Consider the following 56711-nt stretch of genomic DNA (forward strand, 5'->3'; position numbering starts at 1 on the left):
TGCACTTCGTTTACGGCGTGCTCAAGTCGGGTCAACCCTTTGACCCGAAACTTGCGCTTGCCCGGTGAGGCTCAAGACGGTATCTACGGATTTGCGTACGGCTTCGACTGCCCCCGTAGGAGCTGCCGCAGGCTGCGATCTTTTGGGGCAGCAGGCTAATCCGCGGGCAGCAAACGCTGGCGGCAATCGAGTGTCAGTCGGGCGCCGCCGAGTTCGCTGCTGCCGACGTCAAGGGCGAACCCATGCAGGTTGACGATGGCCGCTACAATTGATAGTCCCAAGCCGAAACCACCGCTCTTGGCGTTGTCGTCCACGCGATAGAAACGTTGAAATACCGCTGTGCGTTTGTCCGCAGGGATGCCGGGACCGGAGTCGAGTACTTCGATGCGTGTGCTGCCGGCGTTGTCGCTCGCCCGCACAATGACCTGACCGCCCACCGGGGTGAACTTGATCGAGTTGCTCAACAAGTTCGACAGCGCTTCAAACAGCAACGCCCGGTCGCCGTTCAGCGCTGGCAAGGTGTGTGGTGCTTGCAGGCTCAAGATCAGGTGGCCTTCTTCGGCCAGTGGCAGGTAAAAATCGTGCAGCTCCTGCAGCAACGGCAACGGATCGAACAGCACGAAGCCCGAACGCCGTTGTTGATCCTCCAGCTCGGAAATCCGCAGCAATCCGCGAAAACGCGCCATCAGGGTGTCGGTTTCGGCGATCACCTGATCCAGCTGAGTCGCTTCGGCGGACCCTTCGGCGGCCTGTTGTTGAATGCGGTAAAGCTGCGCGCGTAACCGCGTGAGCGGGGTGCGCAGGTCGTGGGCGATGTTGTCGCAAACCCCCTTGACCTCGTTCACCAGCCGCTCGATGCGTTCGAGCATCGCGTTGACGATGGCCGCGAGCATGTCCAGTTCGTCGCGGCGGCTGGACAGCGGCAAACGGTGGTTCAGGTTACCGGCGACGATGGCTTCGGCACTCGCTTGCAGGGCGCGAATGCGCCGTAACGGCCGACGGCGCAACAGGTGCCAACCGGCGATGCCGGGGATAATGGTCAGCGAGACTCCCCAGAACAGTGCATGCAGGATGATCCGCGTGACGACAAACAGCGAACCGTTGTCACGCACCAGCACCAGCCAGCGGTTATCCAGGGTGCGGGTCGCCACCGCGTCGCAACTGTCGGACGGCATACTCGCGTCATCCGGGTCGGCGCAGTCGCCCAGTGTATGGATTTTACCGTCCAGCTGCAGACCGGCGGGGATCTTGCGGATCAGTCCGTGCAGGGGCCGATGCTGCTCGTCGAACAGCCCGTAAGCGTCGATACCGCGCTGGTCGAAGGTGATACTGGCGATCAGCGCTTCATCCAGTTGTTCGCCGTGGAAGCGTGAAAACAGGTGCTGGCGTTGCATCAGCGAATGTTTGGCAAGGTTCTCCAGGTAGCTGGAAACCTCGTAATACATCACCCCCATGAGCAGGCCGCTCCAGACCACGAACAGCGAACTGTAGAGCGCCAGCAGACGGCTGCTGGATGACCGCCAGCCTTTAGACGGGTTCAGCAATGACATAACCCGAGCCTCGCACAGTCCGTATCAGCGGCAGTTGGCCCGGTGGGTCGATCTTTTTGCGCAGACGTCCGATGTGCACATCGATCAGGTTGGTGCCTGGGTCGAAGTGATAGCCCCAGACCTCTTCGAAAATCATCATCCGCGAGAGTATCTGTCCGGTATTGCGCAGCAGAAATTCCAGCAGCTTGTATTCGGTGGGCAGCAGGTTCAGCAACTGCCCGGCGCGGCTGGCTTCGCGGCTGATCAGGTTGAGCTCAAGGTCGGCCACGCGCAGGGTCGTGGTGTAGTCCTTGACGGTGTTCTGGCGTCGCAGCAGGACTTCGACCCGGGCGGCCATTTCGTCGGTGGCAAAGGGTTTGGTCAGGTAATCGTCGCCGCCAGCGCGCAGGCCGCGCACACGCTCGTCGACGTCGGACAGGGCACTGATCATCAGAATTGGCGTCGACACACCCATGGTTCGCAAGGTGGTGACAATCGCCAGGCCATCGAGCTCCGGCAGCATCCGGTCCAGGGTGATCAGGTCGTAGTCGCCGCTGACCGCCCGCGCCAGGCCCTCTCGACCATTAGCAACCCAGTCCACCTGCAAGCCATGGCTGCTCAGCTCGGCAACGATCTCCCGTGCGGTGACGGCGTCGTCTTCAATGGTCAGGATTCGGGTCATGGGGCTTGCCTGAGAGTGAGTGAAATACACGGGCGGCAGTGTGCCAAGAAATGCCCGCGAGGGTTCTAAAAAAACTTTCATCCAGACACATCTCTCGAGGCGCTGGATGACGTAATTTTCCATTGAACGGGCAAATCGATATCATCTGGCCATACCTTGCCTGGAGGCTCTAAAGCTATAGATGAAAGTAGCCGATGCTGGAAACGCAGGGCAAGGTGACACGATTTTTTGCTTTTTACCTTGATAGACGTGGCTGTTTTCAGGTGCTGGCCACGGATGGACAAGGTGCCGACGCTCAACTAGCGTTGGCCGATAGCGACAGTGCCTGAATTCGCGGAGGGGAAGTGTTTTGGACAGAAAGGAAATCAAACGGCAACTGGAGGAGATGCTTGAAGCAGGCCGCTCCAGGACGGAGACCTTCAAAGCGTTTTCCGGTGGAGGGGTCGGGGACCGGGTGCTCGCTTACTGGATCGCCGCATATCCGGATCGGGATCTGTACGAAACGCATTACCGGAAAATCAATACGCTGGTGACCATCAGCTTTATTCAGGCATTGCTGGGTGCGGTGCTGGGGTATTTTATTGGGACGACCATAGGGCCCAACGCGAGTTTTATCCTGGCGGCGATTGCCGGCGTGGTCCCGCTGCTGTTCGCTTATGGCTTCTACAAGAACTCGGCACAGGCCTACAACATCTACATCGTCCTGGCGATTTCCCAACTGCCGCGACTGTTCTCGGGGGCCGCCGAGGCACCACTGGTGGCCACTGCGGGTGCGGTGTTCACGTTGGGTATTCTGTTTTTTGTCATGCGCCTGAGGTCGTTGCTGTTTCCGGACTTCGCCTTTTTCGGTCCTAAAAAGGTCAAGGGGCAATACGTTTTCTCCAACTGATGCGCCCCGCGCGCATCATCCCGTTCTGTAAAAAAGGATGAGTCCGGGCTTTCACTGGCCTGGATCAATATTGTCCTGTGAAATAACTCCTAACGTATGCGCTCCAGGTCTGTCGCATGACATCGGCTACATTGCCGTGGTGCGCGCATGTTGTGTTGTCGAGTTACCGGTACAGGTCGGCGCATTTTTTGCGGATCAACCGACTTGCAAGGTGTAGGGGCTGTACGAAAACTCGCCGAGCGGCGATCAGGCAAGGCAAAAACAGGCGAGGAACGGCTGGGGTCGCACGCGACTTTAGGCCCCTAAATGAGCATTATCCGCTACGCGGCCCCTTCGGGCCGTCCTTCGGACGTTCTCACTCTGCTCGTCCGAGCCTGTTTTTAACGCAGCCTGGTCGACGCGCAGGCAGTTTTCGTACAGAGCCTGGTGCGGCATGGAGCTGGCAACCTTTACCCAACCCCTTCATGGATGAATTATGCAATGCAACGCCTAGATCGAACCTTTGATATTCAGCCGCTGCGACAGGCGGATATGACCATCGAACTCAATGGCCATCCGGTCAGCGCCGCCATTGGCGAAACCGTGCTGACGGTCATTCAATCCCTTGGCGTGCGCCAGGTCGCACGCAACGATCACGACCAGATCAGCGGGGCCTATTGCGGCATGGGCGTGTGCCAATGCTGTCTGGTGAAAATCAACGGCCGACACAAGCGCCGCGCCTGCCAGACCCTGGTTCAACCGGGCATGCAGGTCGAAACCCAGGTCAACCGTATTGCCGAGCAGGAGGCGCTATGAGCCTGCATCCGGTAATCGTCGGCGGTGGCCCGGCGGGTATGGCGGCGGCCATTGAACTGGCCAAACACGGCGTGCACTGCACGTTGCTTGAAGAAGCTTCCCGGCTGGGCGGCGTGGTTTATCGCGGGCCGTTGCGCGACGGTGTGCAACTGGACTATCTGGGGCCGCGTTACTCAGAGGCTCTGGCCAGGCTGCATGGCGAATTTCAGGAGCGCTGTGCGCTGATCGATGTGTGTTTGAACACTCGGGTCATCGGCGCAGAAGGGACTCGGGCGTTGGTTATGCTGGACGCTGACGAACACTTGCAGGAAATCACCTGCCCGCAATTGTTGCTCGCCGCCGGATGCCATGAGCGCAGCGTACCGTTCCCCGGCTGGACGTTGCCGGGAGTGATATTGCTGGGCGGTTTACAGTTGCAAATCAAGAGTGGTGTGGTCAAGCCGCAAAGCCCGGTGGTGATCGCCGGTACCGGTCCGTTGTTGCCGCTGGTTGCCTGTCAACTGCATGCATCCGGGGTGACGGTTGCCGGTGTGTTCGAGGCCTGCGCTTTCGGCAAGATCGCCAAGGAAAGCCTGGCACTGCTGAACAAACCGCAACTGTTCCTCGACGGGCTGAGCATGCTCGCGTACCTGAAACTGAAGCGAATCGCGATGCGTTACGGTTGGGGCGTGGTCGAGGCGCAAGGCGAGGGCGAGTTACGCAGTGTGACGGTCGCACCGTATTCCAGCAGCTGGCGACCAGACCTGAGTCGCGCCGAGCAGGTTGAAGCGCAGACTCTGGCGGTCGGCTATGGCTTTATTCCGCGCACTCAACTCAGTCAGCAAATGGGGCTGGAGCATGGCTTCAGTGATGACGGTTATCTGCGCGCCACGGCCAATATCTGGCAGCAAAGCAGCGAACCGCACATTCACCTGGCCGGCGACATGGGCGGGATTCGCGGCGGTGAGGCCGCGATGCTCAGTGGTCGAATCGCTGCGCTGTCAATCCTCGTGCAGCGCGATGTGCTGCGCGCCGAGCAGGCGCTGCCATTGCGCGACCGCTATCTGGCGAAGCTCAAGTCCATCGTGCGCTTTCGCGCGGCGGTGGATCGCTACACCGAACGCGGTGCCGGACAAACGGCGTTGCCGGCTGCCGATACGGTGATTTGCCGCTGCGAAAACGCCACCCGAGCCGACATTGATCGGGCTTTGTCTCAGGGCGTTGAGGACATGGCCAGCCTGAAAATGCGCACGCGGGTGAGCATGGGCGATTGTCAGGGGCGGATGTGCGTCGGCTATTGCAGCGACCGCTTGCGTGACGCCACCGGGCGTCAGGATGTGGGTTGGCTGCGGCCGCGTTTTCCAATCGACCCGATTCCTTTTTCGGCTTTCCAGAACCTCGGCACGGATGCGTTGAGTCATGAGTAAGTTCTACGATGTGGTGATTGCCGGTGGCGGTGTGATCGGGGCTTCCTGTGCCTATCAGCTGTCGAAACGCAAAAATCTGAAAATCGCGCTGATCGATGCCAAGCGCCCCGGCAATGCGACTCGCGCCTCAGCCGGTGGTCTCTGGGCGATAGGCGAATCGGTTGGGCTGGGCTGCGGGGTGATCTTCTTTCGCATGATGTCGGCCAACCGCAAACGCGACACTCAAGGCACGGCGGTGGCGGTCGACTCCAGTACGCCGCACATCCTGCCGGATTCGTTCTTTGACTTTGCCCTGCAATCGAACGCGATGTACCCGGACCTGCACCGCGAGTTGCAGGAAAACCACGGCATGGACTTCAAGTTCGAAAAAACCGGGCTGAAGTTTGTGATTTACGACGATGAGGACCGCTTGTACGCCGAGCACATCGTCGCCTGTATTCCACACTTGGCCGATCAAGTGCGCTGGCTTGACCAGGCCGCATTGCGCGAGGCCGAGCCGAGCGTCAGCCATGAAGCGCGTGGGGCGCTGGAGTTTCTCTGCGACCATCAGGTCAGCCCGTTCCGTCTGGCGGATGCCTACACCGAAGGTGCCCGGCAGAATGGCGTCGACATGTACGTCAACACCAATGTCACTGGCGTGTTGCGCCAGGGTTCACGGGTGGTCGGCGTGCAGACGGCCGAGGCCGGCGAGTTCCGTTGCGACACCTTGATCAACGCCGCAGGCGCCTGGGCTGCGGAGCTCAGCCTGAAAGCCACGGGCATCAGCATTCCGGTGAATCCGGTCAAGGGTCAGATTTTGCTGACCGAGCGTATGCCCAAGATCTTGCGCGGTTGCCTGACCACCAGTGATTGCTACCTGGCGCAGAAGGACAACGGCGAGATTCTGATCGGCAGCACCACCGAAGACAAAGGCTTCGACGTGACGACCACCTACCCGGAAATCAATGGTCTGGTGCAAGGCGCGATCCGCTGCATTCCGGAGCTTGAACACATTAACCTCAAGCGCTGCTGGGCGGGGTTGCGGCCGGGCTCACCGGATGAATTGCCGATTCTCGGGCCGATGAAGGGCGTGCAGGGTTATCTCAACGCGTGCGGGCATTTCCGCACCGGCATCCTGACCTCGGCGATCACCGGGGTGTTGCTGGACAAGCTGGTGAACAACGAACCGTTACCGCTGGACATTACACCGTTCCTGGCAGACCGGTTTGACGTGCAGAAAACGGCTGTGGTCAAACAGGCAGAAATGGCCTGACAGGGCTCAGGCGTTCTGCCAGCAGCGGTAACAGTTGTTCGCAGGACGCCTCGATCTTCATGTCCAGCAAGTCATCGGCGCGGGTCTTGCCCAGATTGATGGCGATCAGCGGTTTGCCACGGTCGGCGATCGCGCGACACAGGCGAAACGCCGAAAACGCCATCAGCGACGAGCCCACCACCAGCATACCCGCAGCCTGTTCGGCAGCCGACATGGCCTTGGTCGCAGTGGCTTGCGCGACGTTCTCACCAAAAAACACCACGTCCGGTTTCATTCGCTCGCCCTCGCAGTGAGGGCAACGGGGGACTTGAAAGTGCGCGACGAAGGCCGGGTCGAGCAGGGTGTCGCCATCGGGTGCCTGAACCGCGTCGACGCCCGCCAGATACGGGTTTTGCGCTTCCATGATGCGCTGGATCGAGTCCCGGTCACTGCGCTGGCCGCAATCCAGACACAGCACCCGGTGCAGGCTGCCATGCAATTCGATCACCTCCGGGCTGCCGGCCTGATCGTGCAAGGTGTCGACGTTCTGGGTGATCAGCCCGCTGATCTGTCGTTGCGCCTGCAACGTGGCCAAGGCTTCGTGGGCTTTATTCGGCCGAGCTTGTTGAACCCGTGGCCAGCCGAGCATCGCCCGTGCCCAGTAACGCTGGCGCGATTCGGGGGCTTTCAGGAACTCCTGATACATCATCGGTTGCCGACCGCGCCGCACCCCATCGGTGTCGCGGTAATCGGGAATGCCCGACGGCGTGCTGATACCAGCGCCCGTAAGCACCAGCAACGGCTGGTCGGCCATCAGATTCTGAAGGTGGTCGAGCTGTTCGCGGATGGGGCTGTCGAACATGGTCAGCGCTCCAGTTGCCGGGTTTCACCACACGATGCAGGATAGTTGTTATTCGGTCCACCGCGTGGACGTGGCAGTTGAGCACAAAACTGTGCTTTGACGCGGGCACGCGGCGTCTAGCGTCTGTGTCCCCGCAGTGGTACGGGGTGTGAATTTGGAACCCGGCATGCAAGCGTTGTTGAACGAAATCCTTGATACGGTTCGCCCCCTGATCGGACAGGGCAAGGTGGCTGATTACATTCCTGCGCTGGGCAGTGTGCCGGCCGATCAGTTGGGCATTGCGGTGTATGGCAATGACGGCGAGCTGTATTGCGCGGGCGATGCGCACATGCCATTTTCGGTGCAGAGCATTTCCAAGGTATTCAGCCTGGTGCAGGCCATCGACCATTCCGGCGAGGCGATCTGGGAACGACTCGGTCACGAGCCGTCCGGTCAGCCGTTCAACTCGCTGGTGCAGCTGGAATTCGAACGCGGTCGGCCGCGCAATCCGTTCATCAACGCCGGAGCGTTGGTGATCTGCGACATCAACCAGTCACGCTTTGCCGCGCCGGCCTTGTCGATGCGCGATTTTGTGCGGCGGTTGTCCGGCAATCCGCAAGTGATGGTCGACAGCAAAGTCGCCGAGTCGGAGTACCAGCACCGCGCACGCAACGCGGCCATGGCCTATCTGATGCAGTCGTTCGGCAACTTCCATAACGATGTAGAGGCGGTGCTGCGCAGCTATTTCAGCCATTGTGCGCTGCGCATGAGTTGTGTCGATTTGGCCCGGGCCTTCTGTTTCCTGGCCAATGACGGGTTCTGCAAGCACAGCGGCGAACAGATTCTCACCGCGCGCCAAACCCAACAGGTCAACTCGATCATGGCCACCAGCGGTCTGTACGACGAAGCCGGCAACTTTGCCTACCGCGTCGGTCTACCGGGCAAGAGTGGCGTGGGCGGCGGCATCGTGGCCGTGGTGCCGGGGCGCTTTACCGTGTGCGTCTGGTCACCGGAGCTGAACCCGGCGGGTAACTCGCTGGCCGGCATGGCGGCGCTGGAGCTGTTGAGTCAGCGCATTGGCTGGTCGGTGTTTTAAGGCCCCAAAATCAGGAGATTGTCTGAACCCCCGTAGGAGCTGCCGAAGGCTGCGATCCGTTGATCTTGATTTTCGGCATTCCCGGCAGCGCCAAAAGATCGCAGGCTTCGCCAGCCCCTACAGTTTGGTGGCGGGTGCGGTTTTGCGTTTGACGGCTTTGCGCTTGGTGGTTTTACGTTTGTTCTTCCAGGGTTCCGCACCCTTGCCGGCCGGGCTTGCCGGGCCGCTGATGGTCAGGCGCAGGCCGGTGCAGCGGCCGACCTGTTTGCTCATCCAGGCGGCTTGTTTGGCGACGAACTCTTCAAGGCTCATTTCGCCGCTTTGCACCATGTCCAGCGCTTGTTCCCAGATGGCTGTGGTGCCGGGGTCGGCGATGGCCCGGGGGACGGCGTCGATCAGGCTGAAGGCCGGTGGTGTGGCGGCCAGGGCTTTGCCGTTCTTGATCAGATAGCCTCGATCCAGTAACCCTTGAATGATCCCGGCGCGGGTTGCCTCGGTGCCGATGCCGGTGGTGTCCTTGAGTTTTTGCTTGAGCAGCGGATCTTCCACCAGTTTGGCGACGTTCTTCATCGCCTTGATCAGGTCGCCTTCAGTAAACGGCTTGGGTGGCTGGGTCCAGAGATCCTTCAGCGTCACGTTGGCGACGGCGTAATCCCATCCTTCAGCCAATGCCGGAAGCATCTGCGGTGCCGGGGCCTCCCGTCCTTTGGCCGGGGCCAAGGCTTCGGGCAGCGCGCGCTTCCAGCCGGGTTCGACAATCAGCTTGCCGACCGCCCGCAGCGCTTGCCCGGCGCAGTCGAAGTCAGCCTGGGTGCGGTCGTATTCGTGGTTGGGCAGGAACTGCGCCAGATATCGCGCCCGGATCAAGGTGTAGACCGCACGGTGCTTGCCGGTCAGGCGTTCGAAGTTTTTCGCCGCAGCAGTGGGAATGATCCCATGGTGGGCACTGACCTTGGCGTCGTTCCAGGCCCGCGAGCGGCGTTGCGGCTCAAGGTATTTGAGCAGTTCGCCGAGGCTCGGATCGGCACGCCCAAGGGCGGCAAAAATACCCGGTGCTTCGCTGTGCTGACTCAGCGGCAGGTAGCCGCAATCGCTGCGCGGGTAGGTGATGACCTTATGGGTTTCGTAGAGTGCCTGTGCAACGTCCAGGGTTTCCTGGGCGCCGAGGCCGAGTTTTTTCGAGCAGATTTCTTGCAGCGTGCCGAGGTCGAAGGGCAGCGGGGCGGCTTCTCGGACCCGCTCGGTGCGCAGTTTGACCAGCCGCGCACTGGCGGCGTTGCGCATGGCCGTGGCCGCCTCCTGGGCTAGTGCTTGATTCAGGCAGTGGTCATGTTCGTCACAGACGTCCGATGCCGCTCGCCATTGGGCGGTGAACGGGGTGTTGTCATGCAGCAGTTGTACGTCGATGGCCCAATACGGTACGGGCACGAAATCGGCAATGCTGCGGTCGCGATCCACCACCAGACGCAAGGTCGGTGTTTGCACGCGGCCCACCGGCAGCACGCCTTGATAGCCGGACTGGCGCCCGAGCAGGGTAAACAGCCGGCTCATGTTCATGCCAATCAGCCAGTCGGCGCGTGAACGCCCGAGCGCCGAGTGGTAGAGGCTGAAGGTTTCGGGACCGGGTTTGAGCGCCGCCAGGGCCTTGCGAATCGAGGCATCGTCCAGCGCCGAGAGCCACAGACGCTCGATCGGCCCGCGATAGCGGCAATGCTCCACCAGCTCACGGGCAATCATCTCGCCCTCACGGTCGGCGTCGGTGGCAATCACCAGTTCATGAGCTTCGCCGAGCAGCCGCTTGACTGCTTTGAACTGGCTGGCGGTCTTGGGTTTGACCAGCATCTTCCACTTTTCAGGAATGATCGGCAGGTCTTCCAGTACCCAGCGTTTATAACGTGTGTCGTAGGCATCCGGCGGTGCGGTTTCCAGCAGGTGGCCGATGCACCAGGTCACTGTGACGTCCGTTCCCAGCCAACAGCCGTCGCCGCGTCGGCTGGCACCGAGCACCGCCGCAATGTCTTTGGCCTGGGAAGGTTTTTCACAGAGAAACAGCCGCATAACCACCATCAGTCGTCTGGGTTGGAAAGGATGACAGCATGCGGGGTGGAGCGAAGTGGAGCAACCTTTATCTGTATGGATGTACAGCCTTGGCATTGCAATTTATTGCGCTGTCACCAGCGCAATAAAGGCAAAGGATCTGGTGCGGGACTTAATACCGCAACGTCACCCCGGTGGTCAGCCACTGATCCCGATCTTCGGTCAGGTTGCGCCCGACCACGATGTCCACGTCGATACGTTCGCCAATGTGCAGCCGTGGTCCGGCTTGCCATGCCTGTTGAGCCCCTTGCTGGCCAAAGCGCTCGGCGACCAGGGTCAGGGAATCGATCAGGTCGTATTCAACGCCTGTGCCCCAGGTCCAACGGTGATTCTGTTCGCCGTTGTCATAGGCTTGTGTCCAGCCGGCGTTGAAGTTCAAGCGCAAGGCCTGAAAGGGGGTGAAGGTCAGGGGCAGGGTGAGGTCGGCACCGTCAAAGGAATGCGCCCGATTGATGACAAAGTGCGTGGAGGCTGCCGCCGCCAGTTGCAGACCGAGGTCTTCGCGGTTCCAGAGTTGTGCCTTGAGTTGCGGGCTCAGTTGGGTTTCAGACTCCCCGTCGTCGCGGTTGTACTCTATCGCGGCGCCGAGTTGAACCATCGGCAGGGCCTTGAAGGTGCAGGCTGGTGAAAGTACCAGGTCACTGGAGGAGGCGTCGTGCCGGACGCTCTTGTTCCAGAGGTCGACGTTGCATTCACCGGGAGGGTTGATTGCGCCGTCGTCGACCACATAGGGGCCTCCGGCGGCGTTGGCTTTGGAGATCAGGCTCAGGCAGGCGATGACGGTCAGCGTGATACCGACGAACATCAGGTTGCGGCGCAGTATCCGGCTCTTGGAGGGCGGCAGGTTACGGGTAAATGAGGTGAAACGGCGATCAGGAGAGTGCTTTGGCATGGGTGACCTCAGTTTTTCCTTGGCGAAAAGCCCCCTCGTGCAGGCACGAAGAAGTCTTTCCTTGTCTCGGTTTTTACGCAGAGAAACTGCGTATTAAAGGGGGGGCGAACTAGCCCCGTTCGTTCACCGACAGCGTTTGAATGCCGACGGCTTTGGCGTGCGCTACCAGCTCTTCGGTGTCCTCCCCACCGGGTAGCGCAATGACGATGTCGGGCCGGCTGTCCTGCAACATGAAGCTGTTGCGCAGGCGCTCCGCCAGCTTGCCGTGCAGTTGCCAGTTGGCGGGATAGCGCACGATGTCGGCGCCCAGTTCCCGGGCCCAGTCTTCGATTTCGCCGCCCAAAAACTGATTGCCTCCGTGAATCAGCACACGCACTTCGTGCAGGCGCTGGAAGGCATCCATCACGCGGCGGCAGGTACGGGTATCGGCGTAATAGCGCCCGGCACAGATCAGGACGCGCATTGCAGTTCATCCTTGTCGTCAGAGGGTTGCGGATGAATCTCTGCCGGGTAGCTGCTCTCGATATCGCGTTCTCCGGCGCGTTCGAGTACCGGGTAGGCCAGCGCGGCGATGTGGTGATGCACGCGTCGGTAATCACGCAGCAGCCGTTGAAAGATGTCACCGGATTCAGCCCAGGCGCTTTTGTCTTCGCGCAACGTGCGAAAATGTTCCCGGCTGGCCGCCGCTTCCAGTCTTCTCACCGATTCCTTGCGATTGACCAGGTGATGGGCGGTTGGCAAGTCTTCGCGAAGAAACACGGTAATCGCCAGGCTCAGGCTTTCCAGCAACTCGTTGTGCAGCGGATAGAGCGTGCCGAGTTCGAAGGCCGAGAAGGTCTCGCCACGCCGCAGCCGACGCGCTGCCAACTGCGCAAGGCTGGTGGAAAGGATGTCGGCGGCGTGTTCCAGGTTAATCACGAACATCAGGATTTCCTGAGAGCGATCAGCATCGCTGTCACTGATGCCTTCCTTGCCGATGTCCGCCAGATAAGCGCGGATCGCCGCGCTCAGCAGGTCCAGGGATTGATCGATCTGCCGGACCTCATCGGCGTTGGTCTGGTCCGAGGTCTGGAACAGTTGCAACACGCGGTTGAGCATGACCGACAGCATGTCGGCGAGTCGCAGGGCTTCGCGTGCCGCGTTGGATAGCCCGATGTTGGCCACTTCAAGACCGGCCTCGTCCAGATACAGCGGCATGCCAGGGTCGATGTCCCGTTCTGGCTGCGGCAACAGATGCGTCAGCAGTCTGGCCAACACGTGCGTCAGACCGATAAACACCAGCGCCAGCACCAGATTGAAGAGGCTGTGCAGGTAGACCACCAGTTGTGCCGGTGCCAGATCGGCTATTTGGCGGGTCTGGCCGAGCATCGGCACAAACGGCAACAGCACCAGCGCGCCGGTCACTCGTACCAGCAGATTGCCGACCGGCAAACGTCGGGCTACGCTTGAGCTGGCGTTGAGTACCGAGGGCAGGGCGCCTCCGATGTTCACCCCCAGCACCAGTGCCATGGTGGTCACGGGCGAGAGCAGACCAGTGCCGGCCAGCGAGGCGATCAGCAACACCACGGCGACGCTGGAATGGCAGATCCACGTCAGCAGCATCGCCACCAGCAAGGCAATGACAATGTCGCCGTCCAGGCTTTGCATGATGGCGTGGAAGATTGGCGTGCTTTCTACTTCTCCCAGCGTCGCTCCGAGCATGCGCAGCGCCAGCAGCATCAAGCCCAGACCGATCAACGCACAACCGACGCTCTCGTAGCGCGAGTCATCGCGTAGCCGGAATACGACGAACCCCACCAACAGCACGAGCGGCGTGACGATCGAAATATCGAAGCTGAGCAGCTGCACCACTAAGGTGGAACCGATGTTGGCCCCGAGCATCACCGCCAGTGCAGGCGCAAGACCCAGGGTTCCGGCGGCGGTAAAGGAGGTTGCCATCAGACTGACGGCGGTGCTGCTTTGTAAAATGCCGGTGATACCGACGCCCGACAGCAAGGCCATCCAGCGGTTGTTCAGGTTCTTTCCCAGCCAGTGACGCAGTTGCGTGCCGAAGCCGCGCAACAGCGCCGAAGAAATCATATGGGTGCCCCAGAGCAGAAGTGCGATGGAGCCTGCGAGGTTGATCAATAGAGTAGTTCCCGACATGAGGACTCTCCCTTTGCTGTTTCATTTTCTAGCGGACCGCGAGCCGCAAGGCGGTGCGATGAGGTGTACTGATCAGGTGCGGCGAACACAAAATCTGTGGGAGCGAGCTTGCTCGCGATAGCGGACTGATAGGCAGCACAAGTGTTGAATGTGCAACCGTCATCGCGAGCAAGCTCGCTCCCACATGGATTACGGTGTGTTCAGGCCCTTAGAACCATTGCTTGAAGCGGCGGATGTAGAGCGTCTTCACCACCTGGGCAAGCACGCAGTAGCTGAGCAGCGTGCCCACCAGCCATGGGAAGTACTGCCATGGCAGCGGTTGCAGACCGACCAGCGTGCCGAGTGGCGAGAACGGGATATAGATGCCCAGCACCATCACCAGTCCGGTCATCAGAATCACCGGCAATGCCGCCGTGCTCTGGAAGAACGGGATCTTCTGGGTACGCAGCATGTGCACCACCAGCGTCTGCGACAGCAAGCCTTCGATGAACCAGCCGGACTGGAACAGGGTCTGCATTTCCACACTATTGGCCGAGAACACGTACCACATCAGGGCAAAGGTGGTGATGTCGAAGATCGACGAGGTCGGTCCGATACACAGCATGAAGCGCCCGATGTTTTTGGCGTCCCACTTGCGGGGTTTGCGCAGGAACTCCTTGTCCATCTTGTCCCACGGCAGCGCCAGCTGAGAGATGTCGTACATCAGGTTTTGTAGCAGCAGATGGATCGACAGCATCGGCAGGAACGGGATGAAGGCACTGGCCACCAACACCGAAAAGACGTTGCCGAAGTTCGAGCTGGCGGTCATGTTCAGGTACTTCATGATGTTGCCAAAGGTCTCGCGGCCTTTGAGCACACCTTCTTCGAGCACCATCAGGCTCTTTTCCAGCAGGATGATATCGGCCGATTCCTTGGCGATGTCGGTGCCGCTGTCGACCGAAATACCCACGTCGGCGTCACGCAGGGCAGGGGCGTCGTTGATGCCATCGCCGAGGAAGCCCACGGTGTGACCGTTCGACTGCAACGCCTTGAGCACCCGGGACTTCTGCAGCGGTGTGAGCTTGGCAAACACTGTGCGTTCTTCGACCCGTAGCTTGAGGGTCGACTCGTCCATCTTCTCGATGTCTTGCCCGAGCAACGGCGTGCCTGGCTCCAACCCGACTTCGCGGCAGATCTTGCAGGTCACCACGGCGTTGTCGCCGGTCAGCACCTTGACGTTGACACCCATGTCACGCAGCGCGGCAATCGCCGGGCCAGCGGTTTCCTTCGGCGGATCGAGGAACGTCAGGAAGCCGCGAATCACCAGCTCGCGTTCGTCGCTCGTCTTGTACTGGTTTTTGCTCTGGGCTTTCGGGATCTCGCGAGTGGCCACCACCAGCACCCGGAAACCGTCTTCGTTGTACTCGTTGGCCATCGCCAGCAACTCTTTACGACGCTGCTCATCCAGTGCAACGACCACACCGTTCTCGTGGATGTGGCTGGAGATGCTCAGCATCTCCTCGACGGCACCCTTGCAGACCAGCAGATGATCGTCGCGGCTGTCCTTGACGATGATCGACAGGCGACGACGGATGAAGTCGAACGGCAGCTCGTCGATCTTGCTGTAGGCGAACGGTATCTTGAACTTCGAGTTGCGCTCGGCAAACTGCACCACCGCCTGGTCCATCAGGTTTCTCAGACCACTCTGGTGATGACTGTTGAGCCACGCCAGTTCAAGGATCGAATCGTCGCGCTTGCCAGTGATGTCGATGTGGTGTTCCAGGATGATTTTGTCCTGGGTCAGGGTGCCGGTCTTGTCGGTGCAGAGCACATCCATCGAGCCGAAGTTCTGGATCGCATTGAGGCGCTTGACCACGACTTTGCGTTTAGCCATCGCCATCGCGCCCTTGGCGAGGTTGGCGCTGACGATCATCGGCAGCATTTCCGGGGTCAGGCCGACCGCCACTGCCAGGGCAAACATCAGGGCATCACCCCAATCGCCTTTGGAGAAGCCGTTGAGCAGGAAGACGATTGGCACCATGACCAGCATGAAGCGGATCAACAGCCAGCTGACGCTATTCACTCCCCGGTCGAAGGCGGTTTGTACCCGCGAGCCGACGATGGCTTTGGCCAGCGAGCCAAAATAGGTGCGTGGGCCAGTGGCGACTACCACCGCTCTGGCGGTGCCGCTGACCACGTTGGTGCCCATGAAGCAGATGTTCGGCAGGTCCAGCAGGTTGGCCTGATCGACCGCCGTCGCTGAAGCGGACTTCTGCGCGACGTTGCCGAGAGTGTCGTATTTCTCGACCGGCAAGGCTTCGCCGGTCAACACCGCCTGGCTGATGAACAGGTCGCGGGATTCGATCAAGCGAATGTCGGCCGGAATCATGTCACCGGCGGACAGCTGAACGATGTCGCCCGCCACCAGCTCACGCATCGGCACTTCGCGCAGTTTGGGCTTCATCCCCATTTGCTCGCGACGCAGCACGGTGGCGGTGGTGCGGACCATGGCCTTGAGGGCTTCCGCCGATTTGGCCGAGCGGTGTTCCTGCCAGAACCGCAGCAGGCTGCTGAGCGACACCATGGTCATGATAATGATGACTTTGGTGAGGTCGGCTTCTTCACCTGCCTGAAGCGGGAGCCAGTAATCGGTCACGAAGCTGATGCCCGCCAGTGTCAGCAGGACGTAGATGAAAGGGTTGTTGAGGGCCTGGAGGAACTGGACGATGGCGTGAGGCGGCTTGTCATGGGCCACTTCGTTGAAGCCTTCGCGTTGCAGGCGGCCTTCGGCATCGAGCTCGGTCAGGCCGTCGGCGGAAGTTTTCACGTTGGCGAGGGTGACAGCGAGGCCGTTTTGCGCCTCACGGGCGGCGCGCATCGACAGCTTGGTGTCGTCGCTCGTGGCGCCTTGGGTGTGTGGTTTTCGATTTTTTACAGCGGTCATCGTGTGTGCTCCTGCCGCAGGCTTGCGGCACGACACACAGACAACTCAGCTAATTAAAGGCGAGCGAAAGTATGTCGAAGCGCAAGTAAGCGATCGATTCAGGTCGTTGTGTTCTTTATGTTTTAACGTTCGCTGCATACCCAATAACAAACGGTATGCAGCGAACCTACTACTGGCCTCGTCCATAGCGGGTTCCAATAAGTGTGTGTTTAAGCAGGCAATAGAAAGTTGCCGAATTCCTTATTAAGGAAAACGCTGGTTCACTATGTGTGAAGTACTTTCAGATCAGCTGAAAGTGCGCACACCGAGGTACAGACCCAACATCAGGCTGGCCTGCTGCAGAAGGTGCGCAAAGCACCGACTCGGTGGTTCCTGGCTTTCGTCGACGCTCCAGCGTTGCTGGAGTTGACCGGTCGACGGGCAGACGCGCCAATTGGCACGCAGGTGATCCTGAGTGCGCGAAGACGGGGAGGAGAATGGAGAACGAGCCGCCACAGGGCGCTCACGGCAAAGTTTTACGCGCATCGTCGAGGCGAAGGCGCGTACACCTGGCATTACAGCAGATTTGAAGTTCATAACATGCCTCGCAACCGGACTGACGCCGGAGAGGCAAGTTACGATGGAGCGTCAAGCCCTAGCGCAGCTTACCCGACCGAGGAGTCGAGTCCCGTCATTTTCTGGGTTAAATGCCCAGCTCTGCGAATTCGCATCAGCCAGACAGCGTCTAGATACTGTGTCCATTGGATTCTTTTGTGAGTTGAAAAAAGGCCTGAGTTACCGGCCCGCGCAATGTACTCAGGCAGACCACTGAAGTCAACCTTAAAAGCACTCTGTTTAGGTATTAGACAGGTAAGAAGTATGGCCGATGGAGGCGGGAGGATATAGCAGAGTCTTTATATTCGATAGTTATCGATGTTATTGCGGGAAGTGCTCATGACATTACGCTTGAATGTCATGAGCACCAGCATTTGCAATGTAACGCTTAATGACTCATGTGCCGGGATATATCCCGGTAAGTATCGCTGTCAGTTGCCGCCAACAGCTTGCTGCCATCCTTGAAGGTGGCGATGAACGTGATCTCGGTATCCTTGCCAGCCATCAGGTAGCCTGCGATCGCCCCGACGGGGCCGAGCAGCATGGCGCCGGCGATGCCGTAGCCAATGGCATCCTTGTTGGTAACGCTATCCTCGGATGCAACCTCCAGTGTTTTGAATGCCGAGGCTTGCACTTTGACCCCGAGCGCTGGATTGAAGGGCGTTTTCAGCCGGAACGCGCCTTCACGGTACTCGCTATCGCCTTGTAGAAAATTGCCTGCCAAAACGTTGATTTTTGCCATGTTGAACCATCCTTGCCCGATTGCTACCGGACTCATCATGTGGCGCTTGCTGGGGGCGGACGTCAATCAGCTGGCGATGAAGGGGCGTACCGTCAGTCAGGCCAAAAAGAGGCATGAGGCTTTGCCCTTGAGCGGTCCGCTATCTAAAAATTCAATAGCCCCGCCGCTTCAATCTGTGTCAGTTTCGTTACGCCTTCATCAGGGCGAGTGATAGGACGATCTCGCGAAGGGGTCGCCGTGGTCTATCGGAACCGACTATTTGAAACAAGGACGTAGTGATGTCACAAGCCAATGCAAAAGCCGTCATTTCTTCAGGGCAGGTCAGTTCGGCCTACAGCCAGGTCGATGCCTTCAGCCATGTGTATGACCGCGGTGGCTCTGAGTTGATCAACGGCAAGCCGTCTTTCACAGCGGATCAGGCGGCGGATCAGATTCTGCGTAAAAACCTGTCCTGGCACGACAAGGATGGCAACGGCAAAGTCGAGCTGAGCTTCAGCTTCATGACCTCGGAGCCTGCGAACTACAACACGAAACTGGGTCATTTCAGCGAGTTCAGCGATCTGCAGAAAGCCCAGGCGAAACTCTCTCTGCAATCTTGGTCGGACGTGGCCAATGTCACTTTCAAGGAAGGGGCGACGGGCGGTGACGGGCACCTGAGCTTCGGTAACTACGATGTCAGTACCGGTGGCGCTGCGTTCGCCTACCTGCCTTCGGGCGGCAGCTACGACGGTCAGTCCTGGTACCTGATCAACGATCAGTATCGGGTCAACGAGACACCGGGCACCAACAACTACGGTCGTCAGACCCTGACCCACGAAATCGGCCACAGCCTGGGCCTGTCCCATCCTGGCGTCTATAACGCGGGTAACGGCAATCCGACTTATAACGATGTGACCTACGCTCAGGACACCCGCGGCTACAGCCTGATGAGCTACTGGAGCGAGAGCAACACCGGCCAGAATTTCAGCAAGGACGGCAGCGGCGCTTACGCCTCGGCCCCATTGATGGACGACATCGTCGCGGTGCAAAAAACTCTACGGTGCCAACCTCGGCACCCGTGCCGACGATACGGTCTACGGCTTCAACTCCAACGCCGGTCGCGATTTCTACAGCGCCACGTCGCCTGATTCCAAAGTGGTGTTCTCGGTGTGGGACGGTGGCGGCAACGACACCCTGGATTTCTCCGGCTTCAATCAGAACCAGAAGATCAACCTCAACGAAGGTTCGTTCTCTGATGTCGGCGGTCTGGTGGGCAACGTGTCCATCGCCCACGGGGTGACCGTGGAAAACGCCATCGGTGGTTCGGGCAATGACCTGCTGATTGGCAACGCGGTGGCCAACCTGATCATGGGCGGTGCCGGTAACGACATCATCTACGGCGGGGGTGGCGGCGATACCTTGTGGGGCGGCGCAGGGGCGGACACCTTCGTCTATGGTGCGGCGTCCGATTCGACGATGGCCGCGCCGGACTGGATCATGGATTTCACCAGCGGTGAGGACAAGATCGACCTGTCGGGCATCTCACAGTTCTCGTCGGGTGCAGCCACGCTGAACTTCGTCAGCGGTTTCACCGGCCATGCCGGCGACGCGATCCTGACTTACTTCGCCCAGACCAACCAGACCAGTCTGTATGTCGATCTCACCGGCCACGGTGCGGTTGATTTTGCACTGGGTGTGGTGGGCCAGGCGGCAACCACGGACATTGTGGCCTAAACTCTGATGACAAGAGCCGCAGTCGCGGTTCTGTGTAGTAGAAGTCCGCCCAGGGCCAACATGGGCGGACTTTTTATGCCGTCAGTTTTTGTTCAGGTCCACGTCCTTGGTCTCGCGCAGGCAAATCATGCCCACCACCAGGCTCACCCCGGTGATCAGCACCGGATACCACAGCCCGTAGAAGATATCGCCGGTGTAGACCACCAGCGCGAACGACACGGTCGGCAGGAATCCACCAAACCAGCCATTGCCGATGTGATAAGGCAGGGACATCGAGGTGTAGCGGATGCGCGTCGGGAACAGTTCGACCATCAGCGCCGCCAACGGCCCGTAGCACATCGCGGAAATGATGATCAGCGCCACAATCAACGCGACAATCATCGGTTTGTTGATGAGTTGGGTGTCCGCCTGTTGCGGGTAACCGGCCAGAGTTACGGCACCGCGCAGGGCCGCCTCGTCGTAACCATCGATCTTTACGTCACCAACGCTTACCTGCACCGCGCTGCCAGCGGGGGCGGCTTCGCTGCTGTAAGGCAGACCTTGTTTGACCAGGAAGGTTTTGACCTTGTCGCAAGGGCTGTCAAAACGCGCCTTGCCCACCGGGTCGAACTGGAAGGTGCAAGTGTTCGGATCGGCCAGTACGGTGATCGGCGCCTGTTGGCTGGCCCGGTCGATGGCCGGGTTGGCGTAGTGGGCCAGGGTCTTGAAGATCGGGAAGTACAGCGTGGTGGCCAGCAGCAGACCCAGCATCAGGATCGGTTTGCGCCCGACCCGGTCCGACAGCCAGCCGAAGAAAATGAAGAACGGCGCGCCGATCGCCACGCTGACGATCAGCAAGGTATTGGCCAGGGCCGGGTCCATCTTCAGGAATTGAGTGAGGAAGAACAGCACGTAAAACTGCGCGGCGTAGAAGGTCACGGCTTGCCCGGCGTTGATGCTGAACAACGCGATCAGTACGACTTTGAGGTTCTCCCATTGGCCGAAGGATTCGCGGATCGGCGCCTTGCAGCACTTGCCTTCCTCTTTCATTTTCAAGAAGGCTGGCGACTCGTGCAGGCTTAGGCGAATCCAGGTCGAAATGCCCAGCAGGACGATCGACAGCAGGAACGGAATACGCCAGCCCCAGACTTCGAATTGATCACCGGTGAAGTAGCGGCTGCCGAGTACCACCAGCAGCGACAGCAGCAAACCGAGAGTCGCGGTGGACTGAATCCAACTGGTATGGAAACCGCGTTTGCCGATCGGCGCGTGTTCTGCAACGTAGGTTGCAGCGCCACCGTATTCGCCGCCAAGTGCCAGGCCCTGGAGCATTCGCAGCACCACCAGAATGATCGGTGCGGCAATGCCGATGCTGGCGTAGGTCGGCAACAGGCCGACGCAGAAGGTCGCCAGGCCCATCAGGATGATCGTTGCGAGGAAGGTGTATTTGCGCCCGATCATGTCTCCCAGGCGGCCAAACACCAAGGCTCCAAACGGCCGCACGATGAAACCGGCGGCGAAGGCCATCAGCGCGAAGATGAACGCTGTGGTGTCGTTGACTCCGGCGAAGAACTGTTTGCTGATCACCGCCGCGAGGGCGCCGTAGAGGAAGAAGTCATACCATTCGAACACCGTCCCGAGGGACGAGGCGAAGATGACTTTCTGGGTGTCCTTGCTGGTGCCGGCGCTGAGCGTCGCGGCTATTGCTTGAGCCTGTTCTGACATGTTGGTATCCCTCACAGTGTTTATTTATTGTTGTTCCACTGTCAGCGCCGGCCTTGTGGGCTGGCGCCGCTATTCCATTTTCCGAGTTCCCGTAGCAGCTGCCGAGCCTGCGAGGCTGCGTTCGAGGACGAAGTCCTCGCAAATCCTGAGCCCGCAATTCGCCAGTAAGAATGCGTTACCTGATTCGACGACTGCTTCGCAGCCGAACGCAGCCTCGCAGGCTCGGCAGCTGCTACGAAGATAGTCTTTCACCTGTTTCAACGTTGTGTAGATACCTTTGGGTCGATGCGGCGAGAATCAGCTGCGCCGCTTTCTCGGCGATCATCAGTGTAGGTGAGCAGGTATTGCCCGAGGTGATGTGCGGCATGATCGAGGCATCGGCAATGCGCAGGCCGGGAATGCCGTGGACCCGCAACTGGGCGTCGACCACCGCGTCTGCGTCGTTGCCCATGCGGCAAGTGCCGACCGGATGGAAAATCGTCGTGCCGATGCGCGCGGCGGCTTCGTGCAGTTGCTCTTCGCTTTGCAAGGCCGCTCCCGGCAGGTATTCGACCGGTTTGAACGGTTGCAAGGCCGGCGCGGCAACGATGCGTCGGGTCAGGCGAATGGCATCGGCGGCCACGCGCAGGTCTTCGGGATGGCTCAGGTAATTGGGCTGAATCAACGGCGCTTGCTGCGGGTCGGCCGAACGAATCTCTACTCGGCCACGGCTTTGCGGGCGCAGGTCGCACACCGACGCGGTGAACGCCGGGAACGCATGCAAGGGTTCGCCGAAGCGCTCAAGCGAAAGCGGCTGGACGTGATATTCGAGGTTCGCTGAGGTTTGTTCCGGCCCGGAGCGAGCGAAGGCACCAAGTTGACTCGGCGCCATCGACAACGGGCCGCTGCGGTCGTACAGATAACGCAGGCCCATGCCCATTTTGCCCCACAGGCTGCCGGCGATCTGGTTCAGGGTCCGGGCGTTTTCCAGTTTGTAGATCAGCCGCAACTGTAAGTGATCCTGCAGGTTGCCACCGACGCCATTGAGCTCGTGGGCGACGCCGATTCCCAGGCGTTTGAGCAGGCTGCCCGGGCCAATGCCGGAACGTTGCAGGATGCTCGGCGAGCCGACGGAGCCAGCGCTGAGGATGATCTCCCTGCGAGCGGTGAAGGTTCTTGTCTGGCCTTGCCAGCGCGCACTGACCTTTGATGCCCGACCGTTTTCCAGCAGCACGCGGTCGACGTCGACGTCGGTCAATACGGTGAGGTTAGGTCGATGGCGAATCGGTTTGAGAAAGGCCTTGGCGGCATTCCAGCGTACCCCGGATTTCTGATTCACCTGGAAGTAGCCACACCCTTCGTTGTCGCCCTGGTTGAAGTCATCGACGTTGGCGATGCCACTTTGTTCAGCGGCGCTGCGGAAGGCGTCGAGAATCGGCCATGACAGTCGCTGGCGTTCAACTCGCCATTCCCCGGCGGCGCCGTGAAACGCCGAGTCACCGGCAAAATGGTTTTCGCTCTGCTTGAACAACGGCAGCACGTCGTTCCAGCTCCAGCCGGGATTACCTTCGGCAGCCCAACGGTCGTAATCGCCAGCCTGGCCGCGCATGTAGATCATGCCGTTGATCGACGAGCAACCGCCCAGAACCTTGCCGCGCGGGTAGCTCAGGCTGCGGCCTTGCAGGCCGGCTTGCGCTTCGGTCTTGAAGCACCAATCGGTGCGCGGGTTACCGATACAGAACAGGTAACCGACCGGTATGTGAATCCACGGATAGTTATCGCGCCCGCCGGCTTCAAGCAGCAGCACCCGGTGTTGCGGGTTGGCGGAGAGCCGATTGGCCAGCAGGCAACCGGCCGGTCCGGCGCCGACCACGATGTAATCGTATGCATCAACGGCAGGTTGCATCCATGACCTCGCAGCGTTTTGTTCTTATTGGGATCCATCCTAGTTGTTAGTTTTCGGCGAAAGAATGTTAGTTTTTGCTCAGCTGCTGTGCGTTTTTAAACAGTGATCGACACCTACGTATGCAAGGAAGGCTGATGTTCGATTGGAATGACTTGCGGTTTTTTCTCGAATTGCAACGCAGCGGTCGCTTGTTGACCGCCGCCCGGCGCTTGAAAACCACTCACGCTACGGTGGCGCGGCACATCGAGGCGATCGAAACGAGCCTCGGTACCGCGCTGTTTGTCCAGCAAGCCCAGGGTTACCAACTGACTCCGGCCGGCGAAGCGTTGCTCAAACACGCTGAAGCCATGGAAAACGTCGCGTTGCTGGCGCAGGAGGAAATCACCCAATCCAGCGCGCCGCTGGGCAAGATTCGAGTCGGGGTGACCGAAGGCTTGGGGATCATGTTCCTCGCCAGTCGCATGCAGGGCTTGTTTGATCGCTATCCGGGGCTGGAAGTGGAGCTGGTGGCCGTGCCGCGTTTCGTCAGCATCCTCAACCGCGAAGCCGAGATCAGCATTCACCTGGAACGCCCGGCCGCCGACATGCTGGTCACTCGCAAGCTCACCGATTACCGCTTGGCGCTCTATGCCAGTCAGTCCTACCTCGACCGTTCGCCGCCGTTGCGCAGCCGTGAAGACCTGGCGCGACATGCCTGGATAGGTTACGTCGACGATCTGTTGTTCAGTCAGGAGTTGATGTTCCTCAACGGTTTCTGCCGCAGCCCTCAGGTGGTGTTTCACAGCACCAGCGTGATTGCCCAGCAGCAGGCGGCGCGCTCGGGGTTGGGGATCGCTGTGCTGCCTTGCTATATGGCTAGTAGCGACCCGGAATTGGTGCCGCTGCTGCCGGCTGAAAGTATTCAGCGCAGTTACTGGATCAGCACTCGCCGTGAATTGCATAAGTCGGTGCGGTTGCGGGTGTTGTGGGATTACGTGGTGGGGTTGTGTGATAGCGAGCAGGCGCTGCTGCTCGGCCAGCCCCCAAACGCGTAGGAGCTGCCGAAGGCTGCGATCTTTTGATCTTGGTTTTTGACGGTGTACATATCCATTTCTGCGGTAACGGCTGCTGGCGGTTTCGCCCTTACGGCGCCTCACTTTTCCAGACGCCGAAAAGTAAGCAAAAGGCTTCGCCCCAAGCGTACGGCACCTCGCCTAGGCTCGGCGTTCCTTCGCTCCGGTATTCATCAGGGGGCATCGCCTACGGTCTGCTGCGCGACGACCTCCTCTCGATGTGTCCGGCTGCGCCGTACGGCGCTACGCGCCAACCCCCTGATGAACACCTCCACTCAGCCTCCCGAAGGGGCGGGTAGATCAAAAGCAAGGCACGGCGGCCTGACAGCCGGCCTGAGTGGTTGGGGCGCGCTACTTCATTGTGGGTGGGTGAAATCTGTAGGAGCTGCCGAAGGCTGCGATCTTTTGATCTTGGCGGCCTGACAGCCGACCAATTTCTTGCAGGTGTACGCCAATCCATTGTGAGAGCCGAGCTTGCTCGGGGTTATGGGGTGATTTCGAACGCGGTGCTTCCCAGTCGCTCGCCATTGACCATGATGTGCACCGCGTGTTGGCCAGCGTAATGCTTGCGGGTGGTTAGCTCGCGGATCTGCTGGGTGCGGCTGAGGGTTTGTCGGGCGTGGGCGGGCAGGGTGAGGCCCTTGAGTTTGAAGACTTTCGCTGAGGTTGCGCCTGAGGCTTTGACGTAGTCGATGGCGTAATCGACCACCAGTCGCTGGTTGCCGCTGGCGGTTGAATGAAGGTCGAACGAGAGCGTGATGGTCTCGCCGAGACTGATCACCGCCGGTTCAACCTTGAAGTTATGGATCTGGACCTCGGGTTTACCACCAGCGCCGATGATTGCCAGTGCCCGTTGGTTGCCCTGTTTGATCAGGCTGCGCAGGGCATGTTTGGCGATCCACGCGGTGCGCGGGTCTTCCAGTGACCAGCCTTCGATCAGGCTCAGCACCCACTCGGGGTGGTCTTTGGTGATGTCGTTGAGGTGATTGGCCACCGACTTGCGTACGTAAACGCTGCTGTCGGCCTTGAGGTTGTCGAGGATCGTTGCGACCAGCGTCGGGTCGGCTTGCACCTGTTCGAGGCGAAACGACCACGGCAGGCGCGGGCGACTGCCTTCGCTGGCCAGGCGACGGACGTGTTCGTTGTCGTCCAGCGACCAGTCGTGCATCAGCGCCAGTGAGCGTTCGAAGTCGCTACGCAAGAAATACCGGATCGCGAATTCCGAGGATCCGAACGTGGTGAAGTACTTGAGCGCGTCCATCGACAACTCGAACGCGTGGGCACCATAAGTGGCGACGTAGTGAGGCAGGAACATACTGACGAAGCCGCTGTTCAAACGCGGTGCGAGCGGACGCAGGATCTCCAGTGTCTGCTCATAGCTCAGCGGCAACACCGCGTGCAGGCATTCGCCGACTCGCGCCATGCGCTGCATCACCGACAACTCGGCCAGGCCTTCATTGGCCAGTTTCAGGAACGCCTTGGCGTTGAACGCCGGGTATACCGCACGCATTTCGGTGGCGATGTGTTGCAAGCGCTCGGCGTTGAAGATTTCCTTCAGGGCCGGGGAGGATTGGTCGGCGCTACTCATCATGTATTCCTTTCAACATTTCAGATCAAAAGATCGCAGCCTGCGGCAGCTCCTACGGGGAACGCGATCTTTTCGGGTTTCAAGGCTTGACCATCTCTTCCTCAAGCTGATCCGCCTCGAACAGCCGCGCCAGTTCGGCCCGGGCTTCCTGGGCGGTCTGCAAGACTTTCGTGGCATCGTCGTAGATCGCGTGCTGGGCTTCGAGCACCTGTTCGTCGTGATGCTTGAACGTTTCGATGCGGGCATCGGCCTGCGTCTTGCTCAGGCCCAGACCGAGCAGGGTTCGGCGACTCATTTCCAGGCTTGAATAATAGGTTTCCCGGATAGCCTCGGCACCGAGGTCGACCAGGCGGTGCACATGCTGGCGGTTACGGGCACGGGCGATGATTTTCAGATGCGGGTAGAGCTTGCGCACCAATTCGGCGGTCTTGATGTTGGTGTCCGGGTCATCGGTGGCAATCACAAAGAATTCTGCCTGCCCGACCTTGGCCGCGCTGAGAATCTCCGGACGCATCGGGTCACCGTAGAACACCGGCACGCCGCCAAAACTGCGGGACAGCTCAATGGTTTCCACCGACGTGTCGAGGGCGACGAACTGAATTTTTTGTGCCCGCAGGATCCGCGCCACGATCTGTCCCATACGGCCCATGCCGGCGATCACCACGCGGGGAGCGTCGGTGTCGATTTCGCGCAAATGCGGCGGCACGGCGACGGGCTGGATTTTCGATTTCACCAGTCGACCGCACATCAGCAGCAACAGCGGTGTCACGGCCATGGACAGGGTGATGGCCAGCACCTGAAGGTCGTACATCCGTGGGTCGAACAAGCCTTGATCGCGGCCGATCTTGAACACCACGAACGCAAACTCACCGCCCGCCGCCAGCACGATGCCCAGGCGCAACGCACTCAGCCGGCTCAGACCTCCGGCCAGCCGACCGACAACAAACAGCAGCGGCAGTTTGAGCATGATCAGCAGCAGGGTCAGGCCCAACACGGTCGCCGGGGCACTGAACAACAGGCTGATATTGGCGCCCATGCCGACACTGATGAAAAACAGCCCCAGCAGCAGGCCCTTGAACGGCTCGATCTGCGCTTCCAGTTCATGGCGGTACTCCGAGTCCGCCAGCAGCAAACCGGCGAGGAATGCACCGAGTGCCATCGACACACCCACCAGGTCCATCAGCCACGCTGTGCCGATCACCACCAGCAGCGCAGTGGCGGTCGAGACTTCCGGCAGACCGGTTTTGGCGACGATACGAAACACCGGTCGCAACAGGTAACGCCCACCGATCACTACCACCGCGATGCTGCCCAGCACTCGCAGGACATGGTTCAAGCCCTCGGCCGCCGTGGTGGTGTGATCACCGCCAGCGAGCAGCGGCACCATGGCAATCAGCGGGATCGCCGCGATGTCCTGAAACAGCAGAATGGCAAACGCCAGCCGTCCGTGAGGACTGGTCAGTTCTTTGCGTTCAGCCAGGCTTTGCAGGCCGAATGCGGTGGACGACAACGCCAGCCCCAGACCGAGCACGATCGCACTGTTGAGCGCCTGGCCAAACACGTAGAGCGCCAGCACGCCGATCACTGAACCGGTCAGCAGCACCTGCGCCAGACCGACGCCAAACACTGCTTTGCGCATCACCCACAGCCGTCGCGGCGACAGCTCAAGACCAATGATGAACAGCAGCAGGACCACGCCAAGCTCGGAAATATGGCTGACGCTTTGCGGATTGCCAATCAACCCCAGCACCGAGGGCCCGATGATCACCCCGGCCAGCAGATAGCCCAACACCGCACCCAGTTGCAGGCGTTTGGCTAAAGGTACAGTGAGCACCGCGGCGAACAGAAAGACCACAGCGGCTTGCAACAGGTTGCCTTCATGGGGCATGGCTTACTCCTGGGAAAACGTCGAACAACACAAAATGCGGACAATCATGGGTCAAAGAGGCGGACAGGATAAAGGCTGGGCCGGCATCAGTCAGTCATGAGTGCCGGCTATCGCGGATTAGCGCGTTACAATTTGCATCAATTTGTTACATTCATAGGATAAGCTGATCAATTCGTTTGCCGGTGAGTGTGCGTCATGGCCATCAATTTCGACCTGAATGACTTGCAGGCTTTTCGCGCCGTGGTCGAGCAGGGCAGCTTTCGCAAGGCTGCTGACACGGTGCGCATTTCCCAGCCGGCGTTGAGCCGACGGATTGAAAAGCTCGAAGACGCGCTGGGCGTCAAATTGTTCGAACGCACGACTCGCCGCGTTAGTCTGACCCAGGCAGGACGTGCGTTTGCGCCCAGTGTCGACCGTTTGCTGGATGACCTGGATGTGGCGCTGCTGGGGATCAGCGATGTGGCGTCGACCCGATTGGGCTACGTCACCGTGGCTTGCGTGCCTTCGGCGGCCTACTACTTCATGCCGCAAGTGGTCGCCCAATACCATCAGCGATTTCCGCGAATCAAGGTCAAGGTTCTCGACTCCAGTGCCCATGACGTGCTGAGTGCAGTGGTCAATGGCGAGGCGGATTTCGGCTTGAGTTTCATGGGCACGCTGGAGGCTGAGGTCGAGTTCGAACCGCTGGTGCAGGAACGTTATGTGGTCGCTTGCCGGCGCGATCATCCCTTGGCCAGTCGCGCAAGCGTGAGCTGGAGCGAGCTGTACCAGCAGGATTACATCTCCCTCGACAAGACTTCGGGCAATCGCTTCCTGCTGGATCAGGCGCTGAGCGGGATCGTGCCGGCGCGTCAGAGCATCTGTGAAACCCGACACGTCACCACCATGATCGGCCTGGTCGAGGCTGGGCTGGGTATTGCTGCGGTGCCGTTGATGGCGATGCCCGGCAGTGGCCACCCGATTCTGACCCATGTGCCACTGACCGACCCGCAAGTGATGCGCAGTGTCGGCCTGCTCAAACGCCGAGGGCGGACGTTGACGCCAGCCGCTTTGGAGCTCGAGCGGTTGATCGTCGAAATGAAGGTCAGCCAACCACCAGAACCGGCCTCAGCGCAGATCGGCTGAGGCCGCGCCGGGTTTAGCGGTTGACCGAGTCGAGTCCGGTTGCCGTGACATCGGGTTGGGCGGCCGGGGAGGCGAGGTAGTCGAGCAACGCCTTGGCTTGCGCCGGGTGTTGCGCGCCAACCGGGATGCCTGCGGCGAAGCGTGTGACTGACTGCACGGATTCCGGAATCTTGCCGACGAAAGTCACGCCGGGCACCGGGAGCAATTCACTGACCTGCTGGAAGCCCAGTTGGTAGTCGCCAGTAGCAACCACAGTGCCGACCGGGATTTTCGGCACCATGGTCGATTTGGCTTTGAGCTGCGGCTCGATACCCAGGCGCTTGAACATCTGGTCCTGGATGTACACACCGCTGGCGCTGTCGGAATAGGCCACGGACTTGGCGTTGAGCAGTGTCGCCTTCAGCCCCTCGATCGAGCCGATGTCCGGCTTTGTCGCGCCCTCGCGCACCACCAGACCAATCCTCGAATCGGCCAGTTCAACTCGTGACCCGGGCAAAACCTTGCCTTGCTTGATCAGCTCATCGAGGGCGTAGCCGACCATAATCACCACATCAGCGTGCTCGCCACGGGCCAGCCGATTGGGGATTGCTTCAGGCGCCTTGCCCATGGACGGGCCGAGCGCCGTATCGAGCGTGTTGCCGGTGGCGGCGGTGAACTTCGGACCGAGCACTTTATAGGCGGCGGTGAAGCCACCGGAGGTCATCACCCGAAGTTCTTCGGCCTGCGCCACGGCGCTCAGGCCCATGACGCTGATCAGGGTCAACGCCATGAGGTTCAATCGTTTTTCCATAGTGCTTCTCTCAGCAAGGCATAAGTATCTACACATCTTTCTGTTCCGACTCCCGTAGCAGCTGTCGAGCCTGCGAGGCTGCGTTCGAGGACAAAGTCCTCGCAAATCCTGGATCTACGGTTTACCTGGAAGAACCTGCCAGTTGATTCAACGACTGCTTCGCAGCCGAACGCAGCCTCGCAGGCTCGACAGCTGCTACGGGAGCAGTTCGGCACCGCATTTCAACGTTCTAGAGATGCCTATGCTCATCAAGGGGCAGGGGCGGCTTGCAAACGGCCGGTCGAGCGCCGGTACAGGTAAAGCGTTGCGCACAACGCACACAGCGCAGCGAAACTCATCCAGTAACCGGGGGCGGCCTTATCGCCTGAGTATTGAATCAAGAAGGTCGAAATCGCCGGGGTGAAGCCGCCGAACACCGCAGTCGCCAGGCTGTAGGCCAGGGAGAAACCGGCCACGCGAACTTCCACCGGCATGATTTCGGTCAGCGCAGCAACCATTGCGCCGTTGTACAAACCGTAAATGAACGACAGCCACAACAGCACCAGCAGCATGTTGATGAAGCTCGGTGCCTGGGCCAGGTATGACAACGCCGGATAGGCCGTGGCCAGGGTCAGCAGGGTCATGGCGAGCAGCACCGGACGTCGGCCGATGCGGTCCGACAGTGCGCCGCCCAGTGGCAGCCAGCAGAAGTTCGACACGCCGACCAGCAAGGTCACCAGCAACGCATCGGAGGTGCTCAGGTGCAGCACGGTTTTGCCGAAGGTCGGCGCGTACACAGTGATCAGGTAAAACGCGGTGGTGGTCAGCGCCACCATCAGCATCCCGGCGATTACGATCTGCCAGTTCTGCAGCAGTGTGCCGAACACCTGACGCATGCTTGGGCGGTGGCTGCGAGCAGTGAACTCTGCGGTTTCTTCGAGATTGCGCCGCAGTAAAAAGATGAACGGCACAATCATGCAACCGACGAAAAACGGAATGCGCCAGCCCCAGTCGGCGATCATCGTCGCGGGCATCCATTGGTTCAGCGCATAGCCCAGCGCGGCGGCAATGACGATTGCCACTTGCTGACTGGCCGACTGCCAACTGGTGAAAAAGCCCTTGCGGCCCGGTGTGGCGATTTCCGCCAGGTACACCGACACGCCGCCCAGTTCCGCGCCCGCGGAAAAGCCTTGAAGCAGACGGCCGATCAACACCAGCGCCGGGGCAAACAGGCCGATGGTCTCGTAGCCGGGCACCAGCACAATCAGAATCGTGCCGCTGGCCATGATCGACAGGGTGACGATCAAACCTTTGCGGCGACCAACATCATCGATGTACGCACCGAGAATCACCGCGCCCAACGGCCGCATCAGAAAGCCTGCGCCAAACACCGCGAAGGTCATCATCAGCGAGGCGAATTCGCTGCTGGCAGGGAAGAACGCCGCCGCAATATACGTGGCGTAGAAACCGAAGAGGAAGAAGTCGAACTGTTCCAGGAAGTTGCCCGAGGTGACCCGGAAAATTGCACTGGCCTTGCTGCGAGCGGATGTCGCTGGCGGATGGGTTGTAGCCTGCATGTTTTGTCTCCCGCGCTTTTTATGACATGCGCAACGTGGCGCATGGATCTTATTAGGGCGGGATACTGGGGCAGGTCGATCGATATGATAAATGCATATTTAGCATCTATTGATGCGTGCAGATTATCACTGGAGCGAAGCCCTCCAATGAGTCACTGCACGTGCTGCAGCGTGGTGTTTTATCTCGTTACGGTCAGATAACCGCCTGCATCGCGGAGTGGATATGCGACAGCGCTCGCGTTACGTACTCGTCCTTTTCGCCCACCGGGGCGAAATAGTGCAGCACCTCGCGGGCGGCTTCGTGGCTCTTCAGGCGGGCGATCAGCCAGGCCGAGAGGTACTGCGCCGACAGACAGCCGCCGGCCGTGGCGATATTGCCGTCGCTATAAAACGCCTGATTGATGATGTTGATTCCGGCGGCCTCCACCCACGGTTTGCTGGTGGTATCGGTGCAGGCCGGTGCGTGGCCCAGCAATCCAAGCCTGGCCAACAGAAACGTGCCGGAGCATTGCGCTGCCAGCAGTTGTCGGGTGGAGTCCATCCGTAGTTGATCCATGATCGCCGGGTCGTTGGCCACCTCTCGGGTTTTCATCCCGCTGCCCACCAGCACCGCATCGGCCTGACAGGCTTGTGCAAGGTCGATGTGGGCGTCGATGGTCAATCCGTTCATGGACGTCACTCGCGGCGTTGGCGAGGCAATGCTCACGCGCCAGTTCTTATCTCCCAGCAGGGAAATCCGGCTCAACATGCCGAAGGCAATCAAGGAATCCAGTTCGTTGAAACCATCGAACGTCAGAATGGCGATGTGCATGGCAATCATCCGGCAGGGCCCGCTCAGGCAGGCGCGATTGTATTTTCAGCAGACTACTCTGGTCTTTGGTGGAAACGCCGGTACAGTCAATCGCAGAATCATCGCTACAGTGAGATGTGAGCGTTTCGAATGATTGGATGCAATCGCGGTCCCGGAACGGGTGCCACGAATTCACTGGAGGAATACTGATGCTGCATCAAAAAAACCTGACCATTCTGGCTCTGTTTGCGGGTCTTACCGTTGTCTGCCCGATGGCCCTGGCCGATGATCCCGTGCAAGCCAGCGTCCAGGCGTCACCGATCAACGCTCGGAACCTGCAAGTCGGCGATCATGCGCCGGACATCTACAGACGCTATGACAAAGCCCTGGCCGACTGGAAGAGTCGCGGTTTGAAAACCCCGCAAAGCCAGAGCCAGTGGGTGCAAATCAACGACAAGTACATGCTGGTGCACACCACCAACGGACAGATTCTGGCGGTCATGCCGATTGAGCGTTGAGCCGCTTCAGGCACCAGTGTTTTCAACAGGATTGCTCTGCGAGGCGAAATCTGAGAAAACGCGGTCCGTGTTTAGGGTCATCGCTAACGAGAGAGCAGTAATGAACGAAGAATTGCAGGTCATCGACCTTGAAGTGGGCGATGGCAAAGCGGCCGTCAAAGGCGCCTTGATTACCACCCAGTACCGCGGTTTTCTTGAGGACGGTACGACCTTCGACTCGTCGTATGATCGTGGCAAACCTTTTCAGTGCGTGATCGGCACTGGCCGTGTGATCAAAGGTTGGGATCAGGGCTTGATGGGCATGAAGGTTGGTGGAAAGCGCAAGTTGCTGGTGCCGGCGCATCTGGCCTATGGCGAGCGTTCGATGGGCGCCATCACGCCCAATTCCAATCTGATTTTCGAGATTGAATTGCTAGAAGTGCTGACGCGCGACGATTGACGGCTGTTACGCCTGGAACCCTGGCAACTGGCTGATTCGCTCACTGAGAAACTCTGTGAGCAACCGCGCGCGCAACGGTCGATACCGTCGTTCCGGGTAGAGCAGGAACGCTTCGTTGGCCGGGCCGCTCCACTGCGGCAGCACCCGTACCAACTGGCCGCTTTCCAGCAGATCGCTGACCAGCCAGGCCGGGGTGATGCACAGCCCTGTGCCGAGCAGAAGGCCGTCGCGGATCGCCAATGAGCTGTTGGCTCGATAGCGTCCTTGAGCGATGACCGTTGCACGTTCACTGTCGGGGCCGCTCAGTTCCAGTTGATCGCCGGTGGTCAGCCAGGCGAAGCGCAGGAAGTTGTGTTGGTCCAGATCCGTCGGGTGCGTCAATGGCGGATGCTTGCGCAGGTACGCAGGCGCCGCCACCAGCATCCGTGGCGATGTTGCGACACGGCGGGCGATAACATTCGATGGCAGTGCGCCTCCCAGACGCAGGGCCAGGTCGACGTTTTCCTCGGTCAAGTCGACAAAGCGGTCATTGAGGATCAACTCGATCTCGATCTCCGGGTACTGCGCCATAAACTCCAGCAGCAAGGCATTCAGGCGCAACACGCCGAGGCTGACCGGTGCGTTGATGCGCAGCAACCCTTGGGGGCGTTCGGTCAGGCCTCTGACATCGGCGAGCGCTTCGTCGTATTCCTCAAGAATCCGTTTCGTGCGTTCGTAGAAACGCTTGCCCGGCTCGGTCGGCGTCAATCCGCTGCTGCCACGGGTCAACAGGCGCGCACCCAGTTGTTTTTCCAGGGCGGCGATCAGCTTGCTGACGCTGGGTTGAGTGGTTTCCAGCTCACGGGCGGCCGCGGACAGACTGCCGAGTTCGAGCGCACGGACAAAGCACTGCATGGCTTTCAGATCATTCATGGTATTCAATTATGGAATGGACTGTATTCGAATTAACCTTCTATCACGTGTTTTGTGAATAGAACACGCTGACCTCCTCGAAACGCTTCCTCAAGGAGATTCAGCATGAAAAGCCTTCACGGTGCATTGCCAGTGATTCTGTCGTTGAGCGCCTTGTTCGCCATGGCGCCGGTCAACGCCCAGGAGCATTGGGTCAGCACCTGGACCGCCAGCCCTCAACCGATCTGGGGGCATGAGCTGCCACTGCCCACACGCATTCCCGAAACCCTCACCGACAGCACCGTGCATCAGCAGCTGCGAATCAGCAGCGCGGGTGACCGGGTGCGCGTGGTGATTTCCAACGAGTACGGTCAGCAGCCTCTGGTGATCGGCGCTGCCCGGCTGAAGCGGGTCGAGGAGGGCAATGCTGGACAACCGCTGACCTTCAATGGCCAGACGCAATTGCGCATCGCCCCCGGCGAAAAACGCACCAGCGACCCGATTGACCTCCATGTCCCAGCCCTCGCGGAACTGCTGGTCTCGCTGTACTTGCCGCAACGCACGCCGCTGACCACCTTCCATTGGGACGGCAAGCAAACAGCCTTTATCAGTCCCGGCAACCAGACCCAGACCCAGACCCAGACCAAGCACCTGGCCGGTACCAGTGAGGTCGAAGCACGGTTGTTCCTCAGTGAAGTACTGGTCGACGCGGCCCCCGAAACCCGTGGCGTCGTGGTGTTGGGGGATTCGATCACCGACGGTCGTGGCTCGACGCTGAACGGCAATCGGCGCTGGACTGACTTTCTCGCGCAACGCTTGAGCACCCAGCCTGTCGCCGTGCTCAACGCCGGGATCTCTGGCGCGCGGCTACTGGAAGACGGTATGGGCGTGAGTGCGGCCAAGCGCTTCGAGCGCGACGTGTTGCGCCAGCCCGGCGTCAGCAGCGTGGTGTTGATGCTGGGGATCAACGACATCAGCTGGCCGGGCAGCACCTTCGCGCCGAATACGCCGATACCGACACTGGAGACGCTGATCGCCGGTTATCAGCGCCTGATCGACCAGGCGCGGCAGCATAAGGTACGGATCATCGGCACGACCCTGATGCCGTTTGAAAACGCGCTCCAGGGTGCGCCGATCGTGCACTACTACAGCGCCGAGAAAGATCAGTTGCGTCAGGCGCTCAACCAGTGGATTCGCAGCAGCGGGGCGTTCGAAGCGGTGATCGACTTCGACCGGATCATGCGCGACCCACAGCATCCGACACGTTTTCTGCCGATCTACGACTCGGGCGATCACCTGCATCCGGGAGATGTCGGGAATCAGGTGATGGCCGAGGCCGTTGATCTGGACGCTTTGTTTTAGGATTTTCTGCAGTTTGAAGAAGAATCAGGTAAACAACTCAATATCTTCAAGAGTGTCCGAGATGACGGGTTCAAGAGAAGGGAATCGCTCCTTCGCAAGCTTAAAGGCTGCGAGTACCTTCTCTACCTCCAGCTGACCGTGTCGGCGTGCAACATGGCCAAGGGCTGTGATGGCCGCTGATGCAACATTTTCACTCTCACTGTTCAGACAGTGCAGGCATGTGTTCTGAGCCCACACACCATCCGGCTCGTTAAGGCCGATAGAAATCAGTGCCGCGATAACGTCCGCCTCATTTCCCGCAGCAAGAAGAGTGTTCGCTTCGTCGTGGTTCATTGATGGATCTTGATAGAGCAGGCTCACTTTTTAACTCCCTGAATGTTGCCTTTGTTGTCGACCGTTCCGGCTTTGATCAGAGCATATATTCATATGCCTGCTGTCGAGCCTCGCGCTCTGCAAGCTCGGTTGGCGTCATGTATCGGGAGGTGCGGTGATGACCGTCACCTGACGGAGGATTCCAGACTTTTGGTATGTCCTTGCTATGAGCCATGCGCGTCCTTGTTTCGCCTGTTAAATGCGACGAGACGCTATCTCAAGTATGAGTGTCGTGGCTGTAGGACGGGTCTGAAAAATGTGTCCCGGTAACGCTCGCGATGTACGGCATGGGGAAGGGCTTCGAACATTATCGCAATCATGACTGGACCTCCTACCGCTCGCGAAATAACGGGATACGCCCGTTCAAGGAAGGGCGGTACTCCCAGGCAAGCTGATCCAGTGCACCGGTGTGTGTCAGGATTTCGCTGAGTGTGGCGCTTGCGATGCTCAAGGCCAGTGTCTGGCCGGGGCACTGATGGCGGCCGGCGCCGAAGGTGAAGCTGCGGCGAGCCGGGCGGTCGAGGATCAAGGTGTCCGGGTTGTCGTTGAGCTGTGGGTCGCGGTTGGCCGAGGCCAGCAGCACCAGAATGACATCGCCGGGTTTGAGACTCGCGCCGTCGATTTCACAGGGCGCGCTGACGAAGCGACGGGTGTTCTGGACCGAAGGATCATGGCGTTGAACTTCTGTCAGAAGGTCGCTGATCCGCGCCGGGGCACGCTGCATTTCACCCTTGAGGTGCGGGTTGCGGATCAATGCCAGCAAGGCGTTGCCGATCAACCCAGCGGTGGCTTCGTAGGTCTGGGAAAGCAGGCCAATCAGGTTGGCGAGCAGGGCTTCGTGGTCTGCCATGCGCTGGAGAATGCTTTCAAGTAGAGGGCTTTGGTGGTCCCCCGCGCTCAGGCGTTCTACGAAGTAACCGTTTAAGTGTTCCGCTGCCGCATGGGCCGTGTCCAGCTGGGCCGGGCTGCTAAGGGGCGACAGGCACGCGACGAAATCAGCGGTCAGCTCGCTGAGTGTTCGACCCTCGGTTGGAGTGAAGCCGAGCAGCGCGGCGACCACGCAAACCGGGCCCATGAACATTGCCTTGTGCAGTCCGTCGGCGGACAGGCTGATCAACCGGGCGCGAACCAGTGCGCTGACCGTCTCTGCATCGATCATTTCCAGTCCCGGTTGTATGGCTGACCTCGGGCAGCGCTGGCGCTCACCGTCGTTCATCCGCATCAACTGGCCAAACACTTTGCCGGCGTAACCCTGCGCAATGGCCTTGGGCACCGGTTCGTGGGCCGGACGGACCTTGCAGTCGGGATGGGCCAGCACGGCGGCGACGGCGTGGGCGCTGCAGGCCACCCACAGGCCCAGACCTTGATGAAACGAAAGGCCACTTTCGGCCCGCAAGGCGGCGTAGTAAGGGTAGGGGTCGGAATGTGTCGCGGCGATGATCGGGTCCATGAGGCGCAGCCTTATTCGTCGGTGGAAAGTGTTGCTACTATCTCCAGTCCGCAAGGGCGACGATTCGTCCGGGAGCGAAATATGAACGTATCGAACGCAGTGAGTGGAGTGAACGTTGAACAACATGACATCGGCGTCTCGCAAGTGGCGGCGGCGATTGCCGAGCCGGCCCGGACGAAAATTCTCTGCTCGCTGATGGATGGCCACGCGCGTACCAGCACCGAACTGGCGACCATCGCCGACGTCAGCGCCTCTACCGCCAGCGCTCATCTGGCAAAACTGAAGGACCTGGCGTTGGTGCGGTTGCACGTTCAGGGCCGTCATCGTTATTACAGCCTGGCGGATCAACGGGTCGCCCAGGCCTTGGAGGCGCTGATGGTGATCGGCCAGAACGCCGCGCCAACCTTTACTCCCCGCACCCCGGATCGCCTGCAATTCGCCCGCACTTGTTACGACCACATGGCCGGGACGTTGGCAGTGTTGCTGCATGACCGAATGCTTGAGGCAGGTTGGTTGCTGGCGTCAGAGCAGGGCGATCAGCACTATGCGTTGAGTGAAACCGGTGAACGGTTCTTCGAAGGGCTGGGTATCGAAGTGAAAACCCTGAGCACCCTGCGCCGACGTTTTGCCTGTTCCTGTCTGGACTGGAGCATGCGCCGCCCGCATCTCGGCGGAGCATTGGGCGCGGCGTTGCTGCAAACGGCGATCAAGCGCAAATGGCTGACACAGGATCTGGACAGCCGTGCGCTGGCGTTGACGGCGACCGGACGCAAAGAGCTCTCGGCCAGGTTCGCGGTTGAACTGCCGGTTCAGGCGAAGGTGGAGCTGTCTGGTACCACTGAGCCAAGAAGTCGCTCGGTCGCCAGCCCTTCGCCATAGCAGCAGGTATTTGCTATCGGCTGGCCGAGGCCATCAGCACGCCAAAGCCTGCGAACGTTACACCTGACACCTTCGCGGCCAGCCAGGAACCTTTTTGGCTCGACAGCCAGCCTTTGGCCGCATTGGCGAGCACGGCATAGCTGCCATGAATCACGATCACCAGCACGCTGTAGGAGCTGACCAGGGTAAAAAACTGGCTGTAGTAGTGCGCCGAAGTGTCGATGAACTGCGGAAACACCGCCAGAAAGAAGAACACAGCCTTGGGGTTCAACAGCTGGAGCGACGCTGCTTCGATGAAGCGATACCCAGGGCTGGATGAGTTCACTTCACGCTCAGGGATGAAACGGTCTGTACGCCAGCTTTTGTAACCCAGGTACAAAAGATAGGCCGCGCCTGCGTATTTCAATGCGGTGAACGCGCTCGCGGAGGTCGCGAGTATCAGGCCAACGCTGGTTGCACTAATGCCGGCAACGACAAAGGCTCCCAGAGCAATGCCCAGGATACCCGGCAGTGCGCCAGTCCAGCCATGGCGCAGCGAGTTGGTAAGCGTCAGAACCACGCCAGGCCCTGGGCTGAGAATGGTCAAAGTGGCAAACAGTAGAAATAATCCGTAGCTATTCATTTTTCACTCCATCAGGTGGCGCTGGCTGCGTGCCCGCAGATTGGCGTGACGAGAAGGGCGTGACAAACGCTTTAATTGCACGGCATATGTGACTAAATTAGACGCATGATTAATCAACTACCCCCCTTGAACGCTGTTCGCGCTTTCGCGGTCGCTGCTCGTCATCAGAGCTTCAGTCTCGCGGCCGAGGAGCTGCATGTCAGTCACAGTGCCGTCAGTCGTCACATCAAACTGCTTGAGGAGCACCTGGGTGTGCTGCTGTTCGAGCGGCGTATCCGGCAATCGGTGCTGACTCCGGCAGGACAGAGTTTCTTTGAGCAGGTCAGCGCTGGTCTGTCACAGATTGCCAACGCCGCATCGGCACTCAAGCAACACGCCTCGCTGCGCACAGTGAAGATCAACGTCCGCCCGACTTTTGGCCAGCGCTGGCTGACGCCGAGACTGGCGGATTTCATGGCGCTGCACCCGGACATCAAAGCGCAGGTGGTCACTTCCACGCTGGCGCCCGATCACGCACGAGACGGATTCGACATTGTTATTCGACGTGGTCGCGACGGCTGGGCGCCCGACATTCACGCTCAGGTACTGTTTGAAGACGAACTGCTGCTGGTCGCGGCGCCATCGCTGATCAAGCGTTTACCGCTCGACGACTTGAACGCCCTGAGCCGACATACCTTGCTGACCGCCAAGACACGTCGTGAGGACTGGCACAACTGGGCCCTGCTGTTTGGCGAAACACAGTCAGCGACTCAGGTAACGCTGCAGTTCGATCACATGCATCCGGTGCTTGAGGCCGCCGTGGAGGGACAGGGCATTGCCTTGTGTCCGGCCTCCTTGCTGGGCAGCGACCTGTCGAGCGGCCGGCTGATCTGCCCGTTGCCCGGACTGCGGATGCCGTTGCCGCGTTATTACTACGGTGTTGCGCCGGACGTGACGGGGCACACTCAGGTCTTTCTTGAGTGGTTGTTTGCCCGGATCGAAGCCGATGCCGGTCAGGTGGAGCGGTTGATTGCAGGATGATTTGAAGATCAAAAGATCGCAGCCTTCGGCAGCTCCTACGGATGTACACCGCTCTTTGTATGGAGGTGACGGCGCAGACCCAGGTGTTTTGTAGGAGCTGCCGCAGGCTGCGATCTTGACGCTTTCCCGGTCAACAAAAAGCCCACCCACCGCGTTAGCGATGGGTGGGCTTTTTAGTGCCTCAAGCGCTGGATCAGACCTTGACGATCCAGCCCTCTGGCGCTTCGATGTCGCCAGTTTGCACACCGGTCAGCTCTTTGTAGAGCTTCTGAGTGACCGGGCCGACTTCGGTTTCGCTGTGGAACACGTGCAGTTTGCCGTTGTACTCGATGCCGCCGATTGGCGTGATCACCGCAGCAGTACCGCAGGCGCCGGCTTCCTTGAAGTCGCCGATCTTGTCGATGAACACATCGCCTTCAATGACTTCCATGCCCAGACGCGATTTAGCCAGCTCGATCAACGACAGACGGGTGATGCCCGGCAATACCGAAGGGGATTTCGGCGTGACGAATTTGTTGTCGTGGGTGATACCAAAGAAGTTGGCCGAGCCGACTTCTTCGATCTTCGTGTGGGTCATCGGGTCCAGGTAGATGCAGTCGGCGAAATGCGCCTTCTTGGCCTCGGAGCCGGGCATCAGGCTGGCAGCGTAGTTGCCACCGACCTTGGCAGCACCGGTGCCTTGTGGGGCGGCGCGGTCGTAGCTGGAAATCAGGAAGTTGTGCGGGGTCAGGCCGCCCTTGAAGTAGGCGCCGACCGGGATGCAGAAGATCGAGAAGAGAAACTCGGGAGCGGTGCGCACGCCGATGTTGTCACCCACGCCGATCACGAACGGACGCAGGTACAGCGCGCCGCCAGTGCCGTACGGCGGAATGAAACGCTCATTGGCACGAACCACGGCCTTGCAGGCTTCGATGAAGTCTTCGGTTTCCACCTGCGCCATCAGCAGGCGAGCGCAGCTGCGCTGCATGCGCAGGGCGTTCTGGTCCGGGCGGAACAGGTTGATCGAACCGTCCTTGCAACGATAGGCCTTCATGCCTTCGAAGCATTGCTGGCCGTAGTGCAGGGCGGTCGAGCCTTCGCTGATGTGCAGCACGTTGTCGGAGGTCAAGGTGCCTTTATCCCAGGAACCGTTGCGCCAGTACGACAGATAACGCTTGTCTGTCTTGATGTAGTCAAAACCCAGCTTGTCCCAATTGATGCTTTCGTTACCCATGACACCCTCTATCACTTAACAATCGCCTGAACGGTTCAAGGCTTCTGACGTTTTTCTGGATGGGGACAACAATACTTCATTCCGGGCCGAATTCGCAGCCCGGAATTTGATCCATTCGTAGCAGCTGTCGAGCACCGCGAGGCTGCGTTCGGCGGCGCAGCCGTCGCAATATCTGCAACCGCGTTCTTGCAGGCTGACCGCATCAGCCGGATTACGGCGGCTTTGCCGCCGAACGCAGCCTCGCGGTGCTCGACAGCTGCTACGGGGGGGCGGCAGCTTTTTAAAGGTGTAACGCGTGACCAAGGGCACGCAACGCCGCTTCCTGCACCGCTTCACCCAACGTCGGGTGGGCGTGGATGGTGCCGGCGATGTCTTCCAGGCGTGCGCCCATTTCCAGGGACTGGCCGAACGCTGTCGACAACTCGGACACGCCGACACCGACCGCTTGCCAGCCAACAATCAGATGATTGTCACGCCGTGCGACCACCCGCACGAAGCCGCTTTTCGACTCCAGGGTCATCGCCCGGCCATTGGCGGCGAACGGGAAGTTCGACACGATGCAATCCAGGCCTGCAGCCTTGGCTTCGTCCGGAGTCTTGCCGACCACCACCAGTTCCGGGTCGGTAAAACACACGGCAGCGATGGCGGTCGGATTGAACTCGCGGTGTTTGCCCGAGATCAGCTCGGCGACCATTTCACCCTGTGCCATGGCGCGGTGGGCGAGCATCGGCTCGCCACTCAGGTCGCCAATGGCCCAGACGTTACGCATGCTGGTCGCGCAGCGGTTGTCGATCTTGATCGCCGAACCGTTCATGTCCAGGTTCAACGCTTCAAGGTTCCAGCCCTGTGTGTTGGGTTTGCGCCCGACCGCCACCAGCACCTGATCGGTGGCGAGGTTCAGGGTTTCACCGTTCGGGTCGCGCACTTGCAAGGTATTTGCTTGTGAATCAAAGCCTTCAACGCTGTGCTTCAAGTAAAGCTTCACGCCGAGTTGTTTGAGTGCTTCGCTCACCGGTTGGGTCAGTTCGGCGTCGTACGCCGGCAGAATCCGATCCTGCGCCTCGACCACGCTGACTTCAGCGCCAAGCTTGCGGTAGGCAATGCCCAGCTCAAGCCCGATGTAGCCGCCGCCAACCACGATCAGCCGTTTTGGCACGCTTGTCGGCGCCAGGGCTTCGGTGGAGGAGATGATCGGCCCACCGATTGGCAGCATCGGCAGGTTGACGCTTTTCGAACCAGTGGCCAGCAGCAGGTGCTCGCACTGGATACGGGTGTCGCCGACTTCGACGGTTTTGCCGTCGATGACCTTGGCCCAGCCGTGAATGACCTGGACCTTGTGCTTTTTCAGCAGCGCCGCGACGCCGGTGGTCAGGCGATCAACGATGCCGTCCTTCCACTCGACGCTTTTGCCGATGTCCAGGGTCGGCGCCGAGACGTTGATCCCGAGAGCCGAATGCTGGCTGTGGTGTTGAGTCTGATGGAACTGCTCGGCCACATGAATCAGCGCTTTCGACGGAATGCAGCCGATGTTCAGGCACGTGCCGCCGAGCGCCTGGCCTTCTACCAGTATGGTGTTGATGCCCAGTTGGCCTGCGCGAATCGCCGCTACATAACCGCCAGGGCCGCCGCCGATGATCAGCAGTGTGGTGTTCAGAGTCTGTTGCATGCCTTGCTCCACAAATGCTTATTCCACGAACAGCGTGGTGGGTTGTTCGAGCAGGCCACGGATGGCCTGGATGAATTGCGCCGCGTCCATGCCATCGACCACCCGGTGATCGAAGGAGCTGGAGAGGTTCATCATCTTGCGAATCACGATCTGGCCTTTGATCACCATTGGCCGTTCAACGATCTTGTTGACGCCGACGATGGCCACTTCCGGCAGGTTCAGCACCGGGGTGCTGACGATGCCACCCAAGGCGCCGAGGCTGGTCAGGGTGATGGTCGAGCCGGACAGTTCGTCGCGGGCGGCCTTGCCATTGCGCGCAGCAGTGGCCAAACGGGCGATTTCCGCGGCGCTGTCCCACAGGCTGCGAGCTTCGGCGTGACGTACCACGGGCACCATCAAGCCAATGTCGCTTTGGGTCGCGACGCCCACATGCACGGCGCCGAGGCGGGTGATGACCTGGGCTTCGTCGTCGTAACGGGCGTTGATCTGCGGGAAGTCGCGCAGGGCAACGACCATGGCGCGCACCAGGAATGGCAGCAAGGTCAGCTTGCCGCGAGTGGCGCCGTGCTTTTCATTCAGATGCGCACGCAGTTCTTCCACCGCGGTCACGTCGATTTCTTCGACATAACTGAAGTGTGCAGCGCGCTGGGTGGCGTCCTGCATGCGCTGGGCGATCTTGCGACGCATGCCGATCACCGGGATCTGCTGCTCGTCATTGCGTTCGGCGTAAGCGGCGCCGGCAGTCGATTTAACGGATGGACCGTGGGCGAGATACGCGTCGAGGTCTTCATACAGAATCCGCCCGGCAGGGCCAGTGCCCTGAACCAGACGCAACTGAATGCCGGCGTCGAGTGCATGTTTACGCACGGCCGGAGAGGCCAATGGACGTTCGTCGGCCTCGCGGGCCACCGGCGCTTGTGCCGCAGGGCGAGAGACTGGGGCGGGTTTGCTGGCAACCACGGTTTCAACCTTGGGTGCAGCCACAGCGGCGGCTTTCGGCGCCTCTTCCTTGACTTCTTTCACAGCGGCCGGCTGCGAGGACTCTTTGACGTTGCCCGCGCCTTCTACTTCGATGCTGATCAGAATGCTGCCCACGGCCATGACTTCGCCAGGCACACCGCCAAGGGCGATGACCTTGCCATGCACCGGGGACGGAATGTCGACCATCGCCTTGTCGGTCATGACATCGGCCAGTACCTGATCTTCGACGACCATGTCGCCGACCTTGACGTGCCACACCGACAGTTCAACTTCTGCAATGCCTTCGCCAATGTCCGGCATTTTAATAACGTGCGTGCCCATTCAGACCTCCATAACCCGTTTCAAAGCCGCGCCCACACGGGACGGACCAGGGAAATACGCCCATTCCTGCGCATGCGGGTAGGGAGTGTCCCAACCGGTCACACGCTCGATTGGCGCCTCCAGGTAGTGGAAGCAATGTTCCTGAACCAGCGACACGAGTTCGGCGCCGAAACCGCAGGTGCGGGTGGCTTCGTGAACGATCACGCAGCGTCCGGTTTTCTTCACCGACTTGACGATGGTTTCCAGGTCCAGCGGCCACAGGCTGCGCAGGTCGATGACTTCGGCGTCGATACCGGTTTCTTCAGCGGCAACTTGCGAGACATAAACGGTGGTGCCGTAGGTCAGGATGGTCACGTCCTTGCCCGGACGGGTAATGGCGGCGACGTCCAGCGGTACGGTGTAGTAGCCGTCCGGCACTTGTGCGGCCGGGTGTTTCGACCACGGGGTTACCGGGCGGTCGTGGTGGCCGTCGAACGGGCCGTTGTACAGGCGTTTTGGCTCAAGGAAGATCACCGGGTCATCGTTTTCGATGGAGGCGATCAGCAGGCCTTTGGCGTCGTAAGGGTTGGACGGCATGACCGTGCGCAAACCGCAGACCTGGGTGAACATCGCCTCGATGCTCTGGCTGTGGGTCTGGCCGCCGTAGATACCGCCGCCGCAAGGCATGCGCAGGGTCATCGGGGCGGTGAACTCGCCGGCCGAGCGATAGCGCAGGCGTGCGGCTTCGGAAATGATCTGGTCCGATGCCGGGTAGACGTAGTCGGCGAACTGGATTTCGGCTACCGGCCGCAGACCGTAGGCACCCATGCCCACGGCGACGCCGACGATGCCGCTTTCCGAGATCGGTGCATCGAACACCCGCGAGGTGCCGTATTTGCTTTGCAGGCCTTCGGTGCAACGGAACACGCCGCCGAAGTAGCCGACGTCCTGGCCGAACACCACGACGTTGTCGTCGCGCTCAAGCATCACGTCCATGGCCGAGCGCAGGGCCTGGATCATGGTCATGGTGGTTGTGGTCATGGCGGTTTCCAACTCGATATTATTGTTGTGATCGTTCATGTCAGATCCCCAACTCTTGACGCTGGCGCTTCAAGTGCTCCGGCATCTCTTTATAGACGTCTTCGAACATGGTCGCGGCGCTTGGAATCTGGCCACCGGCGAGGGTGCCGTACTGCTCGGCTTCTTTCTGGGCTGCGATCACTTCGGCTTCGAGTTCGGCGCTGAGGGCGGTGTGCTCCTCATCAGACCATTGACCGATTTTCACCAGATGCTGCTTGAGGCGCGCAATCGGGTCGCCCAGCGGGAAGTGGCTCCAGTCGTCGGCAGGACGGTACTTGGATGGATCATCGGACGTCGAGTGCGGGCCGGCGCGGTAGGTGACCCATTCGATCATGGTCGGGCCGAGGTTGCGGCGGGCGCGTTCGGCGGCCCAGGCGGAGGCCGCGTAGACCGCGACGAAATCGTTGCCATCGACCCGCAGGGAGGCGATGCCGCAGCCGACGCCGCGACCGGCGAACGTAGTGGCTTCACCACCGGCAATCGCTTGGAACGTGGAGATCGCCCACTGGTTGTTGACCACGTTGAGGATCACTGGCGCACGGTAAACGTGAGCGAAGGTCAGGGCGGTGTGGAAGTCGGACTCGGCAGTGGCGCCGTCGCCGATCCAGGCCGAGGCGATTTTGGTGTCGCCCTTGATGGCCGAAGCCATGCCCCAGCCCACGCCTTGCACGAACTGGGTGGCGAGGTTGCCGGAGATAGTGAAGAAGCCGTGATCGCGCACCGAGTACATGATCGGCAACTGGCGGCCCTTGAGCGGATCGCGCTCGTTGGACAGCAGTTGGCAGATCAGGTCCACCAATGGCACTTCGCGGGCCATCAGAATGCTTTGCTGACGGTAAGTCGGGAAGCACATGTCGTCGATGTTCAGGGCCAGGGCCTGGGCGCTGCCGATGGCTTCTTCGCCAAGGCTTTGCATGTAGAACGACATCTTTTTCTGACGTTGGGCGACCACCATGCGGTTGTCGAAAATTCGCGTCTTGAGCATGGCGCGCATGCCTTTACGCAGAATCTCCACCGGCACGCCTTCCGCCCACGGACCCAGGGCATTGCCCCGATCGTCGAGCACGCGAATCAGGCCCTTGGCCAGATCAGCGGTATCGGCAGGTTCTACGTCGATTGGGGGTTTGCGCACCGTGCCGGCATCGGTCAGATGCAGGTAGGAGAAGTCGGTTTTGCAGCCGGGACGGCCCGAAGGTTCGGGAACGTGCAGGCGCAGCGGTTCGTACGCTTGGTTCATGGCTTCTACGCTCGATCTTGTGAATTTCTTGTAGTGAGCTGACCGTCATTCTTCGATAAAAGAAATCTTGTCCTACAACAATCATAGGCCGGGCCAAGAAGAATATTTATCTCTGTTTCGTTGCGCTTAAGGTCATTTGAGGATAAAAAATCTTTATAAACATAAAAAGCAGGTGGTTTTGTCTCATGCGCAAACTGGACCGTACGGATATCGGCATTCTCAACAGCCTTCAGGAGAACGCCCGCATCACCAACGCCGACCTCGCACGCTCGGTGAACCTGTCACCAACACCGTGCTTCAACCGGGTCAAGGCCATGGAAGAATTGGGGCTGATTCGCGAGCAGGTCACGCTGCTGGACGCCGAGTTGCTGGGGTTGCACGTCAACGTGTTCATTCACGTCAGCCTGGAGAAACAGGTAGAGGAGGCGCTGGCGCAGTTCGAAGCGGCGATTGCCAACCGACCGGAGGTGATGGAGTGCTACCTGATGGCCGGCGACCCGGATTATCTGATCCGCGTACTGGTGCCGACCATTCAGTCGCTGGAGCGTTTCATGATGGACTTTTTGACCAAAGTCCCGGGCGTCGCCAACATCCGCTCAAGCTTTGCGCTCAAGCAGGTACGCTACAAAACTGCATTGCCATTGCCAGCTAATGGGTTGACCCTGGCCAACTAATCCCGATTCTAGTTCAGTACGCGGATCGAATGGCCGGTTGTCCAGGCCTGAATATCCTCAATCATCTGTGAAAAGAACAGTTGGTAGTTCTGTTCGCTGACATAGCCGATATGCGGTGTGGCCAGCACGTTGGGCAATGTCCGAAACGGATGGTCGGCGGCTAATGGCTCGCGCTCGAAGACATCCAGTGCTGCGCCCTTCAGACGGTTCTGCTCAAGGGCCCGAATCAATGCGGCTTCATCAACAATCGGCCCGCGGGCGGTATTGATCAGCACTGCGCCGGGCTTCATCCAGCCCAGCGCCTCTTCATCGACCAGGCCGCGACTGCGCTCGCTGAGCACCAGATGGATCGACAGCACATCGGCCTGCTCGAACAGTTCACGCTTGCTGACATAGTTTATGCCGGCCTCAGCAGCGCGCTCGGCGGTGAGGTTTTCGCTCCAGGCGATCACGTGCATGCCGAACACCTGGCCGAACTGGGCGATCCGTTTGCCAATACTGCCCAGGCCCAGAATGCCGAGGGTCTTGCCGTGCAAGTCGCCGCCCAGGCGTTGCTGCCAGTGGCCGGCACGCAGGGCGTTGGCTTCTGCAAGCAGATTTCGGGTCAGGGCCATGATCAGCGTCCAGGTCAACTCAGGCGCCGCGTGTTTGTAACTGTCGGTGCCGCAGACCTGAATCCCCAGCGTAGCAGCAGCCTTGAGGTCAACGGCCGCGTTGCGCATGCCACCGGTCACCAGCAACTTGAGTTTGGGCAAGCTGCGCAACAGTGCTTCATCGAACAGCGTGCGCTCGCGCATCACGCAAATTACCTCGAAGGGCCGCAGGCGTTCACTCAGTGTCGCGTGGTCGGCGGGATAGTCATGCAAAAAGCTGACTTCGCCGATACCGTCCAGCGCCGACCAATCCACCACATCACGGGCCACGCCCTGCCAGTCATCTATCACCGCAATCTGCACAGCCATGAGCATTGCCTCTTCAAAGGGTCGGCGCGGTCTTGGTCAACCAGCCAAGTAACGCCTGATGAAATTGCGCGGGTTGTTCTATTTGTGGTGCGTGACCCAGGCCGGGGAATTCGATTAGCGTCGACTGTGGAATCAGTTGCGCGACCTGTTTGCCCAGGACCTTGTAGTCACCCAGTCTGGCCTTGACCGTCGGCGGTGCAAAGTCTTTGCCGATGGCCGCGGTGTCGTCGGTGCCGATCAACAGCAGGGTGGGCATCTTCAGGTCCTTGAACTCGTAATACACCGGCTGGGTGAAGATCATGTCGTAGATCAGTGCCGAGTTCCACGCGACCTGAGTATGCCCCGGCCCTTTGTTCAGGCCTGCGAGCATGTCCACCCAGCGCTCGAATTCGGGCTTCCAGCGTCCGCCGTAGTAAGTGCTTCGCTCATAGTTGCGAATGCCCTCGGCGGAGACCTTGAGTTCGCGTTCGTACCATTGATCCACCGTGAGATAAGGCACGCCAAGGGCTTTCCAGTCTTCCAGGCCGATGGGATTGACCAGCGCCAGTTGCTCGACTTGCCCGGGGTATTGCAGCGCATAACGGGTGGCGAGCATGCCGCCGGTGGAGTGGCCCAGCAGGCTGGCTTTTTGAATGCCGAGTTTGCTCAGCAATGCGTGGGTGTTGCTCGCCAGTTGCTGGAAACTGTACTGATAATTGTCCGGCTTGCTGGAGGTGCAGAAACCGATCTGATCCGGGGCGATCACCCGATAACCTGCGTCGCTCAGGGCCTTGATCGAACTGTCCCAGGATGCGCCGCAGAAATTCTTGCCATGCATCAACACCACGCTGCGGCCGTTGGCCTTGCCACTGGCGGCGACGTCCATGTAACCCATTTGCAGGCTTTTACCCTGGGACTCGAAGGCAAAGTGCTTGACGGTGTAGGGATAGTCGAAGCCTTGAAGCTCCGGTCCATAGGCGGGCCCTTCGGCGTGGGCCAGGGTGGGTAGGGCGAGTGTCAGGAGCAGGCCGGACAACCAAAGAGGACGCGAGCTGGGCATAGGTGAACTCCGTTGCGAATCGGCCGATGCTGGAGCGTCGCGATTAGGGTGACATTAACAATTGGCCGCAACAAAGGTTCAGGGCACTGCATCGGCAACAGCGTCGCGGCACCGAACGCCGCGAAGAACAGCCCGAGGTAACCCATGAACATTACTGGGCCGGGTAGTCGGCAATCACTTCATCGGTGCCATTTCTGGTCAGGCCAATGACCTGATAAGCATCGGCCATACCATCCGTTTCCATGCCTGGCGAGCCCATGGGCATGCCTGGAGCCGCCACGCCGAGCAGGTCGGATTTACTCAAGGCCAATACCTGTTCCGCGGGCACATGGCCTTCGACGAATTTGCCGTTGATCACAGCGGTGTGGCATGAAGCCAGTCGCGGTGGGACGCCGAGGCGCTGTTTGACTTCGCTCATGTTGCTTTCGACGTGGTCATTGACCTTGAAGCCGTTGGCTTCCAGGTGCGCGATCCACTTTTTGCAGCAACCGCAATTGGCATCGCGGTGTACATCGATCGGAATCAGCTCGGCGGCCTGGGCCAGCGATGAGATGAGCAGGGCAGAAAGGGCCGCCAGACGCAGTGTAGTTTTCATCGGTTATCTCTCGTTGATCATTTCACGCAGCGCATTTTGACCATTTTCCCCGATGAAAAAGGGCACTTATGTTTCAAAGTTATACATGGACATTCCTTGACAGCAGGTCTTGAAGTTGATGCCCACGCGAAACACGCGGGCATCATTTGCGGGCTCACTTGACCTTGAAGCGTCCCATGATCGAACTGACCCGGCTATTGGCGTCCAGCAACTGGCGCGTATTGAGCTCGGTGGCGTGACCGCTTTGCACCAGCTCTTCGACCATGTGGCGGATCTGCACCATGCTGCGGTTGATCTCCTCGGTCACCGCGCTCTGTTGTTCGGCGGCGGTGGCGATCTGGGTGCTGAGGCTGTTGATGTGGCTGACCGAACCGGCCATTTCGTCCAATCCTGCGTTGACGCGTGCCGTCGCATCGGCGGCGGACTGGCAACTCGCCTGAGTATTCTCCATCGCCGCCACCGAAGAGCTGACGCCCTGAGTCAGACGGGTGAGCATCTCGTTGATCTCCGAGGTGCTGGCCTGGGTACGGGCGGCGAGGGCGCGCACTTCATCGGCGACCACTGCAAAGCCTCGACCTTGTTCACCGGCCCGCGCCGCTTCAATCGCTGCGTTGAGTGCCAGCAGGTTGGTTTGCCCGGCAATGGCGCCGATCACCCCAAGGATTTCGGTGATGCGCTGGGCATCCTGCTGCATGCTTTCGACTTTATGGGTGGCGCTGGCCACTTCGCCGATCAGTGCAACCACACTGCTGGACGCTTCGCCCACCACTACCCGCGAACGGTCGGCGTGTTCATTGGCGCGTTGAGTAAATGCTGCGGTTTCAGCAGCGTTTTCGGCGACGCTGTCGGCGGTCGAACTCATCTCGGTGATGGCGGTGACGGTCTGGTCGGTTTCCGAAGCGTGACGTTGCAGGATCTGGTTGGTATGCGCCGAGGTCCGTTGCAGATTCTCAAGGCTTGAGGCCATGGCGCCCGTGGCCTGGGTGACTTCGCCGATCATGTTTTGCAGGTAGGCGATGAAGGTGTTGACCGAATGGCCGATGGCACCCAGTTCATCCTCGGCACGAATGGTGATGCGTCGGGTCAGGTCGGCGTCACCGGTGGACAGCGCGTCAATGTTGGCCTTCAAGGCTTTCATGCGCTGGATCAGTTGGCGGATCGCATAGATTTGCAGCAGTACCAGCAGCAGGACCATCGGAATCTGCAACAGACTCAAGGTGCTCAGCACATCGTCGCGTTGAGCGGTAATCAGTGTGGTTGGCAGGGTGGTGGCGAGGAACCACGGTGTGCCTTCGATCGGACGCATGAAGAAGGTGTTCGCTACGCCTTGATTGTCGAACTCGACCCGTTGCAGCGAAGCGTCACGGCGCTCAAGCGCGGTTTTGATCTGCGCGGCAAACGGCGAGCTGCTCGTCAGCTCACTGATGTTTTTCAGGACAATCGGGCCATTGATGCGTGAGCTGTTGCTGATGATCTTGCCGTCGGCCTCGACGATTAGCATTTCGGCGCCCAGGTCCTTTTCCTTGCGCGCCACCAGGTCATTGAAGAAGCCCAGGGTGACGTCAATGGTCGCGACCCCGTATGGCACGCCGTTGCGCGCAATCGCCATGGCGCAGTTGGTGCGCGGTTCGGCGCTGGCGTCGTCCTTATAGGCCGCGGCCCAGGCGCATTGGCCGCGAGGTGTCTGCATGCCGCCCTTGTACCAGGACTGGTCGTAATAGTTGGGCGCCGCGTCGCTGTTCCAGAAGGTGTTGACGGCCAGCTTGCCCGACGCATCCCGGTGCCAGAAGGTACTGAATTTATTGCGTCCGGCTTCGCGCTGGCCAGGCAACGGCCAGATCCCGCCACCAAACACCTTCAGCTCACCGTACTGGTCCACCAGGCCTGGCAGCACGGTGTCGATAGCCGCGCTGTCGAGCAGGGGGATGGTCTGGGTGATGCTGCGTTGTTGCGCTTGAACTTTGTTCAGTTCGCCCTGGATCTGTTCGGCCACTTCAGCAATACGGTTCAGGGCCACCTGTTCTTCGGTGTGCCGAAGTTTTGGCGCGACCAACTGGCTGATGCCCACCACCGTCAAGGCGAACAGCAACAGGATGAACAGCACCAGAAACAGCGTGTAACGGGCTTGAATGGTACGGAATGCGGGCATTGAACCTGTCCTTGTGCGGCGTGCTAAGCGCTCTTGTTGATTTAGTGCGGCGTTTAGCAGCTATCGACCTGTGGCAGGCGAGCTTTAGCACTATAGTCCCAAAACAGCTGTTTTACGGACGACCGGTTAGTCACGGGCGCGAGACATTTGCGCTTCCATTCCGGGCTGGTGACGTGGTTTTTTGGGGCGATTTCAAACCGGATTCAGTGATGGTCCGATTGTTAAACAATGGTTTAAGATCAATGAAATCAAGGGTTTAGTAGTTTGTATCCGAATTGTACAAGAATTGTAAAAAACAGAAATATTAGTAGGTGGAGGGGCGCTGGCACATTGATACTTGCGCGCAATTCCATCGGTTGAATAAGGACTTTTTATGGTCGCCTTACAAGGACGTGTGCACACAGGGGCGCGCTCATGACAATCGGTAATGTCGGTGGCTGGACCAGCAAGGCCGGACTACTGGTTCGCGAGGGCGGGAACGGTAAGCCCGTGCCGCAGAGCGTCAAGGTCAAGCAGATGCTCGCATTGGTGGGCAACGATCCATTGGCGCTGAACACCGCGAAAATGAACGAGCAGAGGCTCTATAAGAACTTCAAGGGATTCGACCCCGAGACAGTCACGGTCAAACAGCTCGGCAACGTCAGCGCCTTTTTGCGGGATCGGGGTTTGATCACCGATGTCACGGCCCTGACATTGCTCAACGCCGGCGACAAGTTCGATCGTTTTGGCGTGCAGAAAAACCCGGATGAAAAATTCAATGCGCTGGAGTACTTCGCGACGCAGCTGGATACCATCCAGAACAACAACCTCAAAGGTAACCAGTACGCCAATCACCTGATTCCCGAGTACAAGAAGGCGATTTACGTCCTGCAGAACCTGAAGACGTATGGCATGGGCAATGGCACCGCCGTTCCGAACACCAAGGGTGTCAACGGCAGAGCCTGATCTTCAAGCGCAACAGGCCCGTCAGCAACGACATGAACAGGCCTGCCGATGCTGGTCATAAGTATCTACACATCTTGCTCTTCCAGCTCTTGTAGCAGCTGCCGAGCCTGCGAGGCTGCGTTCGAGGACGAAGTCCTCGCAAATCCTGGGTACACGGTTTGCCGGAAAGAACGCGGCGCCTGATTTTACGACCGCTGCGCGGCCGAACGCAGCCTCGCAGGCTCGACAGCTGCTACGGACATAGTCCTTCACCGTATTTCAAAGTTGTGTAAATACCTATGCGATGCCGGTGTTATCGATCGAGAATCTGCATGACGGCCTGCGGATAGCGCGACCCGAGCACCGCGTCATCCGGAAAAATCGCCTCCAGCGCCGACAAGTCTTCCGGACTTAATACAACGTCCAGCGCCGCGACATTCTCCTCCAGATACTTGCGTTGCTTGGTGCCCGGAATCGGGATCAGGTAATCGCCTTGCGCCAATACCCAGGCCAGCGCCAGTTGTCCTGCGCTCACACCTTTATCCGCTGCCAGCGTTTGCACCTGCTGAACCAACTGCAAATTCCTGTTGAAATTTTCGCCCTGAAAGCGCGGGCTGAAGCGCCGGTAATCGTCCGCCGCAAAGTCATCGGGGCTTTTCAGGGCACCGGTCAGAAAGCCTCGGCCGAGTGGGCTGTACGGCACAAAAGCAATCCCCAGGCGGTGGCAGGTGGCCAGGCAATCGTTGTGCTCCTGATCGCGACTCCATAGCGAGTATTCACTTTGCAGCGCGCTGATCGGGTGAACCTTATGCGCTCGTTCAAGGGTTTTCGCTGATGCCTCGCTCAAGCCGAGGTAGCGCACCTTACCGGCCTGGACCAGTTCGGCCATGGCACCCACGGTTTCTTCGATGGCCACATCCGGGTCGACGCGATGCTGGTAATACAAATCCAGGGTCTCTACGCCCAAGCGTTTCAGCGTGCCGTCGATGGCGGCACGGATGTAGTCCGGTCGGCCGTTGACCCCGCGCGCGGTCGGGTTGAGCGGGTCACGCACAATGCCGAATTTGCTGGCCAGAAACACCTGATCGCGCTTGCCGACAATGGCTTTGCCGATCAGCTCTTCGTTGGTGTGGGGGCCGTATATATCGGCGGTATCGAGAAAATTGATGCCCAGTTCCATTGCACGATGCAATGTCGCCAGTGCCTCCGAGGTATCGCCGCCGGTGGTGTAGAAGTCGGTCATGCCCATGCAGCCCAGACCGATCGCAGAAACCTGAGGGCCGTTTTTGCCCAATTGACGAGTGTGCATGGTGTCGCTCCTTTTTCGATGTGGGCCCATTGTTGCGCTCGACAAAAACAAGATAAACCGGCTAAAAGCGCTATCACTGTTAGTAATTTCTAAATAATCATCGGGCAGCCAAGAGCAATGGACCGTTTTAATGCCATGCGTGTGTTCACTCGCATTGTCGAGCTGGAAGGGTTTGCCAGGGCCGCTGACAGCCTGCAAATGCCTCGTGCCTCGGTGACTATCCTGATCAAGCAGCTTGAGGCGCATCTGGGTGTCCAGCTGTTGCAGCGCACCACGCGGCACGTCAGTCCAACCGCCGATGGCGCGGCGTATTACCAACGTTGCGTGCGCCTTCTGGCTGATCTGGATGAGGCGGAGGCGGCGTTTTCCAGCTCCCGGCAAAACCCGCGCGGTCTATTGCGCATCGACATGCCTGCCGGCATCGGTCGTTTGCTGGTGATCCCGGCTTTGCCGGAATTTACCCGCCGTTACCCGCTGATCGAATTGGAAATTGGCTTGAACGATCGTCCGGTCGACCTGATTCGCGAGGGCGTCGATTGTGTGCTGCGCGGTGGCTCGTTTCTGGACGAGTCGCTGGTGGCGCGACCGCTGGCGATGCTTGATCAGGTCACCTGCGCCAGTCCTGAATACCTGCAACGCCAGGGCACGCCGCGGTGCCTGGAAGACCTGGCGGGGCATCAGATGGTCGAGTATTTCTCCAGCACGACCGGCAAGCGCTTCGGTCTGGAGTTTGAAATTGATGGGCACGTGCGTCTGGTGGACTTGCCCAAACAGGTTGCGGTCAACAGCGCCGATGGTTACCTGGCCTCCTGTGAAGCGGGTTATGGCCTGGTTCAGACGCCGTATTACCACGTCGCACGGCAGTTGCGTGAGGGCAGTTTGTGCGAGGTGTTAGAACATTTGCCGCCGCCAGGGTTGCCCCTGACGGCGCTCTATCCCCCACACCGCCAGTTGTCTCTGCGGGTACGGGTGTTTGTCGACTGGCTGGTGCAGCTCTGCGCTCAGCCGGGTAACGGGCTGGTGCGCAGAGATTCAGGTCACTGAGTGCAAGAAGCGTCTGACCGCTGGTGGAGTAACGTGTCATGCAGTTGCTGCATGTGGGGGCAGTAAAAACTGACTGGCCGCTGTCTTGCGCCACGATGAAACAACGCATACCAGCCAGACGCCGCGGGTGCGGGCATCAGGCCGGTAAATACGAAGTTGATGGCGGAGAGCGTGTGCAGGTTTCGTGGAAAATGCCGCGATAGATCAAGCTTGATCGAGACCATCCAGTGCCTGGGCAGCTGTCCCAATTGCAGCAGTATGCTTTTGTCCAGCTGGTAAAGGACGACCTCCACACGCTCATGATGTTGGCTTATCTGCATGGGATAAGACCGTTGCGATGGCGTGTCATGTTGGGTGCCGAATGATGCAGACAGCTGCCCCATGAAATTTGAACAGGTCTGTGGCCATTCCAGTTGCGGTAACGGACGCGCATGCCCTTTGACCATTTGATAGCCAATGACAACGCTTTCCTCGCAGGGCTCACCAAAGGGTGAAGGAACATAGTCGGGAAGCAGCCCGATGCTTTTGAAACCGAGTCTTTGCGCCATCCGCTGAGTGTAGGGATGATGGGTGACCTGCTTGATCGAGACGCTCTTGAGTCCGAGTCGCCTTGCACGCCGCAGCAGTTCACGCCCCAATCGGCTGGCGATGCCTTTTCCCTGGGCTGCCGGGTGCACAAGGCTCAAGGCAAATTCTGCGTGATCGCGACCCTGTGGGTCTCGACACAGTGCCGCGTGGCCAACGATGCGATCCTTGTCCAGGGCGAGCATTGAGTACCATTGGTAGTCGGCGTTGTGCTGGCCAATCATCGACGGCAGATAGACATCGGGCTGTACATAATTTTCCCCGTACACCTGGCGAAACAACTCACTGACCGCTGCAGAGTCCGCTTGCTTGAAGCGTCGAAGTCTTACTGTGCTCATGGAGTGGGCTCCCGCTGAGGGGCGCTATACACACGCAGGTCAACGATCCGGCGCTGTTTTCCAGAGCGCGGATGCAGCAGCAGTGCGCTTGCCGTGCAGGGTCTGACCACACATTCAAGCTGACCATTGCCGATCATCTGGTTGATTTCCGGGTACTGCCCCAGCAGCGCTGCGTGAATGGCCCGGGTCTTGGTTTCTATTGAGCTTGAGCCTTGCGCAGGTGCCCACATCAGGCTCATTCGATCCTTGACCCCGACACTTTCGATCACTAACTGCCATTGCCAGCAATCGGCCAAACGTTGAAGGATCTCGCCCATTTCTTCCTGAAACAATGATGCAACGCCGATGCGGATACGGTTGCTTTGCTCGCTACGTCCGAGCAAGGCGAACTTGCGTTTTGGGGTACCGCTCGGCTCGCGCCAACAGGCGCGATCACCGACCGGATAACACAGCAGTGGCATCAACTTGCGGGTCAGGTTGGTGATGATCAATTGACCAGGACGGTTACACGCTTCGATGACTTCATGAGTGTGTTCATCGACAATTTCCACCACCGTCTGCCCATCGAATACTCGATGCTCTCCGACCTCACAATCTCGGGTGCTGGCGCCTACGAGGCCGGCGTCGACACAGGCGTAGCCAATAGACGCAGTGCGTGCCTTGGGAAAGACCTGCGCCAGCATCGACAATTGAGCGGCAAACAGACTTTCGCCGCCGTAGAGCACCGTCGTTACCTGTGGCAGGACGCAGTGTTGCTCGATCAGGTAGGCGGCAAATCGCAGAAGTTGTGCCGGCACACCAGCGAGGACATTGATCTGCTGCTCGGCAACGGCCGTAGCAAGGTCAGCGGAGTCGACCTTTCCGGCAAATGGAAACTCACAGATGGAGGGGCCCACATGTGCCAGTGAGTCATGGATGAACAGAAAACTGGCGTACAGGTCTCCGGCAAAGAACAGGTTGGCAACCCGGTCACCGTCGCATAGCTGTTCCGATAGGGCGTTACCGAAGTGAGTCACCATGTTCTGCCATTCAGTGCGTGTGTACGCTGCCAGTTTTTCCTGGCCGGTTGAACCACCGGTTTTATAAATCAGGGCGTCTTCGGTTTTGCC

General features: G+C 59.6%; 48 protein-coding genes and 2 pseudogenes (1 of these 50 running past the window's edge). 16 read left to right on the top strand and 34 right to left on the bottom strand.

Annotated features, from left to right (window positions below):
- Positions 1-155 precede the first annotated feature (155 nt).
- A complete protein-coding gene (locus tag ACIPIN_RS19950) occupies positions 156-1550 on the bottom strand; it encodes a sensor histidine kinase (RefSeq protein ID WP_401121219.1) in 1395 nt (464 codons plus the stop codon).
- A complete protein-coding gene (locus tag ACIPIN_RS19955; protein ID WP_401121221.1) occupies positions 1528-2211 on the bottom strand; it encodes a response regulator transcription factor in 684 nt (227 codons plus the stop codon). The genes ACIPIN_RS19950 and ACIPIN_RS19955 overlap by 23 nt, the downstream gene beginning before the upstream one ends.
- Before the next feature lie 349 nt (positions 2212-2560).
- Between ACIPIN_RS19955 and ACIPIN_RS19960 the strand changes: the two genes are divergently transcribed.
- The 4 genes from ACIPIN_RS19960 to hcnC all read left to right on the top strand — a co-directional run bounded on the left by ACIPIN_RS19960 (position 2561) and on the right by hcnC (position 6553).
- The gene (locus tag ACIPIN_RS19960; protein WP_401121224.1) at positions 2561-3100 is read left to right on the top strand and encodes a hypothetical protein; all 540 of its coding nucleotides are present in this window, start codon (positions 2561-2563) and stop codon (positions 3098-3100) included.
- Positions 3101-3580: 480 nt separating this feature from the next.
- Positions 3581-3895 (top strand): cyanide-forming glycine dehydrogenase subunit HcnA, encoded by a 315-nt coding sequence (gene hcnA / locus ACIPIN_RS19965; RefSeq protein WP_401121227.1) that lies wholly within the window; start codon positions 3581-3583, stop codon positions 3893-3895.
- Entirely contained in the window at positions 3892-5301 is a 1410-nt protein-coding gene (gene hcnB / locus ACIPIN_RS19970; RefSeq protein ID WP_401121229.1) for a cyanide-forming glycine dehydrogenase subunit HcnB, read from the top strand. The genes hcnA and hcnB overlap by 4 nt, the downstream gene beginning before the upstream one ends.
- Positions 5294-6553, top strand: a complete 1260-nt coding sequence (hcnC, locus tag ACIPIN_RS19975) for a cyanide-forming glycine dehydrogenase subunit HcnC (RefSeq protein ID WP_401121231.1) — start codon at positions 5294-5296, stop codon at positions 6551-6553. The genes hcnB and hcnC overlap by 8 nt, the downstream gene beginning before the upstream one ends.
- Here the strand turns inward: hcnC and ACIPIN_RS19980 are convergent.
- Positions 6531-7394, bottom strand: a complete 864-nt coding sequence (locus ACIPIN_RS19980) for an NAD-dependent protein deacetylase (RefSeq protein WP_401121233.1) — start codon at positions 7392-7394, stop codon at positions 6531-6533. The genes hcnC and ACIPIN_RS19980 overlap by 23 nt on opposite strands.
- Positions 7395-7560: 166 nt before the next feature.
- Between ACIPIN_RS19980 and glsB the strand changes: the two genes are divergently transcribed.
- The gene (glsB, locus tag ACIPIN_RS19985) at positions 7561-8469 is read left to right on the top strand and encodes a glutaminase B (RefSeq protein ID WP_401121236.1); all 909 of its coding nucleotides are present in this window, start codon (positions 7561-7563) and stop codon (positions 8467-8469) included.
- Between the two features lie 117 nt (positions 8470-8586).
- Here glsB and ACIPIN_RS19990 read toward each other — a convergent pair whose 3' ends face one another.
- From ACIPIN_RS19990 to ACIPIN_RS20020, 7 genes are all read right to left on the bottom strand, one after another.
- Positions 8587-10527, bottom strand: coding sequence for a DNA topoisomerase III (locus ACIPIN_RS19990; protein ID WP_401121238.1), 1941 nt, complete (start codon positions 10525-10527; stop codon positions 8587-8589).
- Between the two features lie 151 nt (positions 10528-10678).
- Positions 10679-11458 (bottom strand): hypothetical protein, encoded by a 780-nt coding sequence (locus tag ACIPIN_RS19995; RefSeq protein WP_401121240.1) that lies wholly within the window; start codon positions 11456-11458, stop codon positions 10679-10681.
- Positions 11459-11567: 109 nt separating this feature from the next.
- Complete coding sequence (locus ACIPIN_RS20000) at positions 11568-11921, bottom strand: DUF2493 domain-containing protein (protein ID WP_401121243.1); 354 nt, start codon at positions 11919-11921, stop codon at positions 11568-11570.
- On the bottom strand, positions 11909-13603 hold the full coding sequence (locus ACIPIN_RS20005) for a Na/Pi cotransporter family protein (protein WP_401121245.1): 1695 nt from the start codon (positions 13601-13603) through the stop codon (positions 11909-11911). Before ACIPIN_RS20005 ends, ACIPIN_RS20000 begins: the two co-directional genes overlap by 13 nt.
- Positions 13604-13811: 208 nt before the next feature.
- Positions 13812-16526, bottom strand: coding sequence for a magnesium-translocating P-type ATPase (gene mgtA / locus ACIPIN_RS20010; protein ID WP_401121248.1), 2715 nt, complete (start codon positions 16524-16526; stop codon positions 13812-13814).
- Between the two features lie 285 nt (positions 16527-16811).
- A complete protein-coding gene (locus ACIPIN_RS20015) occupies positions 16812-17102 on the bottom strand; it encodes a hypothetical protein (RefSeq protein ID WP_401121250.1) in 291 nt (96 codons plus the stop codon).
- Positions 17103-17508: 406 nt separating this feature from the next.
- Positions 17509-17862, bottom strand: coding sequence for a hypothetical protein (locus ACIPIN_RS20020; protein WP_401121252.1), 354 nt, complete (start codon positions 17860-17862; stop codon positions 17509-17511).
- 278 nt (positions 17863-18140) lie between these two features.
- Here ACIPIN_RS20020 and ACIPIN_RS20025 point away from each other — a divergent pair.
- Positions 18141-19575, top strand: a pseudogene (locus tag ACIPIN_RS20025) (serralysin family metalloprotease).
- An 81-nt stretch (positions 19576-19656) separates the two neighbouring features.
- On the opposite strand, the gene ACIPIN_RS20030 reads toward ACIPIN_RS20025, so the two are convergent.
- Entirely contained in the window at positions 19657-21279 is a 1623-nt protein-coding gene (locus ACIPIN_RS20030; protein ID WP_401121255.1) for an MFS transporter, read from the bottom strand.
- Between the two features lie 232 nt (positions 21280-21511).
- Positions 21512-23164 (bottom strand): GMC family oxidoreductase, encoded by a 1653-nt coding sequence (locus ACIPIN_RS20035; protein WP_401121257.1) that lies wholly within the window; start codon positions 23162-23164, stop codon positions 21512-21514.
- 134 nt (positions 23165-23298) lie between these two features.
- On the opposite strand from ACIPIN_RS20035, the gene ACIPIN_RS20040 reads away from it, so the two are divergent.
- The gene (locus ACIPIN_RS20040; protein ID WP_401121259.1) at positions 23299-24198 is read left to right on the top strand and encodes a LysR family transcriptional regulator; all 900 of its coding nucleotides are present in this window, start codon (positions 23299-23301) and stop codon (positions 24196-24198) included.
- Between the two features lie 502 nt (positions 24199-24700).
- On the opposite strand, the gene ACIPIN_RS20045 is transcribed toward ACIPIN_RS20040, so the two are convergent.
- Positions 24701-25804, bottom strand: coding sequence for a DNA alkylation repair protein (locus ACIPIN_RS20045; RefSeq protein WP_401121262.1), 1104 nt, complete (start codon positions 25802-25804; stop codon positions 24701-24703).
- Between the two features lie 79 nt (positions 25805-25883).
- Positions 25884-27692: a monovalent cation:proton antiporter-2 (CPA2) family protein gene (locus ACIPIN_RS20050; protein ID WP_401121264.1), complete on the bottom strand. Its 1809-nt coding sequence runs from the start codon at positions 27690-27692 to the stop codon at positions 25884-25886.
- A 195-nt stretch (positions 27693-27887) separates the two neighbouring features.
- Between ACIPIN_RS20050 and ACIPIN_RS20055 the strand changes: the two genes are divergently transcribed.
- Complete coding sequence (locus tag ACIPIN_RS20055) at positions 27888-28817, top strand: LysR family transcriptional regulator (RefSeq protein WP_401121266.1); 930 nt, start codon at positions 27888-27890, stop codon at positions 28815-28817.
- 13 nt (positions 28818-28830) lie between these two features.
- Here ACIPIN_RS20055 and ACIPIN_RS20060 read toward each other — a convergent pair whose 3' ends face one another.
- From ACIPIN_RS20060 to ACIPIN_RS20070, 3 genes are all read right to left on the bottom strand, one after another.
- On the bottom strand, positions 28831-29607 hold the full coding sequence (locus ACIPIN_RS20060; protein WP_401121268.1) for a substrate-binding domain-containing protein: 777 nt from the start codon (positions 29605-29607) through the stop codon (positions 28831-28833).
- Between the two features lie 248 nt (positions 29608-29855).
- A complete protein-coding gene (locus tag ACIPIN_RS20065) occupies positions 29856-31163 on the bottom strand; it encodes an MFS transporter (RefSeq protein ID WP_401121271.1) in 1308 nt (435 codons plus the stop codon).
- Between the two features lie 193 nt (positions 31164-31356).
- Positions 31357-31974, bottom strand: coding sequence for a DJ-1/PfpI family protein (locus ACIPIN_RS20070; protein ID WP_401121274.1), 618 nt, complete (start codon positions 31972-31974; stop codon positions 31357-31359).
- A 188-nt stretch (positions 31975-32162) separates the two neighbouring features.
- On the opposite strand from ACIPIN_RS20070, the gene ACIPIN_RS20075 reads away from it, so the two are divergent.
- The gene (locus tag ACIPIN_RS20075; RefSeq protein ID WP_401121277.1) at positions 32163-32471 is read left to right on the top strand and encodes an RcnB family protein; all 309 of its coding nucleotides are present in this window, start codon (positions 32163-32165) and stop codon (positions 32469-32471) included.
- Between the two features lie 100 nt (positions 32472-32571).
- Positions 32572-32910, top strand: coding sequence for an FKBP-type peptidyl-prolyl cis-trans isomerase (locus tag ACIPIN_RS20080; protein ID WP_401121279.1), 339 nt, complete (start codon positions 32572-32574; stop codon positions 32908-32910).
- 6 nt (positions 32911-32916) lie between these two features.
- Here the strand turns inward: ACIPIN_RS20080 and ACIPIN_RS20085 are convergent, their stop codons facing one another.
- Entirely contained in the window at positions 32917-33822 is a 906-nt protein-coding gene (locus ACIPIN_RS20085) for a LysR substrate-binding domain-containing protein (protein WP_401121282.1), read from the bottom strand.
- A gap of 105 nt (positions 33823-33927) precedes the next feature.
- Here ACIPIN_RS20085 and ACIPIN_RS20090 point away from each other — a divergent pair, with 105 nt between their 5' ends.
- On the top strand, positions 33928-35163 hold the full coding sequence (locus ACIPIN_RS20090; protein ID WP_401121283.1) for an SGNH/GDSL hydrolase family protein: 1236 nt from the start codon (positions 33928-33930) through the stop codon (positions 35161-35163).
- A gap of 24 nt (positions 35164-35187) precedes the next feature.
- Here the strand turns inward: ACIPIN_RS20090 and ACIPIN_RS20095 are convergent, their stop codons facing one another.
- The 3 genes and pseudogenes from ACIPIN_RS20095 to ACIPIN_RS20105 all read right to left on the bottom strand — a co-directional run bounded on the left by ACIPIN_RS20095 (position 35188) and on the right by ACIPIN_RS20105 (position 36985).
- Positions 35188-35523, bottom strand: a complete 336-nt coding sequence (locus tag ACIPIN_RS20095) for a hypothetical protein (protein WP_401121286.1) — start codon at positions 35521-35523, stop codon at positions 35188-35190.
- A gap of 52 nt (positions 35524-35575) precedes the next feature.
- Positions 35576-35710, bottom strand: a pseudogene (locus ACIPIN_RS20100) (S-type Pyocin); the annotation flags it as partial.
- 156 nt (positions 35711-35866) lie between these two features.
- Positions 35867-36985, bottom strand: a complete 1119-nt coding sequence (locus ACIPIN_RS20105) for a cytochrome P450 (RefSeq protein ID WP_401121288.1) — start codon at positions 36983-36985, stop codon at positions 35867-35869.
- Between the two features lie 108 nt (positions 36986-37093).
- Between ACIPIN_RS20105 and ACIPIN_RS20110 the strand changes: the two genes are divergently transcribed.
- Complete coding sequence (locus ACIPIN_RS20110) at positions 37094-37864, top strand: ArsR/SmtB family transcription factor (RefSeq protein ID WP_401121335.1); 771 nt, start codon at positions 37094-37096, stop codon at positions 37862-37864.
- 13 nt (positions 37865-37877) lie between these two features.
- Here ACIPIN_RS20110 and ACIPIN_RS20115 read toward each other — a convergent pair whose 3' ends face one another.
- On the bottom strand, positions 37878-38486 hold the full coding sequence (locus tag ACIPIN_RS20115) for a LysE family translocator (RefSeq protein WP_401121291.1): 609 nt from the start codon (positions 38484-38486) through the stop codon (positions 37878-37880).
- A 105-nt stretch (positions 38487-38591) separates the two neighbouring features.
- Here ACIPIN_RS20115 and ACIPIN_RS20120 point away from each other — a divergent pair, with 105 nt between their 5' ends.
- A complete protein-coding gene (locus ACIPIN_RS20120) occupies positions 38592-39506 on the top strand; it encodes a LysR substrate-binding domain-containing protein (protein ID WP_401121293.1) in 915 nt (304 codons plus the stop codon).
- 193 nt (positions 39507-39699) lie between these two features.
- On the opposite strand, the gene ACIPIN_RS20125 is transcribed toward ACIPIN_RS20120, so the two are convergent.
- The 5 genes from ACIPIN_RS20125 to ACIPIN_RS20145 form a co-directional block, all read right to left on the bottom strand.
- Complete coding sequence (locus ACIPIN_RS20125; RefSeq protein WP_216744080.1) at positions 39700-40719, bottom strand: branched-chain amino acid aminotransferase; 1020 nt, start codon at positions 40717-40719, stop codon at positions 39700-39702.
- Between the two features lie 280 nt (positions 40720-40999).
- The gene (gene lpdA / locus ACIPIN_RS20130; RefSeq protein ID WP_401121294.1) at positions 41000-42385 is read right to left on the bottom strand and encodes a dihydrolipoyl dehydrogenase; all 1386 of its coding nucleotides are present in this window, start codon (positions 42383-42385) and stop codon (positions 41000-41002) included.
- 18 nt (positions 42386-42403) lie between these two features.
- On the bottom strand, positions 42404-43687 hold the full coding sequence (locus tag ACIPIN_RS20135) for a dihydrolipoamide acetyltransferase family protein (RefSeq protein WP_401121296.1): 1284 nt from the start codon (positions 43685-43687) through the stop codon (positions 42404-42406).
- Positions 43688-44746, bottom strand: a complete 1059-nt coding sequence (locus ACIPIN_RS20140) for an alpha-ketoacid dehydrogenase subunit beta (protein ID WP_401121298.1) — start codon at positions 44744-44746, stop codon at positions 43688-43690.
- Position 44747: 1 nt separating this feature from the next.
- Positions 44748-45983 carry a 3-methyl-2-oxobutanoate dehydrogenase (2-methylpropanoyl-transferring) subunit alpha gene (locus ACIPIN_RS20145; RefSeq protein WP_401121300.1) on the bottom strand — a complete coding sequence of 412 codons (1236 nt, stop codon included), beginning with the start codon at positions 45981-45983 and terminating at the stop codon, positions 44748-44750.
- A 185-nt stretch (positions 45984-46168) separates the two neighbouring features.
- On the opposite strand from ACIPIN_RS20145, the gene bkdR reads away from it, so the two are divergent.
- Positions 46169-46657: a Bkd operon transcriptional regulator BkdR gene (gene bkdR, locus ACIPIN_RS20150; RefSeq protein ID WP_071555481.1), complete on the top strand. Its 489-nt coding sequence runs from the start codon at positions 46169-46171 to the stop codon at positions 46655-46657.
- Positions 46658-46665: 8 nt separating this feature from the next.
- On the opposite strand, the gene ACIPIN_RS20155 is transcribed toward bkdR, so the two are convergent.
- The 4 genes from ACIPIN_RS20155 to ACIPIN_RS20170 all read right to left on the bottom strand — a co-directional run bounded on the left by ACIPIN_RS20155 (position 46666) and on the right by ACIPIN_RS20170 (position 51402).
- Positions 46666-47619 (bottom strand): D-2-hydroxyacid dehydrogenase family protein, encoded by a 954-nt coding sequence (locus ACIPIN_RS20155; protein WP_401121303.1) that lies wholly within the window; start codon positions 47617-47619, stop codon positions 46666-46668.
- Positions 47620-47632: 13 nt separating this feature from the next.
- Entirely contained in the window at positions 47633-48658 is a 1026-nt protein-coding gene (locus ACIPIN_RS20160) for an alpha/beta fold hydrolase (protein ID WP_401121305.1), read from the bottom strand.
- Between the two features lie 151 nt (positions 48659-48809).
- Complete coding sequence (locus tag ACIPIN_RS20165; RefSeq protein WP_401121307.1) at positions 48810-49253, bottom strand: DUF411 domain-containing protein; 444 nt, start codon at positions 49251-49253, stop codon at positions 48810-48812.
- A gap of 154 nt (positions 49254-49407) precedes the next feature.
- Positions 49408-51402, bottom strand: a complete 1995-nt coding sequence (locus ACIPIN_RS20170; RefSeq protein WP_401121309.1) for a methyl-accepting chemotaxis protein — start codon at positions 51400-51402, stop codon at positions 49408-49410.
- A 414-nt stretch (positions 51403-51816) separates the two neighbouring features.
- Here ACIPIN_RS20170 and ACIPIN_RS20175 point away from each other — a divergent pair, with 414 nt between their 5' ends.
- On the top strand, positions 51817-52347 hold the full coding sequence (locus ACIPIN_RS20175; RefSeq protein ID WP_401121311.1) for a hypothetical protein: 531 nt from the start codon (positions 51817-51819) through the stop codon (positions 52345-52347).
- A 292-nt stretch (positions 52348-52639) separates the two neighbouring features.
- Here ACIPIN_RS20175 and ACIPIN_RS20180 read toward each other — a convergent pair whose 3' ends face one another.
- Positions 52640-53635 carry an aldo/keto reductase gene (locus ACIPIN_RS20180; RefSeq protein ID WP_401121314.1) on the bottom strand — a complete coding sequence of 332 codons (996 nt, stop codon included), beginning with the start codon at positions 53633-53635 and terminating at the stop codon, positions 52640-52642.
- A gap of 117 nt (positions 53636-53752) precedes the next feature.
- Here ACIPIN_RS20180 and ACIPIN_RS20185 point away from each other — a divergent pair, with 117 nt between their 5' ends.
- On the top strand, positions 53753-54679 hold the full coding sequence (locus tag ACIPIN_RS20185) for a LysR family transcriptional regulator (protein ID WP_401121315.1): 927 nt from the start codon (positions 53753-53755) through the stop codon (positions 54677-54679).
- On the opposite strand, the gene ACIPIN_RS20190 is transcribed toward ACIPIN_RS20185, so the two are convergent.
- Positions 54673-55602, bottom strand: coding sequence for a GNAT family N-acetyltransferase (locus tag ACIPIN_RS20190; RefSeq protein WP_401121317.1), 930 nt, complete (start codon positions 55600-55602; stop codon positions 54673-54675). The two genes, ACIPIN_RS20185 and ACIPIN_RS20190, sit on opposite strands and share 7 nt — an antisense overlap.
- Positions 55599-56711, bottom strand: the 3' portion of a protein-coding gene (locus tag ACIPIN_RS20195; RefSeq protein WP_401121319.1) for an AMP-binding protein. It continues 180 nt past the right edge of the window; only the last 1113 of its 1293 coding nucleotides appear in the window; its start codon lies off the right edge, out of view — the gene reads right to left on this strand; it ends in the stop codon at positions 55599-55601. The genes ACIPIN_RS20190 and ACIPIN_RS20195 overlap by 4 nt, the downstream gene beginning before the upstream one ends.

Origin of the sequence: Pseudomonas sp. NPDC087697, from assembly GCF_044743155.1 — a bacterium.
Taxonomy (GTDB): Bacteria; Pseudomonadota; Gammaproteobacteria; order Pseudomonadales; family Pseudomonadaceae; genus Aquipseudomonas.

Excerpts from the sequence above, each read along its gene's own strand:
- ACIPIN_RS19995 (WP_401121240.1), bottom strand. The coding sequence starts at position 11,458 with ATGCCAAAGCACTCTCCTGATCGCCGTTTCACCTCATTTACCCGTAAC.
- ACIPIN_RS20080 (WP_401121279.1), top strand. The coding sequence starts at position 32,572 with ATGAACGAAGAATTGCAGGTCATCGACCTTGAAGTGGGCGATGGCAAA.
- lpdA (WP_401121294.1), bottom strand. The coding sequence starts at position 42,385 with ATGCAACAGACTCTGAACACCACACTGCTGATCATCGGCGGCGGCCCT.
- ACIPIN_RS20185 (WP_401121315.1), top strand. The coding sequence starts at position 53,753 with ATGGACCGTTTTAATGCCATGCGTGTGTTCACTCGCATTGTCGAGCTG.
- ACIPIN_RS20055 (WP_401121266.1), top strand. The coding sequence starts at position 27,888 with ATGGCCATCAATTTCGACCTGAATGACTTGCAGGCTTTTCGCGCCGTG.
- ACIPIN_RS20075 (WP_401121277.1), top strand. The coding sequence starts at position 32,163 with ATGCTGCATCAAAAAAACCTGACCATTCTGGCTCTGTTTGCGGGTCTT.
- ACIPIN_RS20135 (WP_401121296.1), bottom strand. The coding sequence starts at position 43,687 with ATGGGCACGCACGTTATTAAAATGCCGGACATTGGCGAAGGCATTGCA.
- glsB (WP_401121236.1), top strand. The coding sequence starts at position 7,561 with ATGCAAGCGTTGTTGAACGAAATCCTTGATACGGTTCGCCCCCTGATC.
- ACIPIN_RS19980 (WP_401121233.1), bottom strand. The coding sequence starts at position 7,394 with ATGTTCGACAGCCCCATCCGCGAACAGCTCGACCACCTTCAGAATCTG.
- ACIPIN_RS20085 (WP_401121282.1), bottom strand. The coding sequence starts at position 33,822 with ATGAATGATCTGAAAGCCATGCAGTGCTTTGTCCGTGCGCTCGAACTC.
- ACIPIN_RS20170 (WP_401121309.1), bottom strand. The coding sequence starts at position 51,402 with ATGCCCGCATTCCGTACCATTCAAGCCCGTTACACGCTGTTTCTGGTG.
- ACIPIN_RS19950 (WP_401121219.1), bottom strand. The coding sequence starts at position 1,550 with ATGTCATTGCTGAACCCGTCTAAAGGCTGGCGGTCATCCAGCAGCCGT.
- ACIPIN_RS20065 (WP_401121271.1), bottom strand. The coding sequence starts at position 31,163 with ATGCAGGCTACAACCCATCCGCCAGCGACATCCGCTCGCAGCAAGGCC.
- ACIPIN_RS20115 (WP_401121291.1), bottom strand. The coding sequence starts at position 38,486 with ATGAATAGCTACGGATTATTTCTACTGTTTGCCACTTTGACCATTCTC.
- ACIPIN_RS20175 (WP_401121311.1), top strand. The coding sequence starts at position 51,817 with ATGACAATCGGTAATGTCGGTGGCTGGACCAGCAAGGCCGGACTACTG.
- ACIPIN_RS20030 (WP_401121255.1), bottom strand. The coding sequence starts at position 21,279 with ATGTCAGAACAGGCTCAAGCAATAGCCGCGACGCTCAGCGCCGGCACC.
- ACIPIN_RS20090 (WP_401121283.1), top strand. The coding sequence starts at position 33,928 with ATGAAAAGCCTTCACGGTGCATTGCCAGTGATTCTGTCGTTGAGCGCC.
- ACIPIN_RS20015 (WP_401121250.1), bottom strand. The coding sequence starts at position 17,102 with ATGAACTTCAAATCTGCTGTAATGCCAGGTGTACGCGCCTTCGCCTCG.
- hcnC (WP_401121231.1), top strand. The coding sequence starts at position 5,294 with ATGAGTAAGTTCTACGATGTGGTGATTGCCGGTGGCGGTGTGATCGGG.
- hcnA (WP_401121227.1), top strand. The coding sequence starts at position 3,581 with ATGCAACGCCTAGATCGAACCTTTGATATTCAGCCGCTGCGACAGGCG.
- ACIPIN_RS20120 (WP_401121293.1), top strand. The coding sequence starts at position 38,592 with ATGATTAATCAACTACCCCCCTTGAACGCTGTTCGCGCTTTCGCGGTC.
- ACIPIN_RS20035 (WP_401121257.1), bottom strand. The coding sequence starts at position 23,164 with ATGCAACCTGCCGTTGATGCATACGATTACATCGTGGTCGGCGCCGGA.
- ACIPIN_RS20005 (WP_401121245.1), bottom strand. The coding sequence starts at position 13,603 with ATGTCGGGAACTACTCTATTGATCAACCTCGCAGGCTCCATCGCACTT.
- ACIPIN_RS19955 (WP_401121221.1), bottom strand. The coding sequence starts at position 2,211 with ATGACCCGAATCCTGACCATTGAAGACGACGCCGTCACCGCACGGGAG.
- ACIPIN_RS20190 (WP_401121317.1), bottom strand. The coding sequence starts at position 55,602 with ATGAGCACAGTAAGACTTCGACGCTTCAAGCAAGCGGACTCTGCAGCG.
- ACIPIN_RS20000 (WP_401121243.1), bottom strand. The coding sequence starts at position 11,921 with ATGCGCGTCCTGATCTGTGCCGGGCGCTATTACGCCGATACCCGTACC.
- ACIPIN_RS20050 (WP_401121264.1), bottom strand. The coding sequence starts at position 27,692 with ATGCCCCATGAAGGCAACCTGTTGCAAGCCGCTGTGGTCTTTCTGTTC.
- bkdR (WP_071555481.1), top strand. The coding sequence starts at position 46,169 with ATGCGCAAACTGGACCGTACGGATATCGGCATTCTCAACAGCCTTCAG.
- ACIPIN_RS19990 (WP_401121238.1), bottom strand. The coding sequence starts at position 10,527 with ATGCGGCTGTTTCTCTGTGAAAAACCTTCCCAGGCCAAAGACATTGCG.
- ACIPIN_RS20040 (WP_401121259.1), top strand. The coding sequence starts at position 23,299 with ATGTTCGATTGGAATGACTTGCGGTTTTTTCTCGAATTGCAACGCAGC.
- hcnB (WP_401121229.1), top strand. The coding sequence starts at position 3,892 with ATGAGCCTGCATCCGGTAATCGTCGGCGGTGGCCCGGCGGGTATGGCG.
- ACIPIN_RS20140 (WP_401121298.1), bottom strand. The coding sequence starts at position 44,746 with ATGAACGATCACAACAATAATATCGAGTTGGAAACCGCCATGACCACA.
- ACIPIN_RS20125 (WP_216744080.1), bottom strand. The coding sequence starts at position 40,719 with ATGGGTAACGAAAGCATCAATTGGGACAAGCTGGGTTTTGACTACATC.
- ACIPIN_RS20160 (WP_401121305.1), bottom strand. The coding sequence starts at position 48,658 with ATGCCCAGCTCGCGTCCTCTTTGGTTGTCCGGCCTGCTCCTGACACTC.
- ACIPIN_RS20045 (WP_401121262.1), bottom strand. The coding sequence starts at position 25,804 with ATGAGTAGCGCCGACCAATCCTCCCCGGCCCTGAAGGAAATCTTCAAC.
- mgtA (WP_401121248.1), bottom strand. The coding sequence starts at position 16,526 with ATGACCGCTGTAAAAAATCGAAAACCACACACCCAAGGCGCCACGAGC.
- ACIPIN_RS20155 (WP_401121303.1), bottom strand. The coding sequence starts at position 47,619 with ATGGCTGTGCAGATTGCGGTGATAGATGACTGGCAGGGCGTGGCCCGT.
- ACIPIN_RS20165 (WP_401121307.1), bottom strand. The coding sequence starts at position 49,253 with ATGAAAACTACACTGCGTCTGGCGGCCCTTTCTGCCCTGCTCATCTCA.
- ACIPIN_RS20020 (WP_401121252.1), bottom strand. The coding sequence starts at position 17,862 with ATGGCAAAAATCAACGTTTTGGCAGGCAATTTTCTACAAGGCGATAGC.
- ACIPIN_RS20180 (WP_401121314.1), bottom strand. The coding sequence starts at position 53,635 with ATGCACACTCGTCAATTGGGCAAAAACGGCCCTCAGGTTTCTGCGATC.
- ACIPIN_RS20145 (WP_401121300.1), bottom strand. The coding sequence starts at position 45,983 with ATGAACCAAGCGTACGAACCGCTGCGCCTGCACGTTCCCGAACCTTCG.
- ACIPIN_RS20060 (WP_401121268.1), bottom strand. The coding sequence starts at position 29,607 with ATGGAAAAACGATTGAACCTCATGGCGTTGACCCTGATCAGCGTCATG.
- ACIPIN_RS20070 (WP_401121274.1), bottom strand. The coding sequence starts at position 31,974 with ATGCACATCGCCATTCTGACGTTCGATGGTTTCAACGAACTGGATTCC.
- ACIPIN_RS20105 (WP_401121288.1), bottom strand. The coding sequence starts at position 36,985 with ATGGACCCGATCATCGCCGCGACACATTCCGACCCCTACCCTTACTAC.